The following is a 56355-nucleotide window of genomic DNA, read 5'->3' on the forward strand; positions in this document are numbered from 1 at the left end:
GTTCGGCATGTGTCACCTCGTTACGGGAAGCGTTCGTAGTGGATGGACAGCAGGCTAGGGGAGTGGGTTGCAGATAAATCTATCGCTTGGAACATAGGTCGGGATTGCAGTAGCTGCAACCGCGGGTGGGTAATTGTTGGCGCTGCCGAATCGCGGACGACGAGTTTCATTATGTTTGGTCTTGGGGCAGTGATAGCCTTTTGCCGCCCTACAAAACAGTCATCAGGAAGCGTGATTTGAAGACCAAGAATGGATTGCTGGTTACGTCAGGTTTGGGGCGAGCGACACGCCTGATGATTGGCCTGTCCCTGCTGGGGGCAGTGTGGGGAATCCCCTTGGCATACTCTGCGCAGGATCCGGCGGCGTCTGGTCCGAGCTTTTTATGTGGTGCGACGAATCGCGCCATCGAGAAGGTGATCTGCGCTGATCCCGAACTGTCTTCGCGGGATCGAACCCTGGCGGTGCTGTTTGCCGCATCCCGTGTCGATGCGTCAGGCAAAGGCCTTTCGCAGCAGCAAGGTTTGCAACGACAGTGGTTGAAAGACCGTGACAAAAGCTGTTCGACGGGCGATATACGCACATGCCTCGTCCACGCCTACGATGATCGACTGGAGTCTCTGGCGGTTGCGGCGCTGTTCCAGGCACCGGACGTCGCGCTGGCAGAGTTGGCCCGACAGGATTCCAAAGCCGCTCCACTCTATGAAGCCATCTATCGCTACGCGACCCTCGACAATGACGCTGAGCGTGTGATTACGGTGGGGAAACTGATTGCCCCAAGCTTCGAGGTGCTTCATGACAAGCCCTGGGCACAGTCTATATCCGGCATCGATGACGCACAGGGTGTGGCGTCGTCGGACAAGAATTTCTCGGCATTTCTGAGCATCGCGCCGGTCGGCGATTATGCGTTGACGATGCCCTGTTCGGCGCTGGTGCGGCGGCCCGGATTAAGCGCTGCGATGGCCTCGGTCTACGGCAGCTCCCTGGATGGTCAACTGATCCGCAGCGACTGCAAGGCGATGACGCCACCCTTGCCGAAACTGGATCAGCTGACGAAAGCGGCGGAGGTGGTACAACCCTCCTGTCAGGGAACTATTCGCTTCAGTCTCGGACGTGAATTTGACCGGACGCTGTTGCTCATCCGTTTGCACAACGCTGATTTATGGAAGTCCTCAGCGCTCGCCGACAGTCCCAATGCGCAGGTTGAGAAGCACGGCAAGTCAGGAAACACTGTCGACAAGCCGCATTTCATCGCAGGACACACGGCGCTCATTCGTGACGCGAGCGATGAACTGGCGACCTACTATTCGAGCCACTTCGGTGTCCCGCCAGCCCTTGCCAGGAAACAGGCCCGAAACGCCGTAAGTGCGCTGATCTCCGGAGCGTACAACCTTTGCGAGTGGGGCTGAGCCAATGGATCGGATCGAGCCCACGATGGCCTCCTTTACCCCCGTGCAACTCCCGGCAGTGGGGGCTGGCAAGCCAATAGAAACGATCAGGATCCGCTTTGTCATTCGCCCTCAGCGCGGGCAGGGCGGCACTCTGTTGCGCTCAATGCTCAGGAAGGGCGAGTTGTGCATCTCTGACGAGGAGGTCACGTTCATAAAGTCGCATCTGCGACTGTTTCGGTCCCCGGTCGAAACGACGCGGGTCATCCCGCGCGAACAGATCTTCGATGTCAAAATCATCAGGAAATACGTCTATTTCGATGTCCATACGCCCACCGGCATTCAACGGGGCGTCTTGCTTGCGCCCAGCCGTGCCGAGGCGCAAAAACTGCTCGAGTGGCTAGGCGGGCAGGCAACACCTACCCATGCGGCCGAGCAAATAGCGCTGTCGCGCTACAGCGAACAGATCGTTGCGTTGGCGCCGGTCACCTGGGTCACCTATGGGCTGATCGCGATCAACGTGCTGGTGTACCTGGCGATGTGCGCGGGTGGCGTCGGTGTCATGGCGCAGAACCTGCCCTTGACCGTCAAGTGGGGTACGAACTTCGGCCCTTACACCCTGGGGGGTGAATGGTGGCGCCTGGGCACCTCGGTGTTCGTCCATTTCGGGCTGATCCACCTGATGCTCAACATGTTCTCGCTGTACCAGATCGGTCGACTGGCGGAGCGTTTTTACGGCAGCGGGCGATTCCTTGCGTTGTACCTGTTTGCTGGCGTGACAGGCAGCATTGTCAGCCTGCTATGGCATCCGACGGTGAACAGTGCCGGCGCCTCGGGGGCCATTTTCGGCGTGTTCGGTGGGCTGCTGGTGTTCGTCGTGAAGTTCCGCCACGAGTTGCCGACGTCGATTGCCGTGCAGCAACGTGCCTCGATCCTGGTGCTTATCGGGTACAACCTGTTCTACGGTTTTACGCACCAAGGCATCGATAACGGCGCACATCTGGGAGGACTGCTGGGTGGCGCCTTGCTTGGCCTGACGCTGGCAAGGCCGCTCAATACAACGGCTCGCACCAAGGTTGCGCTGGAAAGCGCGTTGTTTTCCGCCGCGTTGGCAATCTTCGTGCTTACCCGTTGGGGCGCTTCAGCGCGGCGGCCCGTGAGGAGCTTCAGTTCAGGAACGTGGTGACCCGCCTGGTGCCGCTCGAGCAAAAAGCCCTGAGTGACATGCTCACGCTCGCCCATGAGCCAGTCACGACGCAAAGCCAGAGGAATGCCATTGCCGGGGCCATTCTGCGGGATGTCGTCCCACAATGGGAGGTTATGTATTCGACCCTTGGCAGCGCCCACCTCCCCGCCAACTCGCCACAAACCGCGCTGCGGGCATCGATGCTGCGCTACTTCGACGACAATCGGAATCTGTATCGCCTGACTGCCCAGGCGGTCCGCAATGCTCCTGCGTTGGACCCCATCGTGGACGGCAAGATCAAGGCCCTCAGGAACGACTCCAGGGCGCAGGTTGCCTTTATCAAGACACTCGCCGCCCTTAACACCGGCGGCCACGGATAGTGTGTGTGGCGAGCGGGCTTGCCCGCGCTGGGCCGCGAAGCGGCCCTAAAACCAGAGAGCTCGGTGTATCAGGTGCACCGAGGTGAACGGTTTTGCGACTGCTTCGCAGCCGAGCGCGGGCAAGCCCGCTCGCCACAGGATTGTGCTCGCTCTTATCTCCCTTGCGTTAGCGTGGCACTGGCCATCTGCTGGGGTTTGCAGTTGAGGTAGGTCGAGGATTTCAACCAATGCTTGTCCGGGTACCAGACAAACATGAACTGGCCGCCCTTGAGTTTGTCGACCACTTGCCGCGCGACTTGCGGGCGGACGGCGGGACAGCCCTGGCTGCGGCCGAGACGACCTTCGCGCTTGCTCCACAAGGGGCTCACGTAGTCGGCGGCGTGAATCACGATGTCGCGGTCGCGGGCACGGTCATTGAAGCCCGGTTCCAGGCCGTCCATGCGCAGTGAATAGCCATGGGTGCCCTCATAACTTTCCTGGGTGCGGAACAGACCCAGGCTCGATTGGTAACTGCCCATCTGGTTGGAGAACTGGGTGGCGAAATTTTCCCCGGATTTCTGCCCGTGGGCGACCAGATCACGCAGCACCAGGGTCTTCTTGCGCAGATCGAAGATCCACAGGCGCCGCTTGGTCGAGGGCTGCGAGTAGTCGATCACCGCCAGACGCACGGATTGCTCGAGGCCACTGTTTATGGCGCATTGCATGGCATTCAGGGCGTTTTTCAGAACCCGGGGGTTGAGTTCCGGCGCGGCGTGCGCGAGTCTGCGATACAGCGTCGGTTCATGGCTGCTGGCGGCCAGGGCAGAACCGACGGGTGCGGCCAGGGTCAGAATCATCAAGCAGAGCCGATAACAAGAAGTCAACATGGAAAGAGTGCCTCGGCCGTCAGTGCAGGCTCACGCATCTTGTCGGTCTTCGAGTAGCGTGGTCACTCGCTGCGCGAAGGTTTTTCACCTCTGTTGCAGCAGTACACCATCAATGCGACGACCGTGGATTGGAGTCAAGCCGTTGTTCAAAAAACACGCATATTACTTGAGCCTGTGCCTGCTCGTGACGCCACTGGTCGCGATGGCCGACGATCCGCTGACCGATCCGCCGAGCCCTTTACCGTCGTTCCTGGCGCAGTTGTCGAGCGATTGCCCGGCGCTCGCGGCACAACTGGACGCGCCGACACAACAGCGCTTGCAGGCGTTTTACCAACAGCAGACTGAGGTGCCCATCTGGTCCGCCGGGCGTCTGTCGGCCTTACAGGCGCAGTTGCCGTTGTTGGCCGATGATGGCCTGGACCCGGCGCGTTATCCGATGCCCCAGGACGCAGGTGCCGGTAGTCCGCTGTGCAGCGATGTCGAGATCAGCCGAGAGTATCTGCAAGCCTTGCAGGACCTGCATTTTGGGCGCTTGCCGCAGGCGCGCTTCGAACCGCTCTGGCAGGCCCAGCCGCCGGCGCGGGACGCCAATGCCGAGCTGCTGGCGCTGGCGACGACGGGGCTGCAGGACCTGGCCCAGGCGTTCGATCAGGCGCGGCCGAATATCGAGTTGTACCGAAGCTTGCGTCGTGCCTATGCGGCCGTGCGCCAACAGCCATTGGCGCACTGGTCGACGATCGCCAGCGGCCCCTTGCTGCGTCCTGGCATGGAGGACGCGCGGGTGCCCGCGTTGGCGCAGCGCATGCTCGCCGAGGGGTATCTGGAGAGGCTGCCTGCCGGTCCTGAAAAGATCTATGGCGAGGAACTGATCGGTGCGGTCAAACACTTCCAACTGAGTCATTCGTTGCAGGGCGATGGGGTCATCGGCGCCGGCACCCTGACCGAACTGAATATCAGCCCGGCGCTACGGCGCGAGCAGTTGCGCATCAACCTCGAACGCTTTCGCTGGCTGGCGCCGGACCTGGAGCCCGAGGGGCTGCTGGTCAATGTCGCGGCGGCGCAATTGAGCTTCTACCACGACGGTGCGCCGGTGTGGCAGACGCGTCTTCAGGTGGGGCGTGCCGACCGGCAGACGCCGTTGTTGAAGTCACGGGTCACCCGACTGACCTTGAATCCGACCTGGACCGTACCGCCGACCATCATGCGCGAGGACAAGCTGCCAGCCATTCGCCAGGACCCGGCGGCGTACCTGAGCCAACAGAACCTGCAGGTGCTGGACAGTGCAGGCAATCCGCTGGCGGTGGACGCCGTCGATTGGGAACGGCCCGGCAATATCATGCTGCGCCAGGGGGCCGGTCCGAGGAACCCGCTGGGCAAGATCGTCCTGCGTTTCCCCAATCCCTTTTCGGTGTACCTGCACGACACGCCGAGCCAGCCGCTGTTTGCCAAAGGCCCACGGGCTTTCAGCTCGGGCTGTGTGCGCGTCGAGCAACCGATGCACCTGCGGGACCTGATGCTGACTCCGGCCGAGCGCGCGCGGACTGAGGAGTTACTGGCCAGTGGCACCACCCACGAATACCGACTGACCGCGCCGGTACCGATCCTGCTCGGTTACTGGACGGTGCAAGTCGATAGTGATGGAACCTTGCTGTATGCCCCGGATATCTATGGGCACGATCCGGTGCTGCTGAAGGCCTTGGGAGCCATGTCCGGTCGTTGAGCACTGCAATCGAACGACCACCTCCTGTCCGCTGGCCGTCAGTCAGTGCGTCGTGGGCTGGAACTGCTTTCTGTAAGCAGCCGGCAGCAGGCCGACGCGCTGCTGAAAGAGCCGGCGAAAGGAGTTGCTGTCTTCGTAGCCCACGGCGTTGGTGATGTTGCCCACGCTCATTCGGGTCGATTCGAGCAAGTACTTTGCCCGCTCCAGACGCAGCGTCTGAAGATAAAGCAGGGGCGGGTAACCGGTGGCTTCCTTGAAGCGTCTTTTGAAGTTCCTGACACCAAAGGCGAATTGTTGAGCGACGTGATCAATCAGCAGCGGTTGCTGGAAATGCTCTTCCAGCCAGTCCTGAACCCGCACTATCTCTTCGTCCCCGTGAAGTTTTGGCGCTGACCACGTGGCATAGGCCGCCTGCTGGGTTCGGACATTGTCGACCAGCAAATACTTGCCGCACTTGCGGGCCAGATCGAGGGACGCGAAACGGCGCACCAGAAACAGCAGCAGATCCATGGCGGCACTCGCACCGCCGCTGGTGATCAGGCGATTGTCCTCGCACAGCATTTGCGCTTCATCCAGATCGGCCTTGGCGTAGCGTCGACGAAAAAGCTCGGCAAAGGCCCAATGGGTGGTTGCCCGAGCGCCGTCCAGCAGACCGGTTTCGGCCAGCAGAAACGCCGCCGTGCACATGGAGGCCACCACCGCCCCTTGCCCGTGCTGTTGTCGCAGCCAGGGTCCATAACCGGCGAAGGTCGGCAGGGCATCTTTCAGGGTGAAAAGAAAACCCGGGATCAGCACCAGATCGGTACGGGCTATCGCCTCGATGGACCGGTTCACTCGCAGCGTCTGGCCGCCCCAGGCCGTGACATCCGTGCCCTCAAGCGAGGCACAGAGCACCTCGAAGGGTGGGGCGGCGGGGTCGGCGAACAGGTTGGCGGCGCTCAGGACTTCAAGGGCCAGGGTCGCGCTCGCAGCGGAACATTGATCAACCAGTAGCAAGGTGATGTGCATAAAGGCTCGATTGCGCTTTTCGCATGAAATAAGTCATTTATGCACCTACTGTAACCCAACCGTCGCCCCGTACAGTACGCCGCAGTCTTCTTTCAATCGGTGTCTCTATGAATTTGTGGTTCAGGCTTGTGCTCATGCTGTTTCGTCGTCCCTGGCGCAAGCCCGTCGACGGCTTGGCCACCACGGTCATCTCCATGCGGGTCTGGCCGTCGGATCTCGATCTCAATCGGCATGTCACCAATGGCCGGTATTTCAACATGGCCGATGTCGGGCGCATGGACTTCGTGCTGCGCAGTGGTGCCTATCGCGCCGCCTTGCGTCACCGGGCGGTACCGATCGTGGGGGATACCTGGGGCAAGTTCCGTCGAGAGTTGAAACTGTTCGAGGCGTTCGAGATTCACAGCCGGATCCTCGGCTGGGATCAGAAGTGGAGCTTTATGGAGCACCGCTTCGTGAGCAAGGGCCGGGTGGTCGGCACGGTGGTGATGCGCGGCGTGTTTCGTTCTGCCCGGGGCATCGTGGCGCCGAGTGAGTTCGTCCAGGAAATGGGCTTGACCGAACAGCCGGCGGATATGCCGAAATGGCTGACGGACTGGTCCAACTGTTGTGATGGGATGAGCGCGCAGATTCGAGAGGAAGAACATCAAGTGGCATCATGACTTGCCATTTTCATGGCGTGACGGCACCTTGATACAAACGTTGCAGCAACGCTGTACTGGAACTCTTTGTCCTGTCGCTGACCCGCCAACCCAGTATCGAGTACGGATTGATGAGCTTCTCGGAAGAAGACCGGCATGAATTGCAATGCGCAAAGAATCTGCTGGAGAACCCCGGCTTTGTCGCCAAGCTGACCAACATTATCGGCATGCCCATAGAGGCCGCGCTGGCGCGACTGCCCAACAGCGTCACCAGCAAAATTACCGTCATCACTCAATCCGCGTTGATGAAGGCCCTCGATGCCGCCGTGTTTACCATGAAGGATGTGCCGGGCGAGAAGCCTTCCAACCTTTGGCACAAGGCAGGCATTGCCGTCAGCGGGGGCGTCGGGGGCTTTTTCGGTTTCGCCGGGCTCAGTGTGGAGCTGCCGCTCTCCACCTCGATCATGCTTCGCTCCATTGCCGATATCGCCAGGAGCCATGAAGAGCGCATTGACACGGATGAAGCGAAACAGGCTTGCCTGGCGGTCTTTGCACTCGGCGGCAGATCGTCGAAAGACGATGATTCGGAAACCGGTTATTACACCGTGCGTGCCGCGTTGGCGAAGTCCCTGTCGGATGGCTCGATACTCAAGCTGGTCGCCACCATTGCCGAGCGCTTCAGTGTCAATGTGGGCGAGAAAGCCGCCGCCCAGGCGATCCCCGCGATCGGCGCCGTGGGCGGTGCGCTGATCAACCTGGCCTTCATCAATCATTTTCAGGATATGGCACACGGGCATTTCATTATCCGAAAGCTGGAAAGGCGTTACGGGCAGAAGGCCGTCCAGCAGCTCTACCAATCCCTTTCGACCTTGGCCGTTTGATCAGTCGCCGCGTATCAGATCTGCAGGGCGTTCCATCAGCCGCGCATGTCTCGTGGGCTGACCCCCAGGCGTTGTCTGAACGCCGTGGCCATGTGCGCCTGGGAAGCAAAGCCGCAGACCTGGGCGATGTCCGCCAGGCGTTCCGTCGAATACCGCAACAGGCTTCGGGCCCGGACGAGGCGTCGATCGATCAGGTAACTGTGGGGGCTCTTGCCCGTTGCGTCCTTGAACGCCCGGATGAAGTAGCCCTCGGATAATCCCAGCAGCGCCGCCATCGCCTGCACACTCAGCGGCCCGTCAAGCCCGGCGTCAATGAACTCATCGAGCAGGCGCAGTCGCTGGGTGGTGATCGAGCCCCGGGAAGGCGTCGGAGCCCCATCGCCGCCCTTCGCCCGTTGAGCCAGGGCCAACGCCCAAGCCTCCCAGTCGTTTTCCACCGAGGCCTGCAACAGCGCACCGCGCATGCGCTGCGCCAGGGCAATCGCCTGCCGATCAATCCGGTTGTTGAACGCATGGTTCCCCGTCAGCGGCGCACCATCGGTACGGAACAGCCTCAGGTATTCACCGCCTTCGGCGGACTCGGAAAACACATCGCACCCTGGCGGTATGAACGCCAGGCCGTTGGGCGTGGCGGTGAAGGGGCGAATCCGATCGCTGCCGATGGCGTGCTGGCCGCGCTGGCTGTCGAAGGCAAAACCAATGGAGGCCTGGGTCGCGATGTATCGGGTTTCGTAGTGGGCCGCCGGCAACAACTCGATCGCCCACGGTCCGGCCTCGGCACGACGGACCGGTTCGCGTAAGGGCGCAGGCGGCAAGCTGTTTCGGCGATTCATGAGGGTCATCTTACTCAAGGAAAGCCCTGAAGGTCAGGTCAGTTTTCTGAAAGCCGGCAGGCGGTACTCCTGCCTAGACTGGGCAAAACCTCAGAGAGAATGGCCATGCACGGACTGACCCGCGACGACATCGAAAACGCTTCCCGCCAGGTGTACCAGGTGATGCCTGCCACCGCCCAGTATGCCTGGCCCTTGCTGGCCGAGCGGCTGGGCTGCACGGTTTGGGTCAAGCATGAAAACCATACACCCACCGGTGCCTTCAAGGTGCGTGGCGGCATTACCTTCATGCACTGGCTCAAACGCACCCACCCGGACACCCTGGGTGTTGTCACCGCCACCCGTGGCAACCACGGCCAGAGCATCGCCCTGGCGGCCCGGGCGCTGGGTTTGCGGGCGCTGATCGTGGTGCCGCGAGGCAACTCGGTGGAAAAGAACAACGCCATGCGCGGCTTTGGTGGCGAGGTGGTCGAGTTTGGCCAGGATTTCGACGAAGCCCGCGAAGAGGCCGTCCGCCTGGCCGAAACGCAAGGCCTCTATCTGGTGCCGCCGTACCATGCTGAGCTGATCAAGGGGGTGGCGACTTACGCGCTGGAGTTGTTCACGGCGGTGCCGGACCTGGACACCGTCTACGTGCCCATCGGTTGTGGGTCGGGGGTTTGCGCGGTGATCGCCGCCCGCGACGCGCTGGGCCTGAAGACCCAGGTGGTGGGCGTGGTCTCGACCGAAGCGGCCGCCGCCAAGCTATCCTTCGAAGCCGGAGAAATACTGGAAACCGCCTCGGCGAATACCCTGGCCGACGGTATGGCCGTGCGCAAGCCGATCCCCGAAGCCTTTGCGGTGTATGCGGCCGGTGCGGCGAGGATCGTATCGGTCTCGGACGAGCAGGTAGTCGAGGCCATGCGCGTGTATTACAGCGACACCCACAACCTGGCCGAAGGAGCAGGGGCGGCGGCACTGGCGGCGCTGATGCAGGAGCGTCAGAGCATGGAGGGGAAAAAGGTCGGGATCATTCTGACCGGTGGGAATGTCGACCGGCCAGTGTATGCCCGGGTGATTGGCTGATTCGCTGATCAGGCTGCCTGGATCGACTGTTGCCTGTTGCTGCTTCAGGCACGGTCGACCAGCGCCTTGATTTTTTCAGCGGTGCTGTCGTCGATCGGGGTATAGACGATCATGCCCAGATCCGGCCGCCCATCGATGGAGAACGCCGAGTACTCCAATTCGATGTGCCCAAGTTCAGGGTGCAGCAGGCGCTTGACGCTTTCTCCCTCGGCATGGCCGTGCACTTCATGATGGCGCCATAACGCGGCGAACTCCGGGCTGACGGCGCACAGCTCGTTCACCAGTTCGTTGACTTCCGACACCAGTCCGGCACGTGCCACATCCGCTCTGAATGCGCCGACCACAAAACGCGCCACGCTCTCCCAATCGTGCTGTTTGGCGCGAACCGCCGGGTCGCAAAACAGGAACCGTAGAATATTGCGTTGTCCAATCGGCAGGGTGCCGTAGTCCGTCAGCACGACAGCGGCGGCCCGGTTCCAGGCAATGATGTCCCAGGTGGCGCTCTTGATGATGGCAGGGCAGGCATAAAACGAATCGAGCAGGCGCTGAAGCCTGGGATTGATCCCTTCCACGGGTGAGTAGCGGGCTTCGGGTGGCCGTCCCAGTGCCAGCATGAACAGGTGCTCGCGCTCTGCTTGCGTGAGCATCAAGGCGCTGGCTATCCGGTTTAATACCGTGGCTGAGGGCGCACCGCCACGTCCTTGCTCCAGCCAGGTGTACCAGGTGGGACTGATATTGGCCCGCTGGGCCACTTCTTCCCGGCGCAGGCCGGGCGTGCGTCGGCGTCCGGAATAGCCCAGGCTGGCGGGATCGAGACGTGTCCGGCGGCTTCTTAGAAAGTCCCCGAGAGAACCGCCCGTATTGGCTGGCATGAGCCGTCCTGTTAGTCGTTTTAATAGGATAATGTCACTACTTTAACGGGATAGAGAATGCTCCGATAGTGAACGGGAAACCACCAAGGAGACTCTGCCATGCGAATATTTCTTACGGGTGCGACCGGTTTCATCGGTTCGGCCCTTGTCCCCGAACTGCTTGGCGCCGGACATCAGGTCATCGGCATGACCCGTTCTGAGGCCGGTGCACAGGCGCTTGTCGACGCCGGTGCCGAGGTGCATTACGGCACCCTGGAAGAGCCCGAGACTTTACGCGCTGGCGCCGCGAAGGCCGACGCTGTCATCCATACCGCCTTCGATCATGACTTCTCCCGGTTTGTCGCCAATTGCGAGAAGGACAAGCGTGCGATCGAGGCGCTCGGTTCCGCACTCGTCGGCTCCGATCGTCCGCTGATCATTACCTCCGGTACTGGAGTGGGCAGCCCCGGGCCAGGCCGGTTGGCGACCGAAGATATCTGTAATACCGACCATCCGAATCCACGTGTCGCATCGGAACTGGCCGGGAATCTTCTGCTGCAGGCCGGTATCAATGTGTCGGTAGTGCGACTGCCACAGGTCCACAATCCTTTCAGACAAGGCCTGATCACAGCGCTTATTGCCATCGCTCGAGAAAAAGGCGTCTCGGCCTACGTGGGTGAGGGCAGCAATCGTTGGCCGGCGGGTCATCTCTTCGATGCCGCGCGTCTATACCGCTTGGCCTTGGAGAAAGGCGAGCCGGGCGCGCGTTATCACGCCGTCGGTGAAGAAGGGGTTGGCAGTCGCGAAATAGCCGAAGCGATTGGCCGGGGCCTGAATCTGCCGGTTATTTCGATCACCGCAGAGGAAGCGGCGGGGCATTTTGGCTGGCTGGCGATGTTCGTCAACCTGGATATGCCTGCCTCCAGCGCTCTGACACAAGCCCGTCTGGGTTGGCATCCAACAGGGCCGCTGCTGATCGCTGATCTTGACGAGGCGCGTTTCTAAACCCCAATGAAATTGCGATCCGCTGCTGTTATCGACTAATATACGATTCATATATATTTCGTATTGGATAAGTCGATGGGTATCGTAAAAATTTCAGAGGGAATGCATGAGCATCTGCGCATCGCCAGCGATGCGCTGAGCCGTTCGATCAATGCCCAGGCCGAGCACTGGATGCGCATCGGCATGCTGGCGGAGCTGTATCCCGATCTGGATCACCGTGACATCAGCCGCTTGCTGATTCGTGCCGAACTGGCGGGCGGCCTCGATTTGAAACAGATGTGCGCACTCGCGGATCTTTCGCAAGGCTCCCAGATTCACGCGGCACCTGGAGCCCAGCAATGAAAACCAACGTCAAGATCAATACCCCGGCAGAAATAGCCCAGTCCGGCACGGCGGGCAAACTGGCCGCCGAGGTGCTTGCCATGATCGTTCCCCATGTCAAGGCGGGGGTCACCACCGACGAGCTTGATCGGCTTTGCCATGACTATATCGTCAACGTGCAGAAGGCCATTCCCGGCAATGTCGGTTATCACGGCTTCCCGAAAACCGTGTGTGCCTCCGTCAATGAGGTGGTTTGCCATGGCATCCCTTCGGCCAAGGTGCTGAAGGATGGCGATATCGTCAATATCGACATTGCCGTGGTCAAGGACGGTTGGTACGGCGACACCAGCCGCATGTACTTTGTCGGTGAACCCAGCCCACAAGCTCGACGCCTGGCCCAAACCACCTATGAAGCCATGTGCGCCGGTATTCGCGTGGTCCGCCCCGGCGCGACGCTGGGCGATATCGGGCATGCGATTCAGAGCGTTGCCGAGCGCGACGGATTCAGCGTGGTGCGCGAGTACTGCGGCCATGGTATCGGCAAGATCTACCACGATGAGCCGCAGGTTCTGCATTACGGTTATCCGGGTCAGGGCCTGGCCCTGAAAACCGGGATGATCTTCACCATCGAACCGATGCTCAACGCCGGCAAGCGTCATGTGAAAACCCTGGCCGACGGCTGGACGGTCATTACCAAGGATCATTCACTTTCGGCCCAGTGGGAGCATATGGTGGCCGTCACTGACGATGGCTTCCAGGTGCTGACACCTTGGCCTGATAGCGTCGATGAATATACCGCCATCGTTTAGGGGGCCATCCGGTAATCGCCAACAGCCAAAGAGGTTGGGTTTCCCGAAACCTGTCCAGCGTTTTAACCAACCTCATTGTCAGAAACATGAGCCATCCCTGAAAAGTCGCATAAACTACACGTCATCATTTCAACCACAGGGAAGGGTTTCATGATCACCAAAGCGACCTCGCTCCTTAAAACCGAGTGGGCGGATGCCAAGTTCAAGCTCGGTCATGTGGTGCTCTTTGTGGCAGCGGTCTGTATCTCATTGACCGCGATCAGCATCTGGGGCGTGTTCAACTCTCTGGAGTATCACCTGCATGACAAAGAGATTGAGATGTCAAACCTTTCCAAGGCCTTGTCATCCAACATCGCGGCGACACTGACTCAAGCCGATACCGTGATATTGGGTATTCAGGGCCAAGTGGAAGTTGAAGGCACCGGGGCGGAAACCTTGGAGCGGTTGGGGGGGATACTGCAAAACCAGCAAAAAAGCCTGCCGCAGGTCCATGGTTTTTTTATTTATGACGAGCAGGGTCGCTGGCTGTTCAACTCCAATGGCGCCGTCCCTCTCGGTGCCAATAATTCGGACCGCGACTATTTTATCTACCATCGCGACCATACCAGCTCGGCGCCCTACATTGGCCCCTCCATACGCAGTCGTTCAACCAACGAATGGGTCATGACGATCTCCCGGAGGCTCAACCATCCGGATGGTAGTTTTGCCGGCGTGACCATCGCCACGATCTATCTTAAATATTTTCTCAGCCTCTATGATGGCATCGACATGGGGGCCAATGGTCTTATCAATCTGGCGTCCTCCAAAGGTCACATCATCGTACGCAAACCTTTTCACGACGCGGATATCGGCACCGATATTTCAAATGGGGAAGTCTTTGCGTTGCTGAGGCCCGAGGTCAGTTCGGGCACCGCCACCATCAGGTCATTTATTGACAACGTTGAGCGGGTCATCAGCTTTCAGCGGGTCAGCGGCTATCCGCTGGTGGTGATCGCGGCCTTTGACAGGAATGAAATACTGGCGGATTGGCGTAGCGAATCCTTTGCCAGCTTTGTTATTTCATCGGTATTGCTGCTGATCCTCAGCTTTCTGGGTTATCGCTTGATCAAACTGATGGGGCAGCAGATTCAGGTGCAAAAAGAATTACAGCGTTCCGAGAAAAGCTATATCGAGGCGAATAAGGCGCTCGGGCAACTGGCGCTCGAGGACAGTTTGACGGGGCTGCCTAATCGCCGTAAGTTCGATTTGTTTATCAGCTCGGAAGTCAGCAAGGCCCGACGCCGACCCGATGACGTTGCGCTGATCATGATTGATGTGGATCTTTTCAAAAAGTACAACGACCATTATGGTCATGTACAAGGCGACGAGTGTTTGAAGGTGGTCAGCGCCATTATCAAGAAAAACATCACTCGGGAAGGCGATCTGGCGGCGAGGTACGGCGGCGAGGAGTTCGCCATCGTGCTCTCGAATACAGACTACGTGGGCGCCTTTATTATCGCCGAGAGAATTCGAATCGAGTTGGAGAACAGTTCCATCCAGCATGATGACTCGCCGGCTAAAGTCGTCACCATCAGCGTGGGCATCAGTGCTTTATCCGGCTCGAAGGCGGACACGCCCGAGAACCTCATCGATATTGCTGACAAAGCCCTGTACGTCGCCAAGACCAGCGGTAGAAATCGAACGGTTATTTCCAATCATCTCGGATACGACGACTTTAACTGAGGCGCCCGGTCGCTCAAGCGTTCGCCAACCACGCCTGCTGGCGGGCCCGAACCGAAGTCGCGGATTCACCCACCAGTTCGGCGTAGACGTCGGGGGCCGTGGCGCCTTCGGTGCTGATCAGCAGGATGTGCGATTGGGCATTGATGCCGACCTCAGCGGCAAGGCTCGGCGATGCGGCAAGCCTTATCAGACCCGCCAGCCCGGCCACGGCCGACTCGCCGGCCTCCACCGGGATATCGCGCTGGCTGCCCTTGGCGAGACGCCGCATGGCACTCACCGCCTCGTCGTCGCGAAGGGTCATGAAGAAATCGATGCCGGGTTGCAGGAACTGCCAGGCCAAGGGTGAGGTTTCGCCACAGGCGAGGCCGGCCATCACCGAGTCCACCGAGCCGGTGGCCTTCGCGGTTTTGCCGGCCACGGCGCTTTGATACAAGCAGTCCGCTTGCTCCGGTTCAACAACGATAAAGCTCGGACGCTGCGCTCCCTGCAACTCCCAGAAATAGCTGGCGATGCCGGCCGCCAGCCCGCCGACCCCACCTTGCAGGAACACATGGGTGAATGCGCCGCCGTCGAGGGCCTCGACAACTTCGGCCGCAAGGGTGCCGTAACCCTGCATCACATCGCGGGGAATGTCCTCGTAACCCTCATAGGACGTGTCGGATACCACCCACCATCCATTGCGTTGCGCGAGCGCAGCGGCTTCTGCCACCGATGCGTCGTAGTGACCGCGGATGCGCACGATCTCGGCGCCATAGGCCGCAATCGCCTGCTCGCGTTCAAGGCTGACATTGGCGTGGAGGACGATGATGCAGCGACAACCGACACTCTGCGCCGCCGCCGCCAAGGCGCGCCCATGATTGCCGTCCGTGGCACTGATCACCGTGAAGTCGCCGAGGGCCTGACGATAGTGCCCCGAGAGCAACCCTTGGTGCTCGAAGTGCTGTTCCGGGAACTGGCGCAGGATCAGCCGTATCAGGGCTATCGGCGCGCCGAGCGCCTTGAAACTGCCCAGTTCCGAACGTTTCGATTCGTCCTTGAGCAGGATCTTCGAGACCCCCAGTTCACTGGCCAGATCAGGGAGTGAATAGAGTGGTGTAGCGCCGCGATTCAGTCGCGACCAGTGCGACAGCCAGGCACGACTCTCAGCCGCTTTCTGGATGCTCAGGGTGCTTTTCAGGGCGTCGGGGTAGGTCTCACGCGTTGCGTTGGGATTGGTTAGCAACATCACTGACTCCGTCAGGCAAGGCAGGGCCATCACCGACGGTTTTTTGCCGGTGACGCGTGGCCCTGTTATAGAGGGGAATTACAGCGGGATGTTCAGGCGATGGGCGACCACGTCAAGGAGCACCTTGGCGCCCTTGATCAGTTGCTCATCATCGGTGTGTTCGCGCGGGTTGTGGCTGATACCGTCGCGACTGGGCACGAAGATCATCGCCGACGGCGCCATCCGCGCGATCATCTGCGCGTCATGGCCCGCGCCTGAGGTCATGCGCATGTGGCTATAGCCGAAGTGTTTGGCCGAGGCTTCTATTTCGTCGGCCAGGCCCGCGTCGAATACCACCGGCTGGAAGCGCACCAGTTGCGTCGTGCTGATCTGCACGCCCTCAGCTTCCGAGATCCGTGCAAGGAACCGGGAAAGCCGCTGCTCAGCGTTCGCCAGCCGTGTTTCATCGGGGTCGCGCAGGTCCACGGTGAAGCTGGCCTTGCGCGGTATGACGTTGATCACATTCGGTTCGAAATTCATGCACCCGACGGTGGCGAGGGTGGTGCTGTTCGAGTCCATGGCGATCCTGCGCAGTTCAGTCACCACCGCACTGGCCACGTAGCCGGCGTCATGGCGCAAGCGGGTTGGGGTGGTGCCCGCGTGGTTGGCATTGCCCTGCACGGTCACTTGTTGCCAGGAGATCCCCTGGAGGTTTTCCACCACGCCGATCAAGGTGTTCTCGGCTTCCAGGAGCGGGCCTTGCTCGATGTGCAGCTCCAGGTATTCGTGGGGGACAATGGCACCCGGCTGCAGCGTGCCGGCGTAGCCGATGCGTTCCAGTTCATCGGCGAGGCGCGTACCGTCGGTACCGATAGTGGCCAGGGCCTCTTCGACCGACATTCCCCCCGCATACACCAGCGAACCCATCATATCCGGTTGATAGCGGACGCCTTCTTCATTGGTAAAGGCGCTGATGACAATGGCCCGCGCCGGCCGTACGCCGGCCTCGCGGAAGGCCCGGGCGACAGCGAGGCCCGCCAATACGCCATAACAACCATCCAGTGCGCCGGCATTGGTCACCGTGTCGATGTGCGAGCCGATCATCAGTGGCGCTTTTTCGGCTTGATCGTCAGCAGGGTGCAGCGTGCCGAAGAGATTGCCGATGCGATCGACCTGAATCTCCAGATCCAGCTCTTGCATCCAGGCCACCAGTTGATCCCGCGCGGATTTGTCGGCGTCGGTCAGCGCAATCCGGGTACGCCCTCCATTCAGCGGGTCAGCACCCAGTTCACCCAAGGTACGGATCTGCTGAAGCAGGATTTCGCCATTCAGGCGAAGATCGGAAAAGGTGCTCATAGGGCTCTCCGTGCGGTGGGCAGTCCGGCCTGTTCTTGGCTGGGCTGTGTTGGGTGGCTAAATCTTATTTCAACACTGCGCACTTATTACTTGATTTTCGACGCTTAAATGAATTTTTATTCCACTTTCATCGCCGCTTGCGTTTGTCCCTTTAAAGAGCCCGCCATGAGCCTTGATCCTTTCGACTTAGCCCTGCTCGAAGCCATCCAGCAGGATGCCACCACCTCCCAGCAGGACCTCGGTGCCCGGATAAACCTGTCGCCCGCGGCGGTGAATCGGCGCTTGAAAAAACTCAATACCGATGGCGTCGTGCGCAAGACCGTCGCGTTGGTGGACCCGGTGCGCCTGGGTTACGGGCTGACGGTCATCGCGGCGGTGGAGGTGGAGAATGAGCGCCTGGATCTGCTGGATGCCATGAAGCGCACCTTCCTGGCCTGTCCGCAGGTCCAGCAGTGCTACTACGTGGCGGGCGAATGTGATTTCGTGCTGATCCTGGCGGTAAGGAACATGGAGCAATACACCGACCTGACGCGGACGCTGTTTTTCGAGAGTAACAACGTCAAGCGCTTCAAGACCCTGGTCTCGATGGGTAACGTCAAGGTCGGGCTTGAGGTGCCGGCAGTCACCGAGTAGCGCTATTGCGCCCTACAACCCCTGGCTGCTGCGAATCAGGTCGTAGGCCCGACGCACCAAGGGGTTCACCGTGTTGGGCCGGATCCACAGGTGATAGGTCACATCCGGCAGGCGCGGCAAGCCGTCGTTCTCCCCCAGCACCCGCATGTCCGGCCCCAGCAGTTCCATGCTGCGGGGCGTGACCCCGAGCCCGGCGCGAATCGCCGCCTTGATGCCGATCAGGTTCGAGGCCAGGTACGCCTGGCGCCAGGCAATCCCCGCACGCTCCAGCGCCTCCATGGCATAGCGGCGGTAGATGCTCGGTTCTTCCACCAGAATCAGCGGCAGCGGTTCGCTGGGGACGTGGATGTACTGTGCCGAGCAGATCCACCACACCGGTGAAGTGCGCAGGGCAAAGCCTTGCAGGCGCGAGTCCTCGCGGGTGGAAATGACCATGTCGATCTTGCCGCGGTGCAGGTCTTCCATCAGGTAAGGGCTGCGGCCCACATCGATTTCCAGGCGCAAGCGTGGCGCCGAACGGGCGATATGGCTGAGGATCGGCGGCAGGATGGTGTCGGCGATATCGTGGGGTGAACCGATGCGCAGCACACCACTCAGGTGGCTTTCCTGCAGCGAGTTCAGGGCTTCGTCATTCAGCAACAGCAGTTGCCGGGCGTGGCGCAGCAACTGTCGCCCAGGCTCGGTGAGCTGTTTCTGTCGGCCCTGTTTCTGGAACAGACCGACGCCGACCTGTTGCTCCAGGCGTTGCATCTGTTGGGTCACGGACGATTGCGTGCGCGCCAGGTGCTGGCCGGCTTCGGCAAAGCTGTGGTGATCCACCACCGCGACGAAGGTGCGCAGCAGTTCCAGATCCAGGGTCGGGGAGGGCATGGCTGTTCGAATTCATATCAAGGGCGTTCGCCAATAGATTACAGATCCTGATGTATTTGGCGAGTTTAAAATCCTTGGAACGCTGAAAGCCCCAGTAAATAGGGGTTATGCCATTTTTCTCAAAAGCTCATAACCAGAAAGTTATAACAATATTAGATATTTGAATTTCCGTTCGTCGATGGCGCTCCCTAGCATGCAGGGCAACAAGGTCGGGATACGCCGATTGCCATCGAGGGATAGTCATGTCGTTCAAGCGCACACCGGGCCAACGCCTGCTTCCTGCTTTTATCGGCGCCGTGCTGGCGTTGGGGGCGGTGGGCGCGGCCCAGGCCGACGCCACCCTGGACAAGATCGAGCAGCGTCACACATTGGTGGTCGGTGTGCTGCTGTCCGGTGGGCCGTTCGGTTCCATCGATCCGTCGACCCAGGCGCCGAAGGGCCTCAATGTCGACCTGGCCAATGCCCTGGGCAAGGACCTGAAGGTCGATGTCGAACTGGTGCCGGTGCTGCCGGCCAACCGCGTGCAATTCCTGCAACAGGGCAAGGTCGACCTGCTGATCGCCAATATGGAGTGGACGCCGGAGCGTGACACCCAATTGGGCCATGTGCCGACGCCGTTCTACAAGGTCGGCGGTACCGCGGCGGTGTTGAAGAGCAGCAAGATCACCCGCTGGGAAGACCTCAAGGGGCAGCCGGTGTGCACCTCCCAAGGCAGCAGCTACGTCAAGCCGCTGAGCGAGTTGGGTGCCCAGTTGAAAGCGTTCAAGAGTTCGTCGGAGTCGCTGCTGGCGCTGCGCGGCAACAACTGTGTGGCGGCGGTCCACGATGCGACGCTGATCAATCCGCTGCTGTCGGGCAATCCGGAGTGGCAGGACTATCGCGCGATCACCCCGGAGTTGAATCCGGCGCCGTCGGTGATCTGGACCCGCCAGGGTCAAGTCGACACCCAGAAGCGTCTGGACACGGTGGTCCAGGGCCTGCACCGCAGCGGTTGGCTGATCGAGGCCGAGAGCCGTAACCAGATCAGTCCGAAGTCGCCGGCACTGGTGGAATTGCATAACCAGTTCAAGGGTTGATCGCCCGACCTCTTTAAGGATACCCCCAATGTTCAAGTACTTGCCCCTGGCCCTGGCGCTCTTCGCCAGCCTGGCCCAGGCCGATGCCACCCTCGACAAGATCCAGTCGCGGCACAAGATCAGTATCGGCGTGATCCTCAGTGGCCCGCCGTTCGGCACCATCGATCCAGCCACCGGCGCCCACCAGGGCTACAACGTCGAACTCGCCAAGGGCCTGGCCCAGCGCCTGGGCGTGGAGCTGGAGAGCGTCTCGGTGTTGGCGCCCAACCGCGTGCAGTTCCTGCAACAGGGCAAGGTCGACGCGCTGATCGCCAATATGCAGTTCACCGAAGAACGCGCCGAGATCCTCGACTACGTGCCCACGCCTTACGAAGAAGTTGGCGGCGCCGCGCTGATCCGCAAGGGCGCCGGCATCACCCGTTGGGAAGACCTCAAGGGCAAGCCGGTCTGCGTCTCCCAGGGCAGCAACTTCACCAAGCCGCTGCAGGAAATCTATGGCGCGCAGATCAAGGCCTTCCGCAGCCAGGCCGAATCCCTGCTGTCCCTGCGCGGCAATGGCTGCGTGGCGGCAGTTCATGTCAGCCCGACCATGCACAGCCTGCTCGACGAGACGGAATGGTCCGGCTATGAGATTCCACTGCCTGGCGATCTGATTCCGTCCCGCTCGGTGATCTGGGTACGCAAGGGCGAAAAGGATGTGCAGGCCCGTCTCGACGCGATTGTCCGCGACTGGCACCGCAGCGGTTGGCTGATAGAACTGGGCAAGCGCACCGGCATGCCGCCGTCCCAGGCACTGTTGCAGCTGCATGAGCAGTTCAAGGATGCGGCTCCACTGGCGCAGCTGCCATGAGTGGGTTGTTCGCGCAGTTGCAACAATTGCTGGGCGCCGCCCATGTCCAGGATTCCACGGCCGGGAGCGGGTTTCTCAGCGACAAGCACCGGGTCTACCATGGCCGGGTCGTGGCGGTGGTGCATCCGGCCAGCACCGAGGAAGTCGCTGCCGTGGTCAGGGTCTGTGCCCATCACGGCGCGCCGCTGGTGGTGCAGGGTGGCAATACCGGCCTGATGGGCGCGGCCACTCCGGATGACAGCGGCAACAGCGTGCTGGTGCTGCTCGACCGCATGAACCGCATCCGCCAGATCGATACCGACAACGACACGGTTACCGTCGAGGCCGGGTGCATCCTGCAGAATCTGCAGGACGCGGTGCGTGATGCCGGGCGCCTGTTCCCCCTGAGCCTGGGCGCGCAGGGCAGTTGCACCCTGGGCGGCAACCTCGGTACCAATGCCGGCGGCACCGGCGTGTTGCGTTATGGCAACACCCGCGAGCTGACCCTGGGCCTGGAAGTGGTGACCGCCGACGGCGATATCTGGAATGGTCTGCGTGGCCTGCGCAAGGACAATACCGGTTACGACCTGCGCGACCTGTTTATCGGCAGCGAAGGCACCCTGGGCATTATCACCGCCGCCACCTTGAAACTCTTTCCGTTGCCCAAGGCCCAGAGCACTGCCTTGCTGGCGTTTGACTCCCTGGAGCAGGCGGTCACCTTCCTGTCCCATGCCCGCGCCGGATTCGGTGCCGATCTGACGGCCTTCGAACTGATGTCCGCTGCGTGCCTGGCCTTGCTGCGCCAACAGTTTCCCGACGATCCGCAGCCTTTTGCCCAGGCGCCTCAGCCGTGGTTCGCGTTGCTTGAACTGTCCGACAACCACAGCGCCGAGCATGCCCGGCAGTCCTTCGAGCGAGTGCTGGGCGAGGCCTTCGAGCGGGGCCTGCTGGCCGATGCGCTGATTGCCGAAAGCCTGGCCCAGAGCGCCGCGTTGTGGCAGTTGCGGGAAAACATGAGCGAAGCCCAGGCCCGGGAAGGGCGCAACATGAAACACGATATCTCTTTGCCGATCTCGCAAATCGTCGAGTTCGTCCGTGAGACCGATGCCCTGTTGCAGGCGCATTTCCCCGGTGTCCGCAACCTGACCTTTGGCCATCTGGGCGACGGCAACCTGCACTACAACGTCGCCGCGCCCCTCGGCCAGCCGGCCGAGGCGCATATGGCTCATTACGCCGCGCTCAGCGCCCTGGTGCACCGCAATACCCACGCCCACGACGGCTCCATCAGCGCCGAGCATGGCATTGGCCAGCGCAAGCGTGAGCTGATGGCCGAGGTCAAGAGCCCGGTGGAGCTGGACCTGATGCGACGAATCAAACAAGCCCTCGATCCCCGTGGCTTGCTCAATCCAGGCAAGGTGCTGCCATGACTGTTCGACTGTCCAAGCGGGTGCAGAAGGTTTCACTGTCGGCCAATGCGGCGGCCAAGTCCCGGGCCATGGCGCTGCGCGACGGTGGTCGCGATGTGCTGGACCTGACCACCGGCGAGCCGGATTTCGATACCCCCTTGCATATCAAAGAGGCGGCCTATGCGGCCATCGTCGCCGGCGCGACTAAATACACCGCCACCCCGGGCGTTCCTGCGTTGCGTGAGGCGGTGCGGCGCAAACTCCAGCGTGAGAATCGCCTCGACTACGCACTGCCGCAGATCGTGATCGCCAATGGCGCGAAACAGATCATCTTCAATGCCTTTGCCGCGACCCTCGATGAGGGCGACGAAGTGCTGGTGCCGGTACCGTACTGGCCATCTTTCCCGGACAGCGTGCGGATCAATGGCGGCGAGCCGGTGTTTATCCACTCGACCCTGGAGCAGGGCTGCAAGCTGACCCCGGCGCAACTCAATGGCCTGATCAACGAGCGCACCCGCTGGCTGATCCTCAACAGCCCGGGCAACCCCAGCGGCGCGGTCTACAGTGCCGCTGAGCTGCAGGCGCTGGCCGAAGTGCTGCGTCGCCATCCGCAGGTGCTGGTGCTGCTCGATGAGCTGTACGAGCACATTCGTTTCGATGGCCAACCACCGCTGAACCTGCTCAATGTCGCGCCGGATTTGCAGGCACGCTGCCTGCTGGTCGGGGGCGTGTCCAAGACCTACGCCATGACGGGCTGGCGCATCGGTTTCGGCGCCGGGCCCCAGGCGTTGACCACGGCCATGAGCGTGGTCCAGTCGCAATCGGCGTCCGGTGCTTCCTCGGTCAGCCAGGCGGCGGCGTTGGCGGCCTATGAAGGCGGGCTGGACTTCCTCAAGCCTCAAGTCGAAGCCTATCGGGAACGTCGCGATCTGCTGGTGGCGGCATTGAGCGAAGTCGACGGACTCGAGGTGCTGCAACCCGAGGGCGGCTTTTTTGTGTTTGTCCGTTGCGCCGGCCTGATCGGCCGCCAGCGCCCGGACGGCCAGGTCATCGGCAGCGACAACGAGCTGGTGGATTATCTGCTGGAGGAGGGCGCTGCCGGGGTCGCGGGCAGTGCCTATGGCCTGTCGCCGTGGTTCCGTCTGTCGATTGCCACAGCCACCGACAGTGTCCGTGAAGCCGGTCGCCGCATCGCCGCTGCCTGCGCCCGCCTGGGCGAGGGGCCGGCGTGATGGAAAGCTTTGTGCAATGGGCCGCCCACCTGGGGCTCAACTACCGATTCCTGCTGGATTCCTACCAGCGCGGCAGTCTGATCGACGGGGCCTGGACCACGCTGTGGCTGTGTGTGCTGACGATCATCGGCAGTCTGCTGGCGGGGGTCGCCCTGGCGGCGATGCTCACCAGCGAGAACAAGGCCTTGTCGCGCCCGGCCCGAGTGTTTATCGAGGTCACGCGCAATACGCCGACCCTGGTCCAGCTGTACTGCGCCTTCCTGGTGTTGAACATGCTGCTGACCCAGGCAGTGGGCGCGGCCAACCCGCTGACGCCGTTTGCCTGGGTGGTGATCGTGATCTCCCTGCACAAGGGCGCCTTTCATGCCGAGGCCCTGCGCGCCGGGATCGAGGCGGTGCCGGCGGTGACGCTGGAAGCGGCCAGTTCCCTGGCCTTCAGCCGTCGCCAGTTGTTATGGAATGTGCAACTGCCGCTGGCCCTGCGGTTTGCCCTGCCGTCGCTGATCAACAACCTGATCGACCTGGTGAAGATGACCGCCGTGGCTTCGGCCATTGCCGTGGGTGACATCACCTACGCCTCGATCATGATCTGGACCCAGAGCGACAACGTGCTGGAGCTGATGATTCTGATGCTGAGCTTTTTCGGGGTCCTGAGTTTTATCGTCAACTGTGTGGGCCGGGCGTTGGAAGCGCGGTTGAGGATGCCCGGTTATGGTCATTGAATCCTTGTGGCAATGGTCGCCGGCGCTGGCCGTGGGCTTTGCGCAGAATATCCTGATCAGCCTGCTGGCGATTGCCATCGGTTCGCTGCTGGGTTTACTGGTGGGTGCGCTGGGACTTTCGCCGCTGCGGCTCCTGCGCCTGCCAGCACGGCTGTGGGTGCAGCTGTTTCGCAATGCGCCGTGGCTGGTGTTGATCTACTTCACCACCTACATCTTTCCGTTCGAGATCCATGTCGGCAGCTACTACCTGCCGTTTCCCGACTGGCTGAAGGTCACCGTCGGTCTGGCGCTGCCGGCCAGCGCCAACGTTGCTGAGATCTTTCGCGGGGCGATTGGCTCGATCCCCGGCACCCAGTGGGAAGCCGCACGCTCCCTGGCCTTCAGTCGTGGCCAGTTGTTTCGCTCGATCATCCTGCCGCAGTGCTTCAAACGCATGTTGCCGCCGTGGATGAACCTTTACGCGGTGATCACTATGGGCACCGCACTGGCCTCGCTGGTGGGCGTGCATGACCTGATCGACACCGCGCAGATCGCCAGCAACACCGTCAATCGCACCGGTTTCACCGTGCTGATCTATTTCAGCGTGCTGGCGTTGTTCTTTGTCTACTGCTACCCGATTTCCCGTCTGACCCAACGCCTGGAGCGACGCTATGCCTTCTACTGAACCCCTCGTCAGCCTGCGCGACCTGCACCTGTCGTTCGGTGCCAACGCGGTGCTCAAGGGCATTGACCTTGAGGTGCAGCGCGGTCAGGCCGTGTCCATCATCGGGCCTTCGGGCTCGGGCAAGTCGACGATCCTGCGGTGCATCACCGGGCTGCTCAAGCCCCAGCGCGGGACGATTCGCGTCGGTGCCACCGAGGTGCATCAACTGCAACGCGAGGTCGAGCTGATCGAGTTGCGCAAGCGGGTCGGTTTCGTCTTCCAGCAATACAACCTGTTCCCGCACCTGTCGGTGCTCGACAACCTGCTGATCGCCCCGTGTAAGGTGCTTGGCCGGCGCCGCGCCGAAGCCGAACAAGAGGCTCGGCAACTGCTCGCCAAGGTGCGCATGGAGCACAAGGCCGAGGCCTTTCCCGGACAACTGTCTGGTGGTCAGCAACAACGGGTGGCGATTGCCCGTGCCCTGGCCATGCGCCCGGAACTGATTCTGTTCGATGAGGTGACCTCGGCCCTCGACCCGGAGACCGTCGGCGAAGTGCTGACGGTGATTCGCGAGCTGACCGAAGAGGGCATGACCTGTGTGCTGGTGACCCATGAGATGCGTTTTGCCGAGGAGATCAGTGACCTGGTGTATTTCACCGAAAACGGCTTGATCGTCGAATCCGGCAGCGCCCACCAGGTGTTCCAGCAGCCGCAAAGCGAGCGTACCCGCGAGTTCCTGCGGCATGCCCTGGGCGACGTCGGTCGCCGCCATCTGCCACCTGACCCGTATTTGCTGAGCAATATCAGCCGCTACAGCCTGTCCGTCTGACCGTGATCCACCTGATAAGGAGCCTGCCCATGAGCACCACCGAACGCGCCAACGTGATCGAATCTTTCCTGGTGAAGATCCGCGCTATCCATCAGCGCGGCGTCGACCGTGCCGCTTTGCAAGAAATCGTCGCCCTGCTCGAAGACCTCTCCGGGCGCCGCGACCTGTTCAACTTCGAGGCCTTTCCGGCCCCGGTGGCCGGGGAGGGCAATACCGCCTTCCGTTATCGCCTGAACGACGATGGCGAAACCCCGACCCTGTACCTCAACTCGTTGTTGCCGGGCAAAAACACCATCGCCCATAACCACGAAACCTGGGCGGTGATCAGTGCCATCGAAGGCCAGGAACTCAACCGCGTCTATGCCCGTGGTGACGATGGCAGCGATCCGCAGCGCGCGGTGCTCAAGCTGGAACGCGAAGTGGTGGTGCAGCCGGGTACTTCCATCGCCTTCCTCGGTGAAGACCTGCACAGCATCCGTGTCGATGGCGAGCAGGCGACCCTGCATTTCCATCTCTACGGGCGTCCGCTGGAATCCCTCAATGGCCGTTACGGCGTGCAGGATGACGGCAGCATTCTCAACTACAACGCTTCGCAGATGGCGCCTTCCATCAAGGCTTACGCGGCATGATCGACCTCCATTACTGGCCGACCGCCAATGGTTTGAAAGTCGGCATCCTGATTGAAGAGCTGGGGCTGGAGTATCGCCTGGTGCCGGTGAATATTCGCCAGGGCCAGCAGCGCGATGCGGCGTTCCAGCAGATCAGCGCCAACGGGCGGATTCCGGCGATCGTCGATCACCAGCCAGCCGACGCTGGCGCGCCGCTGAGCCTGTTCGAGTCCGGGGCGATTCTCAACTACCTGGCCGACAAGACCGGGCAGTTCCTCCCGCCGGTTGGCAGTCGCGAGCGGCGGCGGGTACAGGAGTGGCTATTCTGGCAGGTGGGGCATATCACGCCGTACCTGAGCCAGTGGCAGCTGTTCCGGGAGAAGGCCCCGGAGCCGATTCCCTTTGCCCTCGACCTGCTGCAAGGCGAAGCCACCCGCCTGTATGAAGTGCTGGAGCGGCGCCTGGCCCTGGAGGATTTTGTCGCGGGTCAATACAGCATTGCCGACATGGCGATCTTTCCCTGGATCCAGCCCGCCCGACAGGGTTTCGACCTCGGCGACTATTCGGCGATCAACGCCTGGCGCGAACGCATCAAGGCCCGTCCGGCGGTGCAGCGCGCTTATGCCAAGGGCCGGGAATTGGCTGCGGGCGAGCGCTCGCTGGTGCTGGAATGAGCTCTTCACTGGAAAGCGGGGTTTGTGTGAGTAAAACCATTACACCGGCACAGTTGCAGCAATGGCTGTTCGACGGGCGCGAAATTGCCCTGTTCGATGTGCGTGAACACGGCCAGTACGGCGAGGCCCATCTGTTTCACGGGGTGCATTTACCCTATAGCCGTCTGGAGCTGGAAGTCCGACGCCTGGCGCCCGAACCCCGGGTGCGGCTGGTGATCTACGACCAGGATGGCGGTGAACTGGCCGCCCGTGCTGGGCAACGCCTGCAAGCGTTGGGCTATGAGCAGGTACATCTCCTGCAAGGCGGTGCCGAGGGCTGGCAGGCGGCGGGGCTGCAGTTGTTCGCCGGGGTGCATGTGCCGTCCAAGGCCTTTGGCGAGTTGGTGGAAGAGGCCTGTCATACGCCGCATATCAGCGCGACCGAGTTGGCTGACTGGCAGGCCCGGGGCGAGTCCCTGGTGCTGCTGGACGGTCGGCCGTTCGACGAATACCGCAAGATGACCATTCCCGGCTCGGTCTGCTGTCCGAACGGCGAGCTGGGTTATCGCCTGCACGACCTGGTGGCGGACGAATCGACCCCGATCGTCATCAACTGCGCCGGGCGCACCCGCAGCATTATAGGGGCCCAGACGCTGATCAACCTCGGGGTGAAGAACCCGATCTACGCTTTGGAGAACGGTACGCAAGGCTGGTTCCTGGCTGACCTGCCACTGGAACATGGCAGCACCCGGCGTTATGCCGATGCAGCGCCGCCGCTGGGTATCGGGCAGCGGCGCGAGGCGGCCCGGGCGCTGGCTCGACGTGCGGCGGTGCCGACGGTGACGGCGGCGCAGGTCACGGCCTGGGTGCAAGCGGGCGCGGGCAGTGTGTTTTTGTGCGATGTGCGCAGCGCCGAGGAGTTTGCGCTGGGCAGCCTGCCGGGGGCGCAGCACACGCCGGGCGGCCAGTTGGTCCAGTCCACCGACCTGTATATCGGGGTGCGTCAGGCGCGGGTGGTGGTCTTTGACGACGATGGCGTGCGCGCGCCCATCGTTGCCAGCTGGTTACGCCAGTTGGGGCACGATGCCCAGGTCCTGGAAGAAGGGTTGTACAGCGGTTTGCGCTTGCCGCTCACGAGCACCTTGGCGTTGCCCGAGTTACGCAGTCTGGATGCCCGGCGTTTGTCCATCGACCTGGCTGAGGACGCCGTGGCGCTGATCGATCTGCGTCCGAGCATGGCTTTCCGCAAGGCCCATCTGGCTGGTTCGCGCTGGTCGATCCGCTCGTTGCTGGCCGCTGAAGTGGCTGCTGAAAAGCGTCCGTTGGTGCTGTTGGCGGACGATATCGCCGTGGCGCAGTTGGCGGTCCAGGAGTTGCCCGAGGCCCAACGGAAACAGGCGTGGTTTTTCAGCGCAGACCTGTCGGTCTGGCAAGCTGCTGGATTGACGGTGGTCAACGATGCAGCGGTGTTGCCTGATGAGCGTTGCATCGATTTCCTGTTTTTCACCCACGACCGCCATTCCGGGAACAAGGACGCGGCGCGTCAGTACCTGGCTTGGGAAACCGGCCTGCTGGGGCAGATGACGCCAGCGGAGATCGCCAGCCTCAAGCCGTTGGCGCCAGCCAAGGCGTCGGTGGATGTGCGGACCCGGCTGGTTCACGCCGCTCGCACGGCTGGGGGCAGCGGCGCGCGGTCGGTCAACGTACCGGTCACCCGCTTGAGCACGGTGCTGTTCGACAGTCTCGCGGATATGCGTGACGCCCGTAACCGCCGCGACAGCGAACGGGTCCTGAGCTATGGCGCCCGGGGTAACCCGACGGCCTTTGCCCTGGAAGACCTGGTGACGGAATTGGAAGGCGGTCATCGCACGCGCCTGTTCGGGACCGGACTGGCGGCGGTAGCGCAGACGTTCCTGGCCTATCTGCGTCCGGGCGACCATGTGCTGATTACCGATGGTGTCTACTTCCCGGTGCGGCGCCTGGCGAAGGAGTTTCTTGCACCCTTTGGTATTGAGGTCGACTATTTTCCGGCGGACGGTCGGGATATCGAGTCGCGCCTACAGGCCAATACCCGGATGGTCTACTGCGAGTCGCCGAGTTCCTTGCTGTACGAGCTGAACGACCTGCCAGCCATCGCGGCGCTGTGCAAACCACGGGGTATTTTGTTGGCGGTCGACAACACCTGGGGGTCGGGTTACCAGTACCGGCCGTTGGCCCTGGGGGCGGATGTCTCGATCATGGCCCTGACCAAGTACCTGTGCGGTCACAGCGATGTGGTGATGGGCAGTGTCTGTACCACCGAGGCGGCCTGGCCGGCGCTGGCGCGGATGAGCGACAGCTTTGGCAATACGGTGAGCCCGGATGATGCTTATCTGGTCTTGCGCGGTGCCCGGACCCTGGCGGCGCGCCTGGAAGTGCATGAGCGTCAGGGCCTGGAGGTCGCCCGTTGGTTGCAGGCGCAGCCGCAGGTGCGACAGGTGTTCCATCCGGCCTTGTCGACACACCCGGATCATGAGTTGTGGGTACGGGATTTCAGTGGCAGCAACGGTCTGTTGTCGTTTGAGTTCGCGCAGGCCGATCCAGGGCAGTTGGAGCGTTTTATCGGTGCCTTGCAGTTGTTCGGGCTGGGCGTTTCGTGGGGTGGCTATGAAAGCCTGGTGACGGTCGTGGATGTGAGCAATCGACAGTTTTCCGGGCCGACGCGGCACCCGGTGATCCGCCTGCATATCGGCCTGGAGGCGGTGGCTTCGCTGATCGAAGACCTGCAACGTGGTTTTGCCGCTCTGGCATAACCTCCCGTCTGGTGCGGTCCCCTTGTAGGAGCTGGCTTGCCAGCGATGGCGGCCGCAAGGACGGTGCAAGGCTCGAGGGCCCCATCGCTGGCAAGCCAGCTCCTACAGGGATCGTGGCCGTCCGAAACTTTGCGGTGGTACGCCAACTTGTGGGAGCCGGCTTGCTGGCGATGGCGTCCGGATGGGCGGTGCAAGGCTCAAGGGCCCCATCGCTGGCAAGCCAGCTCCTACAGGGATCGTGGCCGTACGAAACTTTGCGGTGGTACGCCAACTTGTGGGAGCCGGCTTGCTGGCGATGGCGTCCGGATGGGCGGCGCAAGGCTCAAGGGCCTCATCGCTGGCAAGCCAGCTCCTACAGGGATCGTGGCCGTACGAAACTTTGCGGTGGTATGCCAACTTGTGGGAGCCGGCTTGCTGGCGATGGTGTCCGGATGGACGGTGCAAGGCTCAAGGGCCCCATCGCTGGCAAGCCAGCTCCTACAGGGATCGTAGCCGTACGAAACTTTGCGGTGGTACGCCAACTTGTGGGAGCCGGCTTGCTGGCGATGGCGTCCGGATGGGCGGCGCAAGGCTCAAGGGCCCCATCGCTGGCAAGCCAGCTCCTACAGGGATCGTGGCCGTACGAAACTTTGCGGTGGTACGCCAAATTGTGGGAGCCGGCTTGCTGGCGATGGCGTCCGGATGGGCGGCGCAAGGCTCAAGGGCCTCATCGCCGGCAAGCCGGCTCCTACAGGTCCGCGTTCTGCCTTTGAGCCCAGGCGATCAGCCGTGGTTCTGCTCCGTCAGGCGTTGCACCGCCAAACGCCGGTAATGGGAGGGCGTCATGCCCTTGAGTTGCTGGAAACGGCGGTTGAAGTTGGAGATGTTATTGAAGCCCGACTCGAAGCAGACATCGGTCACCGGCTTGTCGCCATCGGCCAGCAGTTCGCAGGACTTGCTGATGCGCAGGCGATTGACGAATTCGACGAAACAACGGCCAGTGGCCTGCTTGAAGACCCGGGAAAAGTAGGTGGGCTTCATGCCGAGGTACTCGGCCACTTCTTCCAGCGGCAGTTCCCGGGCATAGTGGGCAAAGATGTAGTCGACCGCCCGGTTGGTGCGGTCGATATTGTGCTCGTCGGCCAGTTGTGGTGTGGTAACACCCGACAGCAACTGGTAGTCGTCACAGTTGCCGAGCAGCTCCAGCAGAATCAGGAAGTGACCGAGCCGGGTAACCCCGCGGGAATCGGCGATACGCTGCATCAAGGTGGTGGCCTGGCGCACGGTGTGCTGGCAACGGAATTCGATGCCGTACTGGGCCCGCTCCAGCAACGGTGCGAGGGTTTTCAGCTCGGCGAATACCTGGTGGCCGCTTTCGAACAGCTCGTCGCTGAAGTTCACCAGCATGTCGCGCTTGGGCACCACTTCGTCCTCGGCCACCTGGCTGATCCAGTTGTGGGGCAGATTGGGGCCGGTCAGAAACAGCGTCTGCGGGTAGAAGTTGCCGATGTAGTCGCCAATGAACACCTTGCCGGAGCTGGCGACGATCAGGTGCAACTCGTATTCCTTGTGGAAATGCCAACGCACCAGGGGGCAGGGAAAACCATGCTGGCGATAGATGATCGACAGGCCGTTGTGGTCGTCCATCAACTCGTAGGAGGGGTCGGTGACGCGGGCTGCTCGGGTCATGCCTGGCTACTTTTTGTCGTTTTTTGTCGTGGGCGCCTGCCGATAATGCCCTCATCCTCGCCATCGCGCCAGTTGCACCGTGCCCAAGAGGGGCTCGTGCCAGGCGCCAGACACCTGGAGCGCATGCCATGAAAACCCTCCTGCTGATCGGCATGGGCCCCGGCCACCCGGAGCAGATTACCGTCCAGGCAATCAATGCGCTCAACCGCGCCACCGTGCTGTTCCTGCTGGACAAGGGCGAGACCAAGGACGATCTGCTGAATATGCGCAAGGAGATCTGCCAGCGTTATATCCAGGCGCCCGGTTGCCGCCAGGTACAGGTCAGCGATCCGCTACGCGAAGACTCGGCCGCCTCCTACGAAGCCGGTGTAGAACACTGGCACCGGCAACGGGCCGCGCTGTTCGCCCGGCTGATCGACGAGGAACTTGGCGAGGACGAATGCGGCGCCTTCCTGGTCTGGGGCGATCCGGGGCTCTATGACAGCACCTTGAGAATTCTTGAACGGGTCCGCGCACTCGGTGGCCCGGCGTTCGCCGTCGAGGTGATCCCGGGCATCAGCAGTGTCCAGGTGCTGGCCGCGCAACATCGGATTCCCCTGAATCGCATCGGTGAACCGCTGCTGGTCACCACCGGACGGCGCCTGGAGGCGTCGAACCTGGACAATGTGGTGGTCATGCTCGATGCCCGCTGTGCGTTCAGCCAGTTCGCCGACCAGGACCTGGAAATCTATTGGGGCGCCTACCTGGGCACCGAAGACGAGTTGCTGGTGGCCGGCAAACTGCACGAAGTGGGCGAGCGGATTCGTCGGGTGCGCGAAGCGGCGCGCAAGCGCAAGGGCTGGATCATGGACTGTTACCTGCTGCGTCGGCCACTCAAATCCTGACACTCAGTGTGTGGGTGCGGATTTTTAGTGTTTTCACTCGATTTGAGGAGAAGGGGACTACAGGGTGTTTTCTCCCCGCTCAGTTAAGGTTCGTCGGTTTACACACCTGAATCGACGAGGACAACATGAAGGCCATGCCACCGTGGAGGATGAATGATCGGTGCTGCTGGCCGATCTGGCTGACCCTGCTTGGATTGACCTTGTCCCTGAGCGTCGAAGGGGCCTCGCCGATCTACCTGTCCCATCGTTCCGGTACCTTTGTCATCGACCCGGCGACCCTGGCCGTGTCCCTGCACCACAACGATGAGCATCGGCACCAGGCCCTGCTCAGCGCCGGGGCCTTCCAGGATGACGCGCAGGTGACCGAACGCACCGGCAACTGCTGGCGGGTCCGCCAGGCGGACGAGCATTTCAGGGTCGAGGTCGGGGTCGACCGGGAGGCCCTGGTGGTGACGGTGCATGCCGAACAACCGGGGCGGCTGGAGTGGCCGGGGCCCGTCGAGGACGGCGCGATCGAGGCCCATGCGATTCCCTTTGGTGAAGGTGCCTATATCCCCAGCGACGATCCGAAGTGGCTGGACTGGCTGCTGCGGCGTTATCAGCCGGCCCGGCTCAACGGAGTGTTGTCGATGCCGTTCTGGACCGAACTGCGCAAGGGCTATTCCATTACCTGGATCGTCGAAACGCCGTTCAACACCAGCTTTGGTATCAAGGAGCAAAACGGTCGACCCTTGCCGACCCTGCGCCATGCTTTCAATCGCCTGGCCCCTGATGCACCTTACCGGGTGCGCATCCTTGTCGGTCCGCCGGAGCCGCTGATCGGTGCACGGTTGTACCGGCAATGGCTGCGTGAGCACGATCAGTTCGTCTCGTTGCGCGAGAAAATCCACACTCAACCGCAGGTGGCCCGCCTGGGCGGGGCGCCGCATATCTATCTGTGGGATGCCGGGCCGCTGAAGACCGGCGATGTCTTGCATTGGCCGGAGTTCCTGCGCTTTTTTGCCCGCCACCGGGACGACAGCGATCACCTGGCGTCCAGGCTCTGGGGGGCCTTCGAACTCAAGGCCCGCGAGGCCTTCCTGCTGGCGCTGGCCGACGCCGATAGCGCCTCTGGGCAGGTTCCGCCGTTTGCTCGGACCCAGGTGATCCGGGCGATCAATTCCGGGCTGCTCGCGGTGATCGTGCGCGAAGCCCGGGCGCCGTTGCCCGGCAATCATGACCCGCAGGCCGAGGTGGCCTGGGCGCAAACCGTGCGTCGGCAGTTGCGCGAGGCCTTTGGTGATCTGCTCGCGCCGGCCGAGCAGTGGGGCGGTGGTTTGTCCCTCGACACCATTGCCGCTTTGCAGGGCGCGGGTCTGCAGCGGGCTTGGTTGGGTGCCGATGACTGGCGCGACACCTTCTGGCACCCCGAGGCGGTGGACGCCGCCAAGGCCGCCGGTTATCTGGTCTCGGCCTACGACAGCTACGGCAGCGCGCACCCGTCGAATCTGCAAGCCAGTTGGGCGACCGCGAAGATGGGCGATGAACTGGCCGCCGCCGGCTATACCGACGAGCAGGGCAAGAAAGTCCAGGGTTTTAATGGTCGCGGTGTGTTCGTCAATCCGCGCAGCGTCGAAACCTATGCCCAGCGGCGAATCAGCGCCGTGGCCCAGGCGGGGCGCCTGAACAGCTACTTTCTCGACGTCGATGCCGCCGGTCCCGAGTTCAGCGATTACACGCCGGGGCGGGAAACCAGCCAGGCCCAGGATGCCGAGGCGCGCCGCCGGCGCCTGGCGTATCCGGTCCAGACACTGGACCTGGTCACGGGCAGCGAGGGCGGGCAGGCCTTCTATGCGCCGATCATCGCCTTCAGCCATGGCATTGCCACCCAGCCCTTTGCCTGGATGGACGCGGACATGCGCAAGAACAAGCGTTCGCCCTATTACCTGGGCGGCTATTGGCCGCCGGAAACCCCCAACCTGTATTTCAAGGCGGTCCCGCTAAAGCCCGAAGTGGCGCGTTTCGTGACCTCGGCCGAGTTTCGCCTGCCGCTGTACCAGATAGCGCTGCATGACAGCCTGGTCAGTACCCATCACTGGGAGTACGGTTCGCTGAAGTTCTCCAGCGAACGCGATGTCACGGCGCTGCTGCAACTGCTGTACATGGTGCCGCCGCTGTATCACCTCAACGATCAGGTGATTCCAAGGGATCTGCCGCTGATCAGCGCCTACGACAAGGTATTCCGGCCCTTGCACGAACGCCTGTTCAGCCAGGCCATGGACGATTTCCAGGTGTTGTCCGGAGATCGCCTGCTACAGCGCTCGACCTTTGCCGACGGCACCCTGATTACCGTCAACTTCTCCGTCAGGCCCAGCCGAACGCCAGAAGGCCGCGAATTGCCGCCGTTGTCGGCCCATGTCGTGGTGTCCGGCGAGTCAGCGCAACTGATCGAGATCCGTCAGGTGCTGGACGCTTCCTGATACTCAGTCGACGCGATTCTTTGCTTCAATCCACTGGGACATGTACTGGGTGCTCTTGTGGTGATGGTGACGCAGCATTGCTCCGGTAAAGTTGTTGCGGCGGTGGGCCGCCAGATCCTGGTGGCAAGCCTGGATCCGGGCGATCAGCGCTGGGCCGTGGACCTGGCGTTCGTAGCGGGCGGCGAGCAGTGCCTGGCCGTTGGCCTGGGCCTGGCTCCACAAGCTGCGGTCCTGATAGAGGCGCACGGCCGATTGGGCCAGGGCTTCGGCGCTGGTTTCAATGGCGCCGGCCCAGGGCAGTTCACCGTGCATGGCTTCGGCGCCGATGGGAGTGGTGACATTCGGCGTGCCGCAGAGCATGGCGTCGACGATTTTGCCCTTGATCCCCGCGCCGAAACGCAAGGGCGCCAGGCAAACTCGTGCCGCCGCCATGACCTGCAAGGCATCCTCGGCCCAGTTCATGATGTGAAAACCCTGGGTGGGGTTATGCAGCGCAGTCGCCTTGGGCGGGGTGTAGGCACCGTAGATATGCAACTGGGCCGTGGGTAACTGCTGGCGGATCAGCGGCCAGATGGTGGTCTTCATCCAGAGCACGGCATCCCAGTTCGGTGCGTGGCGAAAGTTGCCGATGCTGAGAAAATGCGCGCGCTCGTCGAAATCGCGGTGGGCCGCCGTCGGTGTGTCGATCATCAACGGGCACCAGTGCAGCAATGCCGCCGGGACCTTGAACTGTTCGATCAGCAACTGCGACTCGACATCGGAAATCATCAGGTTCAGGTCCGACCGGTAAATGGCGGCGATTTCCCGTTGGGCCTGATCGGTTTCGCTCATCTGGGCGAACACCTGCCGCTGGTCGGGGGCAAACAGGGCGCTGAAGTCATTCAGGTCCTGATCGTCCTTCAGGCGCGCCTTGAGCTGTTGCTGGCGGGCATCGCGCAGGCTTTGCAGGTCCGCGGTCTCCAGCACGCGCAGGGCGTCGGGGCAGTGTTTTTCCACGCGCCAGCCGAATTGCTCTTCCATCATGAAACGGTCGAACAGCACCACGTCCGGTTGCAGCTCGGCGACAAAACGGTCGAAGCTGCTGTTATTGAGCTCGATCCGACATTCCTCGATACCCAGGCTCGCCAGGTCGGCCTTGTGTTCGCCGATGGCGGCGGGGCTGGCGAAGGTGATGCGCCAGCCGGCCTCGAGAAAGCTTTCGAGGATCTGCATCATGTGGCCACCGGCGGCCGACGAGCGCGGTTCCGGCCAGACATAACCGATAACCAGGACCTGGGTGATGTCGGTGGCGTTCATAACACGATTCCTTGAAACGGGCAGGGCGGGAAAAGGGCCGCAATTAAACCACAGCAGCGCCCGAGATTGACCTGCCCCGACGCACTGCGTAGCCTTACGGGTTCGAGGTTCTTCGGTACTCGGCCGAAGCTAAGAAGGGAACGCGGTATGCCGCGGCTGCCCCCGCAACTGTAAACGGTTCGATAGCCCTGCAATGCCACTGCCTCCGGGCGGGAAGGCGCAAGGCCAGGCCGGTTCGCGCGCTTTCGAGAGCCAGCGCCGACCGCCCGACCGTAAGCCAGGAGACCTGCCTCGCAACCGTTTCTCACTACAACCGGGCGGGGTGATCCGGTGGCGAACGCATCCGCGCCCAAGGGCCGCGGTTCTCGTCCCGTATGCCCGCCACTTTGCCAAAGGGCATCCGATGAAAACACTGGCCAAGCTTCCCGTCACCATCGTCACCGGCTTCCTCGGCTCGGGCAAGACTACCCTGTTGCGCCATATGCTCGACAACGCCCAGGGCCGCCGCATCGCGGTGATCGTCAACGAGTTCGGCGAACTGGGCATCGACGGCGAGATCCTCAAGCAGTGCTCCATCGGCTGCACCGAAGAAGAAGCCAATGGCCGTGTCTATGAACTGGCCAACGGCTGCCTGTGCTGCACGGTCCAGGAAGAGTTTTTCCCGGTGATGCGTGAATTGGTCGCGCGGCGTGGCGACCTCGATCATATCCTGATCGAAACCTCCGGCCTGGCCTTGCCCAAGCCTCTGGTGCAAGCCTTCCAGTGGCCGGAAATCCGCAGTGCCTGCACCGTCGACGCGGTGATCACCGTGGTCGACAGCCCGGCCGTGGCCGCCGGCACCTTCGCCGCGTTCCCGGATCAGGTCGATGCCCAGCGCAAGCTTGACCCGAACCTGGACCACGAATCGCCGCTGCACGAGCTGTTCGCCGACCAACTGTCCAGCGCCGACCTGGTGATTCTCAACAAGGCCGACCTGATCAGCCCTGAAGACCTGGCCCGGGTGCGCCTGGAAGTGGCCGAAGAGCTGCCGCCGGCAGTGAAGGTCATCGAAGCCAGCAGCGGCCGCCTGCCACTGGATGTGTTACTGGGCCTGGGCGCTGGCTCCGAGGAGCATATCGACGGTCGTCACAGTCACCACGATCACCACCACGGCGAAGACGGCGACGATCATGACGACCACGACCATGATGCGTTCGACTCGATCTCCCTCGAACTGCCCCAGGCCGATGAAAGCCTGCTGCTGGACGCCCTGACGCAACTGGTGGTCAAGCACGGCATCCTGCGGGTCAAGGGTTTCGCCGCTATCCCGAACAAGCCGATGCGCCTGCTGATCCAGGGCGTGGGCACGCGTTTCGACAAGCACTTCGACCGCGCCTGGACGGCGGACGAACCTCGTGTCACCCGCCTGGTGCTGATCGGCCAGGAACTGGATGCCGCGCTGCTTGAATCGACCCTGCGCGCCGCGCTGACGGCCTGACCCATGCACCTGCTCAGGACCCAGCCCGGCGGTTTCGTGTCGGATGACAACATCGCCGACCTGGGACAAACCCCCGCCGAGCTGGTGATCCTGTGCAGCGGTGATTCAAGCCTGGCATTACTCGCCGAAGCGGCGCAGCAACTGCCTGACGATTATCCAAGTCTGCGCCTGGCCAACCCCATGCAGGTGCAGAACCATGCCTCGGTCGACCTCTATGTCGACCAGGTGCTGCAACACGCCCGAGTCATCCTGTTGTCGTTGCACGGCGGAATCGGCTACTGGCGCTACGGTATCGAGCGGCTGGTGCAACTGGCCGAGCGCGGGGTAACCCTGATCCTGGTGCCGGGGGACGATCGTCCGGACCCGGAACTGAGCGACCTGAGCACGGTGCCTGCTGCCGAGGGCGAACGGCTTTGGCATTTCCTGCGGCAGGGCGGCATGGGCAATGCCCTGGACCTGTATCGCTGTCTCGCCCATCGTTGGTTGGGGCGCGACTATGCCTGGGAAGAACCGAAGCCTTTGCCGCGTACGGCGATCTATCACCCACAGCGCCATGACGCCGGGCTGGCGGGCTGGCGGGCTGACTGGCAGGTCGGTCAACCGGTCGCGGCGTTGTTGTTCTACCGCTCGCACTTGCAGGCGGCGAATACCGCCTTTGTCGATGTGTTCTGCCAGCGCTTGCTGGCGGCCGGGCTCAATCCGCTGCCGATTGCCGTGGCCAGTCTCAAGGAGCCCGGCTGCCTGAGCGTGGTCGAGGACCTGCTGGACGAGGTGGCGGCGGCGGTGATCCTCAATACCACCGGCTTTGCCCAGTCCAGTCCCGAGGCCCCGCACCTGCGCCCGTTTCGCCGGGATATCCCGGTGATCCAGGCCATCTGCGCCCAGGACAACGAGCCCGGTTGGCAGGCCAGCGAGCAGGGCCTTGGGCCCCGTGACCTGGCGATGCACATTGCCTTGCCGGAACTGGACGGGCGCATCATCAGCCGGCCCATCAGCTTCAAGGACCTGGCCTGGCGCAGCGAGCGCAGCCAGAGCGATGTGGTCTGCTACCGCGCCCAGCCCGAACGCATGGATTTCGTCGCCGAACTGGCCCGTCGCTGGGTCGATCTGGCGCGGGTGCCCAATGCGGAAAAACGCATCGCCCTGATCCTCGCCAACTACCCGACCCGCGATGGTCGGATCGGTAACGGCGTGGGCCTGGATACGCCGGCAGCGGCGCTGAATATTCTGCGGGCGCTCAAGGATCAGGGTTATCCGCTGAGCGATACGTTGCCCGAGAGCGGTACGGCGCTGATCCAGGCCTTGCTCGGCGGTGTCAGCAACGACCTCGACAGCCTTGACCTGCGGCCTTGTCACCAGAGCATGGCCCTGGCGGACTATCAGGCGATGTTCGAGCGCCTGCCCGAGGTCAATCGCCAGGCGGTGCTGGCGCGCTGGGGCCGACCGGAACAGGACCCGATGTTCCGTGGCGGCCGGATGATGGTCGCCGGCCTGCGTTTTGGCCTGACCTTCGTCGGCATCCAGCCGGCCCGGGGTTATCAGGTCGATGCCAGCGCGGTCTACCATGACCCGGACCTGGTGCCGCCCCACGGCTACCTGGCGTTCTATTTCTGGTTGCGGCACACCTATGGCAGCCACGGACTGATCCATGTCGGCAAGCACGGCAACCTGGAGTGGCTGCCCGGCAAGGGCGTCGGCCTGTCGCAGCAGTGCTGGCCGGACGCGTTGCTGGGGCCCTTGCCGAATATCTACCCGTTTATCGTCAACGATCCGGGCGAGGGCGCCCAGGCCAAGCGCCGGACCCAGGCGGTGATCATCGATCACCTGATGCCGCCGCTGACCCGGGCCGAGACCTACGGGCCATTGCGCGACCTGGAGCTGTTGGCCGACGAGTACTACGAGGCGCAGTTGCTCGATCCGCGCCGTGCCCGCGAATTGCAACGTGACATCCTCAAGTTGGTCCGCGAGACGCAGATCGACCGTGAGCTGCAACTGGATGCGGGCCTGAACAGCGATGCCGACGCCGCGATCTGGCTGCCCCGGCTGGACACCTACCTCTGCGACTTGAAGGAGTCGCAGATCCGTGACGGCCTGCATGTGTTCGGCGAGTCGCCGACCGGGCGCTTGCGCATCGATACCCTGCTGGCCCTGCTGCGGATTCCTCGTGGCGACGGCCGCGGTGCCCAATCCAGCCTGCTACGGGCCCTGGCCAAGGCCTTTGAAATGGGCTTCGACCCGTTGGACTGCGCCCTGGCCGAACCCTGGGGCGGGCCGCGTCCGCAGTGGCTGCAAAACGTCAGTGAGGAAACCTGGCGCACGGCCGGCGACAGCCGCGAGCGCCTCGAACTGTTTGCCGCCGAGCTGATCGAGCGTGCGCTGCAAGGTGTGTTCGAGTGGCCGGAAAGCACGCTGTGGGCCGATGTGCGGCTGATCATCGACGGGCTGCTGAGCGTGGTCGCGCCGCGCCTGGATGCCTGCGGCCCGGCGGAGATGGGCGGTCTGCTCGCTGCCCTGGCCGGGCGTTTCGTACCGGCGGGGCCGAGCGGTGCGCCGAGTCGCGGACGCCTGGATGTGCTGCCCACCGGGCGCAATTTCTTTTCCGTGGACGTGCGCAACCTGCCGACCACCACGGCCTGGCGCATTGGTTTTCAGTCGGCCAACCTGATTCTCGAACGGCATTTGCAGGACCATGGCGACCATTTGCGCCAGCTCGGCCTCTCGGTCTGGGGCACGGCGACCATGCGCACCGGTGGCGACGATATCGCCCAGGCCATGGCGCTGATGGGCGTGCGGCCGGTTTGGGCAACCGGCAGCCAGCGAGTCGACGATTTCGAGATCCTGCCCCTGAGCCTGCTGGACCGTCCGCGGGTGGACGTGACGTTGCGGGTGTCCGGGTTTTTCCGCGATGCCTTTGCCAATCTGATCCGCCTGTTCGACGCGGCCGTGCAGGCCGTGGCGGCGCTGGACGAGCCGGCGGAGCTGAATCCGCTGGCCGCCAGGGTCCGCGCCGAGCGTGAGCAGTTGCAGGCCGAAGGCCTGGATGAGGAACAGGCGGCCCGTCAGGCCGGCTGGCGAATTTTCGGCGCCAAACCAGGTGCCTATGGCGCCGGTGTGCAGAACGCCATCGACGGGCGCTTGTGGCAGAGCCGCGAGGACCTGGCCGAGGTCTATCTGAACTGGGGCGGTTATGCCTATGGTGGCCAGGATGAAGGTACGGCGGCGCGCGGGCAATTTGCGCAACGGCTGGGCCAGGTCCAGGCGGTGCTGCAAAACCAGGATAACCGTGAGCACGACCTGCTCGACTCCAACGATTACTACCAGTTCCAGGGCGGCATGCTGGCGGCGGTGGAGACCCTGCGCGGCACACAGGCCGCCAGTTATCATGGCGACCACAGCCAGCCGGACCTGCCGAAGATCCGTACGCTCAAGGACGAATTGAACCGGGTGATCCGCTCGCGGGCGGCAAACCCGAAATGGATCGACGGGGTCAAGCGCCATGGCTACAAGGGCGCGTTCGAGCTGGCAGCGACCGTCGACAACCTGTTTGCCTTCGACGCCACCACCGGCCTGATCGACGATCACCAGTATGCGTTGCTGGCTGACGCCTACCTGCTGGACCCGGACACCCGTGACTTTGTCCGCCAGCACAATCCTGCGGCGTTGCGGGACATGACCGAGCGCTTGCTGGAAGCCCAGCAGCGCGGGTTGTGGAGCGAGCCCGGCGAGTACCGCGAGGCGCTGGAAAACCTGCTGCTGGATATAGAAGAAGATTCCTGAGGTGTGCAAGCCATGAGCGATACCCCGCATTTCCCGCTGTCGGCGGTGGTCGGTGCTGACGACCTGAAGCTGGCGCTGTGCCTGACGGCCATTGACCCGAAGATCGGCGGTGTACTGATCGAGGGCCCACGGGGCATGGCCAAGTCGACCCTGGCCCGTGGCCTGGCGGATCTGCTGGCCAGCGGGTTGTTCGTCACCTTGCCCCTGGGGGCGACGGAAGAGCGGCTGGTGGGCACCCTCGATCTGGACGCGGCCCTGGGCGAAGGCCGGGCGCAGTTTTCTCCTGGCGTATTGGCGAAGGCTGATGGCGGGGTGCTCTACGTCGATGAGGTCAATCTGCTGGCCGACCATCTGGTGGACCTGTTGCTGGACGTCGCCGCCAGTGGTGTCAATCGGGTCGAGCGCGATGGCATTTCCCATCGGCACTCGGCGCGGTTCGTATTGATCGGCACCATGAACCCGGAAGAGGGCGAGTTGCGCCCGCAGTTGCTGGACCGTTTCGGTCTGAATGTGGCGCTCAGCGGTCAGCCGCAGCCGAGCGAGCGTGGGCAGATTATTCGTCGACGTCTGGACTTTGATAACGACCCGCAAGGTTTTTGCGAAGTGTGGGCGCCGGAGCAGGAGGCCTTGCGCGAGCGCTGTCGGCAGGCCCGGACACGCCTGCCGGAGATTGCCCTGGATGACCAGGCCCTGGCGGCGATTACCGAGCGCTGTTTTGCCGCGGGTGTCGACGGCATGCGCGCGGACCTGGTCTGGTTGCGTGCCGCCCGGGCCCATGCGGCCTGGCGTGGTGCCGGGCAGATCACGGCGGAGGATATCGAGGCGGTGGCCGAGTTTGCCTTGCGTCATCGTCGTCGCGACGTCGTGCCGCCGACCTCGGCGCCGGCTTCGAATCCTGCTGCTACACCCCAGGCGGCCAGCGAATCGGTTGCGCAAAATGGCCAGGGACAATGGGGTGAACTGCCGGCCCAGGCGTTGCCGGTCGGGGCACGGCGGGAAATTCCGAGCTGGCCAAAAAAGCCCTAGGCATCCGCCCTCGACAGACACTGGGGGCGGATGCGAAACCTCGCTCAGGTCGCTTGTCTGGCGGTCGTCAAGGTGTCAGTCGGGCCGCTGAGAGCGGCGCGATCAGTTGGGTGGAGACCTTGTTGGGTGGGCGCCCGCGTTCGCCCAAGGATCTGCGTTTTCGTCCGCGCAGTCGTTCGCCCCATGAACTGTGGCTGGTGATTGTCGATGCGTCGGCCTCGACCCGTCGGCATCAGGCGTTGAGTGAGGCCAAGGGACTGCTTGCGCAGGTGTTTGACGATGCTTACCGGCAGCGCGCACGCCTGGCGTTGATGACCGCCAGCGGCGATCGGCCCACGTGGCAGCTTCAGGGCTTGAAGGCCTCGAGTGACTTGCGCGATTGGCTGGAGGGTTTGGGGGCCGGCGGTGGCACGCCGTTGCAGGCGGCGCTGGCGGAAGCGGCGCAGTGGTTGGCCAAGCGGCAGAAGCGTAATGGGGCTGAGTGTCAGCGAGTGTTGCTGCTGACGGACGGGCGCTTGAAAGCCTGGTCGGGCTTACCGGTCTTCAACTGCCAGGCGTTGCTGGTGGACCTGGAAAAAGGTCCGATTCGCCTGGGTCGAGCCGTGCAGTTGGCGGCGGAACTCGGCGCCGAGTACCGGCATATCGAAGCGCTGTCGACGCTCTGACCGGCGCCCAAAAAGCGCGTTGTACGCGGTCTTGTGGTGAGCGGGCTTGCCCGCGCTGGGGGGCGAAGCGCCCCTAAAACCAGAGAATTCGTTCTGCCTGACACAGCGAGGTGTCCGGTTTTGCGACTGCTTCGCAGTCGAGCGCGGGCAAGCCCGCTCGCCACAAAATCACGCCAAGCTTGAGAACGTTGCGGTTACGCCGACAACGTCCAAGGCTGCAGGTCGTAGCCTTTCTGGCTCAACTCCGCACGGGCCTGTTGCAGCAGGCTGACCAACTGCTCGGAGTCGGAGTAGGCGCTGCAAGGAATCTGCTGGCGACCGATGCTGTTGTTGGTACGGTCGATCACGGTCAGGCTCAGTTCGCCTTTATCCTGCGCAACCCAGGCAACACACTGGAATGGCTTAAGGGCCTGGCCGGCCATCAGAAGTGCTTCGTTCATACGGAGCGGGGCGTTCATCGGGTTTTCTCTCAAGTATGCCCAAACAGTTCACTGGACCGTCGGCTTGGGCTCACCGTTTCGGTCGGTTACTTGTACTGATGTCCGATCGCAGGCATCAGGTCACACAAGTCATAAAGTTTTTTTCACTTTCTTTCATATACTCAACTCGAGCCCCAAGAACGGCACGCCAGCCCAGACAGGGCTGCTTGGGGATTGAGCAAAGGCTCTGGCCCGCGGCTTTTCGAGCTGGTGGCTTATCCGTTAGCAGGTTTATAACCAAACGGTACAAGTCTTCGTCAAGTTCTTGCTAGTGTTACAAGCAGGCTTGCCAACTGCTTGTTTCTAATAAATATTTAAAACTCTGGCGCCAAGGATCAGTCATGCAAGAAGCGGTTCCGCTCAGACGCCTGCTGGTGGTTGATCCTTGTGACGACTGTCATCGCCTGTTACCGGGTTTGCGCACCGTGGGCTGGGATGTCGACAGCTGCAATCTGGACACTGCCGTCGATCGCGCCTGCGATGTCGGCCTGTTGCGCCTGCAACCTTTTCACCTCGAACGCCCTGAGGCGGTCAAGGACCTGATCAGCCGTAGCGGCACCGAGTGGATCGCGGTTCTCAGTCAGGAAGTCCTGCGTTTGCAGAACGTCGGTGACTTTGTCTGCGAGTGGTTCTTCGACTTTCATACTTTGCCCTTCGATGTTTCCCGCGTACAGGTGACATTAGGTCGCGCTTTCGGCATGGCGCGTTTGCGCGGCCAGGGTTCGATCCATGTCGACCAGCCGGAACACGAGCTGCTGGGCGACAGCCGGCCGATCCGCGAGCTGCGCAAACTCCTGGGCAAGCTGGCGCCCACCGAGTCGCCGGTATTGATCCGTGGTGAAAGCGGCACCGGCAAGGAGTTGGTGGCGCGCACCCTGCACCGGCAGTCCCAGCGGCATGCCAAGCCTTTCGTGGCGATCAACTGCGGGGCGATCCCGGAACACCTGATCCAGTCCGAGTTGTTCGGTCATGAGAAGGGTGCTTTTACCGGGGCGCACCAGCGCAAGGTCGGACGCATCGAAGCGGCCAACGGCGGCACTTTGTTCCTCGACGAAATCGGCGACCTGCCCCTGGAGTTGCAGGCCAATCTGTTGCGTTTCCTCCAGGAAAAGCACATCGAACGGGTCGGCGGCAGCCAGCCCATCGCCGTGGATGTACGGGTGCTGGCGGCGACCCATGTCGACCTGGAAGCCGCCATTGGCAGTGGGCGTTTCCGTGAGGACCTCTACTACCGGCTCAACGTTCTGCAAGTGATGACGGCGCCGCTGCGTGAACGGCATGGTGATGTGGCGATGCTGGCCAACCATTTTTCCCATTTCTACAGCCAGGAAACCGGGCGCCGGCCGCGCAGTTTCAGTGAAGAGGCCTTGGCGGCCCTGGGCAATCATGCCTGGCCGGGCAACGTCCGCGAGCTGGCCAATCGGGTCAGGCGCGGGTTGGTCTTGGCTGAGGGACGCCAAATCGAGGCCCGGGACCTGGGGTTGCACAGCCTGCCTTGCGACAGCGCGCCCATGGGCACGCTGGAAGACTATGTGCACCGCGCCGAGCACCAGGCGCTGTGCGATGTGCTCAATCGGCACAGCGACAATATGAGTGTCGCCGCCCGCGTGCTGGGGGTGTCACGCCCGACTTTCTATCGATTGCTGCACAAGCACCAGATCCGCTAGGGCGCGGGGAGCGAAACGAAAAGGCCCGCAACGTTTGCACGTTGCGGGCCTTTTCCATGGGCCTGACTCAGAAGTAGTAGGGGAACTTCACGCTGAAAGAGAAGTTCGGCGCGTCGGGGGTCATGCCCAGGGACAGCATGGGCACTATGGTGAGCTTGGGAGTGGCGGCAATGGTCATGCCGATGTTGAAGAACCCCGAGTTGGCATCGCTGCCAACCACGCTCTGCCAGGGTTGCCCGCTTTGCTGGAGACTGCTGCGGCGTTGCACCAGATCCGAGACCGAGAAGGACATGCTCATCTTCTCGTTCAAGGCGAAGGCCACACCGGCACCGATCTGGAAGCTGTCGCCGAGCCTGACCTTGCCGGGGACGACCACACCCTGTTCCGCACTGATATCGCCGAACGATTCCTCGAAGTTGTGCGTGTAGGCCAGGGTGCCGAACAGCACGGCCGGGTCAAAGGTCTTGACCAGCGAGATACCCGGTGTGACAGACCAGACGCCGTTGCCGGTGGGCAGGCTTTGTGGATAGGTCAGGCTGTTGCTTTGAGACGAGGTGAGGAACTTGATGCCATACGGATCCTTGCCGGTAGGTGCCTTGATCCGGAAGCTGAAGACTGCATCCGGCCAGTTCTCCGATTCGTCGAGAAACTTGTAGGCCACGCCGACGTTGACGTCGCCCAGGGCCGGATCCTGTGTCACCGATTGCTCGACGGTGGTCGCGGCCGCGCCGCCGTTGCCACCTCCCGCCTGATAGACCGAGTCCCGGTAGACAATGGGAGCATTTATGTCGAACTGCCATCTATTGTCGAGGTTATAACGGGCGGTCAGGTCGAGTGTCCAGGTGTCGGATTTGATCCGGTCCAGGTTGATATTGCCGAGGAAGATCGAGTCCAGGGCTAGAAACCCGTTGAGAAACAGCTGTCGGGTATCGTAGTGCGAATAGGTGAGTCCCGTCTCGACACTGAACTTGCCATTGCCGAAGAAGCCGCTGGCCTCGTTGTACAGATCGGAGACACTCTGGGCCGGCGCCGAATCATCCTTGAGCGATTGGCCGTAAGAGGAACCCGAAGTGGCAGAAGCTGATCCCGGGGCGCTTGCGCCGGCTCCCGCAGCCGCTACCGTTTGCCCCTTTTTCAGGTCCGCAGGGGATTTCACGAGGCGCTTGGGCGGCGGCGCTACCGGCTGATCTTCGACCTGTTTCACCCGCTGTTCCAGTACCGACAACGCCTGTTGCTGTTGTACGTAGCGTTGTTTCAGCTCTTGGAGTTCCTGTTTCAGGGCCTCGACTTCAGCATCGGGCGCTGCCTGTAGCATCGCCGCCGGGAAGAGCGCACCCACACATACCGCCATGCGTAACGAGAGCGATAGAGACATGAAATAAGTCGTCCTTTTCTGACATCCAATGGTCGAAAATGAGCGTAGTTCAGAATCCCATGCTGCGTAGTCCCTTCAGTTGAGTCAGGCTGCAATCCAGTGCCCCTACGGTGGGCATGTTGTTCTGTAGCACTACATTGAGTTGGGTCATGCTGTTGACCAGGTTGCTGCTGCCCAGCAGGGTGGTGGACTGCATCACCCCGCCCTGGGCGATTTGTTGCAGGGCATTACCCTGATTGTTGTTGGCCAATATCTGCATGGTCACGCCGCTGGCCGCGGCAGAGACGGTGACGCTGCCGGCGGCGCCGGAGCCGGTGATGCTGCCGCCGCTGGTGAGCACCTGGCCCATTTGCTGCGGGCTGCTCGGGACCTGGTTCGCTTCGCTGACATTGATCGCGACGTTGTTATTGGCGCTGTTGCCGTCGCCGGCGGCACGCACCACCTGGGTCACGCCCGTCGAGGCGTTCAGGCCGGCACCGCCGATCACCGTGCCGGTGCCTTGGGTCGGTGCGGCGCCATTGCCCTGGGTGCTGAAGGTGGTGACATAGAACTGCGGCTTGATGGTCGATTGCTGGATTTGCAGGGAAGTGGCCGCGCCGATGGTGTCGCCACGGGCGTTGGTCCAGGTGCTTTGCATGACAATCCCGAAACTGATGATGCGCCCCGGCATGACGTAGCGACCACGCAGTTCGGACAACTCTGAATCTTTCAGTTCTATCGGTTTGAAGGGCAGGGCTGCGTGTGCTGGCAGGCAGGCGAGCACCAAACAACTGACCATCAGCCTGTGTGAGGTTTTCATGTGCTGCTCCCGGAGCATCCTGCCCCTTTATTTTTAGTGCACCTTAAAAGAAGTCGCTCTGGATAAAACCGAAATCCATCAATTCCGCGTCCTTGACCGGGTGGAAGGTGTCCAGCTTGTTCTTGGCCGTGAGCGGTGCCGGTGGGTCGAGCAAGGCGTTGCTCTTGTCGTAGCCGGGACCGATGATGGCGAAGATGATGCCGTTCCAGCCTTTCTGGAAGTCCGCATTGGTGTAGCGCTTGTGGCCCAGCACGGGGTCGCCGATATAGACCCAGTCCTTGTCGGCGCGCTGCATCACCACGAAATGTTTGTAGCCGCGGATATCCATCATCACCACGACCGGAATGCTCACGCTGGGCAGGCTGTCGGCGGGAATCTTGTAGCCCCGTGCGCGCATGCCGATGCTTTCGATGTAGCGCTTCATGTCCAGCATGGAGAAACCTTGCTTCTTGACCAGTTCCTGGTCAGAGGTGGTCAGCATGCCTTTGATGATCTGTTCTTCGTTGACGTCCAGCCAGTAGGCCTGGCGCAGCAAGGTGGCGAGTGCTGCGGCACCGCAACTGAAGTCGGTTTTTTGCTCGACCAGGTCGGAGAAGCGCCGTTCACGCATACTCTGGACATGTTTGTAGAACACCACGGCGCCGGGAAGTCCGGGCACAGCCATGGTGGCGGCCTGAATGGAGAGGGAGAGAAAAAGGGCAACGGCAAGGGCGATGGTACGCATGGTCATACGCCTCTCGGAACTGAAAAAAGAGCCCCGTTTCCGGGGCTCTCAGTACGGTTGCCACTACATGCAGGCGCGGCAGCCGGCAGCAATGGACAGGGTGTTGCCTTGTTGGTTGCCGACACCGGCCGCCACGTTGGCACCCACGTTGCCCGAGGCATTGTTGAGCGAGCCGTTGATGCTGGCGTTGTTGACCACTGGCATGGTCCAGCCGTTAGGTGTCATCACTTGATAAGTAGCGACGCCATTCAGGTCGATAGTGCCCATCTCGGTACCCTTGATGGTGCTGCCTTTTCCGTGCCCGCGATCATCGTTGCCCCAGCCGCCATGGCCGTCACTGCCGCTGCTTTCGGTGCCTTTGAAGGTGCCGCTGTAGCCGCCTTCAAGACTGATAGTGGCTTTGAGTGTAGTGACTTTGTAGGCCTGAACCCCGGCGTTGGCCACTTGCAGGCCGTTGGAGTTCTGAGTTGCCGAACCCGTTGCCGACGCGACACGACCGCCGGATACGGCGATGGCCAGGTCGTTTTTCTGTTGGTTGAAGTCGCCGGCGGCCACGTTGACGCCCATGTTGCCGGAGCCATAGTTGCCGGAGCTGTTCAATGAACCATTGTTTTGGGTGGATTCATTGGCGACTGTGTTGTTGTGGTTGGTCTGGGTCAGCGTGGTGTTGGAGCTGGCGCTGCCGAAGATGAAGCTTTCGTCGGCGGTGGCCAGCGCGGCTTCGTTGAGTTGTTGGTTGCCGTCGCCGGCTGCGGCGTTGGCGCCCATGTTGCCGCTGGCACTGTTCAACGAGTTGTTGATGCTGCCGTTGTTCTGGGTGCCTTCGTTGATGACCGCGTTGCCGTGGCTGTCCTGCGTATCGTTGACCGAGGCGCTGGCGCCGGCAGTGATCTGCAGCAGGGTGGCGAGGTCCGGGCCTTGGTTATGGTCATGATGGCGACGACCGTGTCCATCATCGTTGCCGCCTGCCTGAGCAGCCATTGCCATGACGGCGGCCAGTGCGAAGACCAGTGGTTTGAGAGCCATTGTGGGTTTCATGGTGTGTATCTCCGTGCTTATTAGTTGAGTTAAGTGTTGGTACTTTCTAATTGGCACTGCACGGGTCAATCAGCGACCCGGATACTGAGGGTGTTGGCCATACGGTTGCCCACCCCCGCGCTCTGGCTCACCTGAATCACTCCTCGGCTGCCGGTGAAGGCCTGGTCGCTGGTAACGACCTGGCGGCTGCCTGGTGGTGTGGATGAGTCCGAGTTCGGTGACAGCGCCACGTTCTGTTGGGACAGGACGCTGTCGTCGATGCTTTGCGGTGCGGCACTGATGCTGATCCGCACGGCATTGATCATCTGGTTGTTGGCGCCGGCGGATTGGTTGACCCCAATCATGCCGTTGCCGTTACTGAAGGAATTGCCCTGGATGGCAGCCTTGGCGTTGATCGCCGTACTGGCTCCGGTGGTGATTTTCTGGTTCAGCAAGGTGGTGGCGCTGGCGCTGGTGCCGACCGCAATAGCCCGGCTGTTGAGCTGTTGCTGTTGGTCGCCGGCGGCCTGGTTGACCATCACGTTGCCGTTGTATTGCTGGCCGCTGTTGTTGATCGTGGCGTTGTCGATGACCGGACTGGCGGAGTCGGCCAATACGCTGGCGCTGCTGAACAGGGCGAGAAGAAACAGTGAGTGGCGCATGTCATTGCCCCTTGCCGATGGCGCCGAGGGCGTTCATGCCCGCTGCCAGTCCATGGTTGATCGTGTTGGCGATGCTGGCGCCATTGCCGCCGCCGTGTCCGGCGGTCATGCCTGGCAGGCCATTGGGGTTGTTCAGGCCCGGCATGCTGGTGGTATTGGTGTCGATCAGTTGGCTGATGGAGCCGCCGGTACTGATGCCGGCGATATCGCCGTCACTCAGTTCCCGACCGGTTATCGACGTGATCAGGCCGGATGGGTTGGTGTTGACCGTGGTCGGGTTGGGGTCAGGCTGCAGGGCCGGGCGGCCATAACTCTGAGGTTGAACGGTACGATCAAGGACAATCACTCCGTTGCCGCCGGCCTGGGCCGTGAGGCAGAGCATCGAACTGATCGCGCAACTGATCAGCACGGTGCGGGTAAAACCGGTAGTGAGAATCCTCATGACGGCATTCCTTCTTCAGTACGCTGGCCCTGGATCAGCGTTTGAGAGGGAAAGAGCAGAAGCTGTGCCGCTTTTGGTTTTTCCTTTGAAAACAACGGGTTGTTTTTGGTTGCGAATGGAGTGCGCGAAAGCTGTTTCACGGATGAGACAGTCGCGAGGGGGAAGGGCCGGGAGATTTCGGCGCAACGCGGTAATACGGGCCTTTCAGGGCAGGTGTATCAGCGGCTTAACACCTGGGGCATTGCCGGGCCTGAACCGTTGATTTTGAGGCGTTGCCTGTGGATGAGGTGTTTCAGAAGTGGACACAGACCCCGGTTTTCCCAGGGTTTTCAGCAATTTCAGGCGTCTGTTGCAGCTTCAAGCAAATGTTTGACGGCGGCGAGGGCCTGTTCACGACGGGCCTGCCAATCGCCGTCAATCACGCTGACCGCTTGCCCATGCCGTGTCAGCCAGTCCAGGCTGGCGGCAAAAAATGCCTGGCGCTCGCCCAGCTCCGGCTGGCAACGCTGGCCGTCGTCGGTCCAGCCCACGCCTTCGGGGCGCAACAGCAGGTGCAGGTCGTAGTGACGTGTCTGCAAGGCCTGTTCGATCCAAGCCGGGCATTCGCCGAACAGGGTCCGGCTCCAGAGCAGGTTGCTCAGCAGGTGGGTGTCGAGAATCAGCAGCGTCGGTGTTTGCGCACGGGCGGTGTCCTCCCACTCAAGCTGCCCACGGGCGATGGCCGGGATATCCGCCAGGCAAGTGTCGCGCGGGTTGCATTCGATGAAATAACGCACGTACTCGCCGACCACCAGGCCGCCGAAGTGCGCTTGCAGCTCGGCGGACAACCAGCTTTTACCGCTGGATTCAGGCCCCGCCAGGACGACGACCTTCATGGGCGCAGCCATGGGGATTCCTCGGACTCGAAAAAAGGAGGGCGATTGTACCCTCCCATCCTCAGACCTTGAACTGCTTGAGCAAGGTATTGAGTTGCTGGCTCAGGTCCCTGAGTTTTTCGCTGTCGACACTCGATTGCTCGGCCGCCAGGGCGGTGCTGTGGGAAAGGCCTGCCGCATCGGTGACGTTCTGGTTGATTTCCTCCACCACATGGGACTGTTCAAGGGTGGCGCTGGCAATCGAGGCATTGAGCCCGTTGAGGTTGCGCAGGGCCTGGCCGATGGCGTTAAGGCTCTCACCGGCCAGGCCCGCCTGCTCGATGGTCAACTGCGAAGCACGGCTGCTGTCGCCGATGACTTTCACCGCCGCTTCGGAATGGCCTTGCAGACGTTCGATCATCGACTGGATCTCCGCCGTCGACTTCTGTGTACGCTGGGCCAGCAGGCGTACTTCATCGGCGACCACGGCAAAGCCGCGACCCTGTTCACCGGCACGGGCGGCCTCGATGGCGGCGTTCAGGGCCAGCAGGTTGGTCTGTTCGGCAATCGAGCGAATCACTTCCAGGACACTGCCGATCTGTGTGCTTTCGGCCGCCAGGGTGCGGATCACTTCCACTGCCTGGTTGATGGTGCCGGAGAGCGAATCGATCTGTTGCAGGCTGTTGTCGATATTCAGTTGACCCTGGCGCGCCTGGGCTTCGGCATCACGCATCTCGCTGGCGGCCTGCTCGGCATTCTTGGCCACGTCCTGCACGCCATAAGTGACTTCGTTGATCGCCGTCGCGACCAATTCCATCTGTTGTGACTGCTGCTGGCTGCGGGCCTGGGCCTGGGTGGCGTTGCTGCCCAGGTCGGTGGAGGACTGGCCGAGTGCCGTTGCCGAGATCTGGAGCTGGCCGACCACGGTGCGCAGTTTGCTGGTGAATCCGTTGAAGTGGCGTGCCAGTTGCGTCACCTCGTCCTGCCCGTGGGTATCGAGGCTACGGGTCAGGTCGCTTTCACCGCTGGCGATATTGGCCATGGCGTTCACGGTTTCCTGCAAGGGGCGCACGATACTGCGGGCAATCATCGTCACCAACAGCGCCATGATCACGGCAATCCCCAGGCCGATCAGCGAGGCACGCCACACCTGGCCATAAAATTCGTCTTGCAGGTCGTCGACGTAAACGCCCGAACCGACGATCCAGCCCCACGGCTCGAACAGCTGAACATAGGAGGTTTTCTGCACCGGCGCACTGGCACCCGGTTTCGGCCAGCGGTAGTTGACCATGCCCGCGCCTTTGGCCTTGGTCAGGGTCACCATCTCGTTGAACACGGCATAACCGTCCGGGTCGCGGATGCCCGAGAGGTCCTGGCCTTCGAGCTTGGGGCTGGTCGGGTGCATGATCATGACCGGACGCAGGTCGTTGATCCAGAAGTAGTCGGTCTGGTTGTAGCGCAGCCCGCGCACCACGCTCAGGGCCTGCTTCTGCGCGGCTTCGCGGCTGAGGGTGCCGGCGGTTTCCAGGTCGTGGTAATAGTTGAGGATGCCACTGGCGACCTGGACCAGGTGTTGGGTCTTCTGCGCCTTGGCCTGATAGAGGTCGTCATGGATCTGCCGGAGCATCAACAGGCCCAGGATCAGCAGCATCGCCATGGCGACAATCAGGATGAGCCAGAGACGCCGACTGATTGACACATTTCGCAAACTATTCATGAGGACACTGCTCCTTGTTCTTCTTGTTGTGATCTTCGCCGATCTGCATCCAAACAGGTTTTCTCCGTCCTGCCCAGTAGGCTTATGGCTACTATCAAGACGGCCATAAACAGGCGTGTCTGATAGGCTCTCGGCCCGAAACCGACAAACCTGAGTTGATGTTTGATTTTTCAGACATTTTTTACAGTTTGACGACAAGCGGTGCGACACCCTGAATGGGTGCCGCCCACGGGCAAATTATCGAATGCTGGATTTTCAAGTGCCACGCGTTGTGCGGGGCAGCAGGGGGAATAATGGATCTTTGGACCGCCGCACAGGCAGTGATTCTGGGTATCGTCGAGGGCCTGACGGAGTTCTTGCCGATCTCCAGCACCGGACACCAGATTATCGTTGCAGACCTGCTGAATTTCGGCGGGGAGCGGGCGATTGCCTTCAATATCATTATCCAGCTCGGGGCGATCCTGGCGGTGGTCTGGGAGTTTCGCCACAAGGTGTTCTCGGTGGTCCGGGACCTGCCGACGCAGCGCAATGCCCAGCGCTTCACCCTCAACCTGCTGGTGGCGTTCCTGCCGGCGGTGGTGTTGGGGGTGCTGTTCAAGGAGGTCATTGCGACCTACCTGTTCAATCCGATCACGGTGGCCGCCGCGCTGGTGGTGGGCGGCCTGATCATCCTCTGGGCCGAGCGTCGCCAGCATGTGGTGCACGCCGAGAGCGTGGATGAGATCACCTGGAAAGATGCCCTGAAGGTTGGTTTCGCCCAATGCCTGGCGATGATCCCCGGCACCTCGCGGTCCGGTGCGACCATTATCGGCGGGCTGCTGTTCGGACTGTCGCGCAAGACCGCCACCGAGTTTTCGTTCTTCCTGGCGATGCCGACCATGGTCGCGGCGGCGGTGTACTCCGGCTATGGCTTCCGTCATCAGTTCCAGATGGCCGATCTGCCGGTGATCGCCCTGGGTTTCGTGACGTCCTTTGTCTTTGCGATGATCGCCGTGCGCGGCTTGCTGAAGTTCATCGCCAGCCATACCTATGTGGCGTTCGCCTGGTACCGGATCGTCTTCGGCCTGGTGATCCTCGCCACCTGGCAGTTCGGCTGGGTTGACTGGTCGACACGCGGATGAGGACTTCACGCAGCCAGGAAGGTACTCGCCAGGCCAGAGGTCGGGTCCAGCATCTCAAGCTCAAGCTTGCGGCGTTGTTGATGCTCTGCGCGTTGCCCGGGTTCGGCGCGTTGCAGATGCGGCTCGCGGGTGGCTCTTCGGCACCGCTGTGGGCTTACGGGATCGTCAGCCTGCTGGCGTTCTTCCTGTACTGGAGCGACAAGCGCAAGGCTCGCGAGGAGGTGTGGCGCACGCCGGAGAAGGTCCTGCACGCCATCGAGTTGCTGGGCGGCTGGCCGGGGGCATTGATCGCCCAGCAGGTGTTTCGGCACAAGACCCGCAAAGTCTCTTATCAGGTGGTGTTCTGGGTGATCGTGCTGCTGCACCAGGTGTTCTGGATCGACCACCTGTTCCTCGACGCCACCCTGGTACACCTGTCGTTTTTATAACAGCAGGCCGACCTGGACACGCTTGGGCAGTTTCGCCACCACCAGTTGATGGGAGCGCTGGATCAGTGCGTGCAACTCTTCCCGGCCCAGGGGGTAGGGCGTGTCCATGATGATCCAGTGGGCCCTGGCCAGATATGGCGCCGGCCCGATCCCCGGACGGTCGACGTGACCGAGGAACAGATCCTTGTCGACCTTGAACGCCAGGGAGTCGCCGCGCAGCCCCTGCACGGCGAACATCTTGTTCCCGGCAATGGAAAACACCCGCACGCCGCCCCATTTGTAGTCTTCCCGGGCGCCGGGCAGTGTCAGGCAGAAGCGCGCGATATCTTCCGGATTGAGGGTGGGTCCTTTCACAGTGTTCTATCTCCGCAACCTTTGAAAACTTCAGCCAGGTGGTCGATCCAGGCCCGGACCGCCGGCAGCACGCCGCGCCGATGAGGGTAGACGGCCTGCAACCAGCCGCCGGGCAAGGACCATTCGGGGAGGATCTGGACGAAGGTGCCGTTGGCCAGTTCTTCCTCACAGTACAGCATCGGCAGCACGCTGAAGCCCAGGCCGGCGAGGACACAGGCCTTGCGCACGACAAAGTCGTCGACCCCGAGTCGAGCCTCGAACGTCAGTTCGCGCTTTTCGCCCCCGGCATTGATCAGGCTCAGATGCACCAGGCGATCGGCTTCCAGGGCGCCCAATATTGGTGCGTTCCTGAGGTCCTCCAGGCTATTGATCGGGTGTTGCTCGAGAAAGGCCGGCGTCGCCAGGATAAACGTCTGCGCCTGGCGCAAGCGACGGGTCACCAGCAACGGATCTTCGTCGCCCTGTTCGCGGACCCGCAGGGCGACATCGATGCCTTCGGTCACCAGGTCGACCCGCCGATTGACCATCAGCACTTCCAGCTGGACCAACGGATGCGCGCTCAGGAAGCTGGAGATCACCCAGGGCATGAATTCCTGGGCCAGGCCCACCGGACAGGAGACGCGCAGGCGTCCGCGGGGTTCGCTGGACATGCTGGCCACTGCTTCGTCGGCCATCTCGGCCTCCAGCAACATCGCCTGGCAATGGCGCAGGTAGCGCTCGCCGACGGCGGTCAGTTTCAGCTGGCGGGTGGTGCGTTGCAGCAAACGGGCACCGAGACGTTCTTCCAGTTCGGCGATCCGCCGCGACAGGCGCGATTTGGGAATCCCCAGCAGGCGCCCGGCCGCCGCGAAGCCGCCGGCTTCAACCACCTTGGCGAAATAGTAGAGATCGTTGAGGTCTTGCATGGGCAGCGGCTCGATTGTTCTATCGTTGGGACAAACTATCGCATTTTAGTGGGCTAATCGGCTATTGGTTTCGCCTGTAGGATTATCTCAACTTGATCGCCCAGTGGCGATCCTCACTTGGAGATCCCGCATGAAACTCTTGCACATTGATTCCAGCATCCTGGGCGACAACTCTGCCTCCCGTCAGCTGAGCCGTCAGGTCGTCGACGCCTGGAAACTCGCCGAGCCTTCCGCTGTGGTGACCTACCGCGACCTCGCCAGCGATGCCATCAGCCACTTCTCCAGCCTGACCCTGGTGGCAGGTGGTACCGCAGCCGAACTGCGTGACGCGGCCCAGCGCCACGAAGCCGAGCTCAGTGCTTCGACCATCGAAGAATTCCTCGCCGCCGATGCCATCGTGATCGCCGCGCCGATGTACAACTTCAGCATCCCGACCCAACTCAAGGCCTGGATCGACCGTGTTACCGTCGCCGGCAAGACCTTCCGTTACACTGAAGCCGGTCCTGAAGGCCTGGCTGTTGGCAAGAAGCTGGTGATCGTCTCCACCTCCGGCGGCCTGCATGTCGGCATGCCGACTGGCGTCGCCCACGAAGACTACCTGAACGTGCTGTTCGGTTTCCTCGGCATCACCGATATCGAGTTCGTCCGCGCCCACGGCCTGGGCTACGGTGAAGAAGTGCGCGCCAAGGCGATGAGCACCGCGCAGGTACGGATCAGCGAAGAGCTGTTTGCCACCGCGTAAAGCTTTCGTAAACCCGCAAGCTTCTTTCGGGAACACCCATTAAACTCTGTGCTCTGATCATTCCAAATGGTCAGCGTACGGAGTTTTTTGCGTCTGGCGGTTCAGGTTTGGCTCGGGTTATGCAAGATCGATCAACCATAGGTGCTCTGAAAAACCTCGAAAATCAGTCAAAGCCCTGATCCAGGAGCTTTAGCTTCAAGGAATTGAAGAGAATTGGTGTGTTAATTACGCAACAAAGGTGGGCATCCCCATGATGCGTCTTTGTGCAGTGTTACTGATCTGTTTGTCCAGCAGCCT

General features: G+C 62.0%; 54 protein-coding genes and 1 riboswitch (2 of these 55 running past the window's edge). Of the genes, 33 read left to right on the plus strand and 21 right to left on the minus strand.

Translation table 11 applies throughout. The annotated features are described in order from the left end of the window. Positions 1–9, minus strand: partial view of a pyridoxal-phosphate dependent enzyme gene (locus HX866_RS07095; protein WP_177138727.1) — the 5' portion only. Its footprint begins 1368 nt before the window's first position; the window shows 9 of its 1377 coding nt (coding positions 1–9); the start codon lies at positions 7–9; the stop codon falls past the left edge of the window. Between the two features lie 227 nt (positions 10–236). Here HX866_RS07095 and HX866_RS07100 point away from each other — a divergent pair, with 227 nt between their 5' ends. Genes HX866_RS07100 through HX866_RS07110 form a run of 3 tightly spaced genes read left to right on the plus strand, consistent with a single transcriptional unit; the run spans position 237 to position 2951 of the window. Next, a complete protein-coding gene (locus tag HX866_RS07100) occupies positions 237–1406 on the plus strand; it encodes a lysozyme inhibitor LprI family protein (protein WP_177126183.1) in 1170 nt (389 codons plus the stop codon). Positions 1407–1431: 25 nt separating this feature from the next. Further along, positions 1432–2571 carry a rhomboid family intramembrane serine protease gene (locus HX866_RS07105; RefSeq protein WP_177138728.1) on the plus strand — a complete coding sequence of 380 codons (1140 nt, stop codon included), beginning with the start codon at positions 1432–1434 and terminating at the stop codon, positions 2569–2571. Further along, positions 2568–2951 carry a hypothetical protein gene (locus tag HX866_RS07110; RefSeq protein WP_177138729.1) on the plus strand — a complete coding sequence of 128 codons (384 nt, stop codon included), beginning with the start codon at positions 2568–2570 and terminating at the stop codon, positions 2949–2951. The genes HX866_RS07105 and HX866_RS07110 overlap by 4 nt, the downstream gene beginning before the upstream one ends. Before the next feature lie 152 nt (positions 2952–3103). On the opposite strand, the gene HX866_RS07115 is transcribed toward HX866_RS07110, so the two are convergent. Next, positions 3104–3817 (minus strand): murein L,D-transpeptidase catalytic domain family protein, encoded by a 714-nt coding sequence (locus tag HX866_RS07115; protein WP_177092081.1) that lies wholly within the window; start codon positions 3815–3817, stop codon positions 3104–3106. A 142-nt stretch (positions 3818–3959) separates the two neighbouring features. Between HX866_RS07115 and HX866_RS07120 the strand changes: the two genes are divergently transcribed. Beyond that, positions 3960–5537, plus strand: a complete 1578-nt coding sequence (locus HX866_RS07120) for a L,D-transpeptidase family protein (protein ID WP_177092082.1) — start codon at positions 3960–3962, stop codon at positions 5535–5537. A gap of 42 nt (positions 5538–5579) precedes the next feature. Here HX866_RS07120 and HX866_RS07125 read toward each other — a convergent pair whose 3' ends face one another. Further along, positions 5580–6545, minus strand: coding sequence for a GlxA family transcriptional regulator (locus tag HX866_RS07125; protein ID WP_177092083.1), 966 nt, complete (start codon positions 6543–6545; stop codon positions 5580–5582). Positions 6546–6652: 107 nt separating this feature from the next. Between HX866_RS07125 and HX866_RS07130 the strand changes: the two genes are divergently transcribed. Both HX866_RS07130 and HX866_RS07135 read left to right on the plus strand, forming a co-directional pair. After that, positions 6653–7204 (plus strand): thioesterase family protein, encoded by a 552-nt coding sequence (locus HX866_RS07130; RefSeq protein ID WP_177092084.1) that lies wholly within the window; start codon positions 6653–6655, stop codon positions 7202–7204. Positions 7205–7314: 110 nt separating this feature from the next. Further along, positions 7315–8064 (plus strand): EcsC family protein, encoded by a 750-nt coding sequence (locus HX866_RS07135; protein WP_177092085.1) that lies wholly within the window; start codon positions 7315–7317, stop codon positions 8062–8064. 35 nt (positions 8065–8099) lie between these two features. Here HX866_RS07135 and HX866_RS07140 read toward each other — a convergent pair whose 3' ends face one another. Further along, positions 8100–8906, minus strand: a complete 807-nt coding sequence (locus tag HX866_RS07140; protein WP_371318816.1) for a helix-turn-helix transcriptional regulator — start codon at positions 8904–8906, stop codon at positions 8100–8102. A 96-nt stretch (positions 8907–9002) separates the two neighbouring features. Between HX866_RS07140 and HX866_RS07145 the strand changes: the two genes are divergently transcribed. Then, positions 9003–9959: a threonine dehydratase gene (locus HX866_RS07145; RefSeq protein WP_177092087.1), complete on the plus strand. Its 957-nt coding sequence runs from the start codon at positions 9003–9005 to the stop codon at positions 9957–9959. 44 nt (positions 9960–10003) lie between these two features. Here the strand turns inward: HX866_RS07145 and HX866_RS07150 are convergent, their stop codons facing one another. Then, a complete protein-coding gene (locus tag HX866_RS07150; RefSeq protein WP_177092088.1) occupies positions 10004–10831 on the minus strand; it encodes a helix-turn-helix transcriptional regulator in 828 nt (275 codons plus the stop codon). Between the two features lie 99 nt (positions 10832–10930). Between HX866_RS07150 and HX866_RS07155 the strand changes: the two genes are divergently transcribed. The 4 genes from HX866_RS07155 (at position 10931) to HX866_RS07170 (ending at position 14667) form a co-directional block, all read left to right on the plus strand. Next, positions 10931–11815, plus strand: coding sequence for an SDR family oxidoreductase (locus HX866_RS07155; RefSeq protein WP_177092089.1), 885 nt, complete (start codon positions 10931–10933; stop codon positions 11813–11815). Positions 11816–11890: 75 nt separating this feature from the next. Further along, entirely contained in the window at positions 11891–12157 is a 267-nt protein-coding gene (locus HX866_RS07160; protein WP_177126191.1) for a ParD-like family protein, read from the plus strand. Continuing rightward, entirely contained in the window at positions 12154–12945 is a 792-nt protein-coding gene (map, locus tag HX866_RS07165; RefSeq protein ID WP_177102112.1) for a type I methionyl aminopeptidase, read from the plus strand. Before HX866_RS07160 ends, map begins: the two co-directional genes overlap by 4 nt. A gap of 150 nt (positions 12946–13095) precedes the next feature. Next, entirely contained in the window at positions 13096–14667 is a 1572-nt protein-coding gene (locus tag HX866_RS07170; RefSeq protein WP_177092092.1) for a sensor domain-containing diguanylate cyclase, read from the plus strand. 13 nt (positions 14668–14680) lie between these two features. Here HX866_RS07170 and HX866_RS07175 read toward each other — a convergent pair whose 3' ends face one another. Together HX866_RS07175 and HX866_RS07180 are read right to left on the minus strand one after the other, a co-directional pair. Further along, the gene (locus HX866_RS07175) at positions 14681–15892 is read right to left on the minus strand and encodes a diaminopropionate ammonia-lyase (RefSeq protein ID WP_177092093.1); all 1212 of its coding nucleotides are present in this window, start codon (positions 15890–15892) and stop codon (positions 14681–14683) included. Positions 15893–15970: 78 nt separating this feature from the next. Further along, entirely contained in the window at positions 15971–17227 is a 1257-nt protein-coding gene (locus HX866_RS07180; protein ID WP_177092094.1) for a Zn-dependent hydrolase, read from the minus strand. Between the two features lie 165 nt (positions 17228–17392). Between HX866_RS07180 and HX866_RS07185 the strand changes: the two genes are divergently transcribed. Beyond that, positions 17393–17860 (plus strand): Lrp/AsnC family transcriptional regulator, encoded by a 468-nt coding sequence (locus HX866_RS07185; protein ID WP_177092095.1) that lies wholly within the window; start codon positions 17393–17395, stop codon positions 17858–17860. A 12-nt stretch (positions 17861–17872) separates the two neighbouring features. Here the strand turns inward: HX866_RS07185 and HX866_RS07190 are convergent, their stop codons facing one another. Continuing rightward, positions 17873–18730 (minus strand): LysR substrate-binding domain-containing protein, encoded by an 858-nt coding sequence (locus tag HX866_RS07190; RefSeq protein ID WP_177092096.1) that lies wholly within the window; start codon positions 18728–18730, stop codon positions 17873–17875. 242 nt (positions 18731–18972) lie between these two features. Between HX866_RS07190 and HX866_RS07195 the strand changes: the two genes are divergently transcribed. The 10 genes from HX866_RS07195 to metC are packed head-to-tail and all read left to right on the plus strand — an operon-like array spanning position 18973 to position 29520. Continuing rightward, the gene (locus HX866_RS07195; protein WP_177092097.1) at positions 18973–19806 is read left to right on the plus strand and encodes a transporter substrate-binding domain-containing protein; all 834 of its coding nucleotides are present in this window, start codon (positions 18973–18975) and stop codon (positions 19804–19806) included. A 28-nt stretch (positions 19807–19834) separates the two neighbouring features. Further along, entirely contained in the window at positions 19835–20656 is an 822-nt protein-coding gene (locus HX866_RS07200; protein ID WP_177092098.1) for a transporter substrate-binding domain-containing protein, read from the plus strand. Continuing rightward, on the plus strand, positions 20653–22062 hold the full coding sequence (locus HX866_RS07205; RefSeq protein WP_177092099.1) for an FAD-binding oxidoreductase: 1410 nt from the start codon (positions 20653–20655) through the stop codon (positions 22060–22062). Before HX866_RS07200 ends, HX866_RS07205 begins: the two co-directional genes overlap by 4 nt. Then, positions 22059–23273, plus strand: a complete 1215-nt coding sequence (locus HX866_RS07210; RefSeq protein WP_177138730.1) for an aminotransferase class I/II-fold pyridoxal phosphate-dependent enzyme — start codon at positions 22059–22061, stop codon at positions 23271–23273. Before HX866_RS07205 ends, HX866_RS07210 begins: the two co-directional genes overlap by 4 nt. Beyond that, positions 23273–23995, plus strand: a complete 723-nt coding sequence (locus HX866_RS07215) for an amino acid ABC transporter permease (RefSeq protein ID WP_177138731.1) — start codon at positions 23273–23275, stop codon at positions 23993–23995. Before HX866_RS07210 ends, HX866_RS07215 begins: the two co-directional genes overlap by 1 nt. After that, entirely contained in the window at positions 23985–24659 is a 675-nt protein-coding gene (locus tag HX866_RS07220) for an amino acid ABC transporter permease (protein ID WP_177138732.1), read from the plus strand. Before HX866_RS07215 ends, HX866_RS07220 begins: the two co-directional genes overlap by 11 nt. Further along, positions 24646–25467 carry an amino acid ABC transporter ATP-binding protein gene (locus tag HX866_RS07225; RefSeq protein WP_177138733.1) on the plus strand — a complete coding sequence of 274 codons (822 nt, stop codon included), beginning with the start codon at positions 24646–24648 and terminating at the stop codon, positions 25465–25467. The genes HX866_RS07220 and HX866_RS07225 overlap by 14 nt, the downstream gene beginning before the upstream one ends. A 29-nt stretch (positions 25468–25496) precedes the next feature. Further along, on the plus strand, positions 25497–26096 hold the full coding sequence (locus HX866_RS07230) for a cysteine dioxygenase (RefSeq protein ID WP_177092104.1): 600 nt from the start codon (positions 25497–25499) through the stop codon (positions 26094–26096). Continuing rightward, complete coding sequence (locus HX866_RS07235; protein WP_177092105.1) at positions 26093–26749, plus strand: glutathione S-transferase N-terminal domain-containing protein; 657 nt, start codon at positions 26093–26095, stop codon at positions 26747–26749. Before HX866_RS07230 ends, HX866_RS07235 begins: the two co-directional genes overlap by 4 nt. Before the next feature lie 26 nt (positions 26750–26775). Beyond that, complete coding sequence (metC, locus tag HX866_RS07240) at positions 26776–29520, plus strand: cystathionine beta-lyase (RefSeq protein WP_177139280.1); 2745 nt, start codon at positions 26776–26778, stop codon at positions 29518–29520. 762 nt (positions 29521–30282) lie between these two features. Here metC and HX866_RS07245 read toward each other — a convergent pair. Continuing rightward, on the minus strand, positions 30283–31188 hold the full coding sequence (locus tag HX866_RS07245; RefSeq protein WP_177097671.1) for an AraC family transcriptional regulator: 906 nt from the start codon (positions 31186–31188) through the stop codon (positions 30283–30285). A gap of 128 nt (positions 31189–31316) precedes the next feature. On the opposite strand from HX866_RS07245, the gene cobF reads away from it, so the two are divergent. Continuing rightward, positions 31317–32072: a precorrin-6A synthase (deacetylating) gene (cobF, locus tag HX866_RS07250; RefSeq protein ID WP_177097672.1), complete on the plus strand. Its 756-nt coding sequence runs from the start codon at positions 31317–31319 to the stop codon at positions 32070–32072. A gap of 125 nt (positions 32073–32197) precedes the next feature. Further along, positions 32198–34531, plus strand: coding sequence for a glycoside hydrolase (locus HX866_RS07255; RefSeq protein WP_256344839.1), 2334 nt, complete (start codon positions 32198–32200; stop codon positions 34529–34531). A 3-nt stretch (positions 34532–34534) separates the two neighbouring features. On the opposite strand, the gene HX866_RS07260 is transcribed toward HX866_RS07255, so the two are convergent. Continuing rightward, entirely contained in the window at positions 34535–35827 is a 1293-nt protein-coding gene (locus tag HX866_RS07260) for a glycosyltransferase (protein WP_177138734.1), read from the minus strand. A gap of 88 nt (positions 35828–35915) precedes the next feature. After that, a riboswitch (cobalamin riboswitch) is annotated at positions 35916–36135 on the plus strand. 95 nt (positions 36136–36230) lie between these two features. On the opposite strand from HX866_RS07260, the gene cobW reads away from it, so the two are divergent. From cobW to HX866_RS07280, 4 genes are read left to right on the plus strand one after another with little or no spacing between them, the layout of a single operon-like run. Beyond that, entirely contained in the window at positions 36231–37304 is a 1074-nt protein-coding gene (gene cobW, locus HX866_RS07265) for a cobalamin biosynthesis protein CobW (RefSeq protein ID WP_177138735.1), read from the plus strand. A 3-nt stretch (positions 37305–37307) separates the two neighbouring features. Beyond that, positions 37308–41081, plus strand: coding sequence for a cobaltochelatase subunit CobN (gene cobN, locus HX866_RS07270; RefSeq protein WP_177097675.1), 3774 nt, complete (start codon positions 37308–37310; stop codon positions 41079–41081). 12 nt (positions 41082–41093) lie between these two features. Further along, positions 41094–42107, plus strand: a complete 1014-nt coding sequence (locus HX866_RS07275; RefSeq protein ID WP_177097676.1) for an ATP-binding protein — start codon at positions 41094–41096, stop codon at positions 42105–42107. A gap of 20 nt (positions 42108–42127) precedes the next feature. Beyond that, positions 42128–42772 carry a vWA domain-containing protein gene (locus HX866_RS07280; protein ID WP_177098131.1) on the plus strand — a complete coding sequence of 215 codons (645 nt, stop codon included), beginning with the start codon at positions 42128–42130 and terminating at the stop codon, positions 42770–42772. Positions 42773–42966: 194 nt separating this feature from the next. Here HX866_RS07280 and HX866_RS07285 read toward each other — a convergent pair whose 3' ends face one another. Next, complete coding sequence (locus HX866_RS07285; RefSeq protein WP_100943402.1) at positions 42967–43230, minus strand: hypothetical protein; 264 nt, start codon at positions 43228–43230, stop codon at positions 42967–42969. A gap of 362 nt (positions 43231–43592) precedes the next feature. On the opposite strand from HX866_RS07285, the gene HX866_RS07290 reads away from it, so the two are divergent. Next, positions 43593–44918: a sigma-54 dependent transcriptional regulator gene (locus HX866_RS07290; RefSeq protein ID WP_177097677.1), complete on the plus strand. Its 1326-nt coding sequence runs from the start codon at positions 43593–43595 to the stop codon at positions 44916–44918. Positions 44919–44985: 67 nt separating this feature from the next. Here HX866_RS07290 and HX866_RS07295 read toward each other — a convergent pair whose 3' ends face one another. From HX866_RS07295 to HX866_RS07330, 8 genes are all read right to left on the minus strand, one after another. After that, positions 44986–46293 (minus strand): hypothetical protein, encoded by a 1308-nt coding sequence (locus tag HX866_RS07295; RefSeq protein WP_177102077.1) that lies wholly within the window; start codon positions 46291–46293, stop codon positions 44986–44988. Positions 46294–46342: 49 nt separating this feature from the next. Then, the gene (locus HX866_RS07300; protein WP_177097679.1) at positions 46343–47092 is read right to left on the minus strand and encodes a hypothetical protein; all 750 of its coding nucleotides are present in this window, start codon (positions 47090–47092) and stop codon (positions 46343–46345) included. A 43-nt stretch (positions 47093–47135) separates the two neighbouring features. Next, the gene (locus HX866_RS07305) at positions 47136–47816 is read right to left on the minus strand and encodes a C39 family peptidase (RefSeq protein ID WP_177102681.1); all 681 of its coding nucleotides are present in this window, start codon (positions 47814–47816) and stop codon (positions 47136–47138) included. 63 nt (positions 47817–47879) lie between these two features. Continuing rightward, entirely contained in the window at positions 47880–48854 is a 975-nt protein-coding gene (locus tag HX866_RS07310; RefSeq protein WP_177097680.1) for a heme utilization protein, read from the minus strand. Positions 48855–48919: 65 nt separating this feature from the next. Beyond that, positions 48920–49495, minus strand: a complete 576-nt coding sequence (locus HX866_RS07315) for an adhesin (protein WP_177138736.1) — start codon at positions 49493–49495, stop codon at positions 48920–48922. Between the two features lies 1 nt (position 49496). Further along, positions 49497–49937 carry a hypothetical protein gene (locus HX866_RS07320; RefSeq protein WP_177102075.1) on the minus strand — a complete coding sequence of 147 codons (441 nt, stop codon included), beginning with the start codon at positions 49935–49937 and terminating at the stop codon, positions 49497–49499. Positions 49938–50275: 338 nt separating this feature from the next. After that, positions 50276–50812, minus strand: a complete 537-nt coding sequence (locus HX866_RS07325; RefSeq protein WP_177139283.1) for an AAA family ATPase — start codon at positions 50810–50812, stop codon at positions 50276–50278. 61 nt (positions 50813–50873) lie between these two features. Beyond that, positions 50874–52508, minus strand: a complete 1635-nt coding sequence (locus tag HX866_RS07330; protein ID WP_177138737.1) for a methyl-accepting chemotaxis protein — start codon at positions 52506–52508, stop codon at positions 50874–50876. A 293-nt stretch (positions 52509–52801) separates the two neighbouring features. On the opposite strand from HX866_RS07330, the gene HX866_RS07335 reads away from it, so the two are divergent. Continuing rightward, positions 52802–53629: an undecaprenyl-diphosphate phosphatase gene (locus HX866_RS07335; RefSeq protein WP_177097684.1), complete on the plus strand. Its 828-nt coding sequence runs from the start codon at positions 52802–52804 to the stop codon at positions 53627–53629. After that, positions 53626–54057, plus strand: a complete 432-nt coding sequence (locus HX866_RS07340; protein ID WP_177097685.1) for a DUF1294 domain-containing protein — start codon at positions 53626–53628, stop codon at positions 54055–54057. Before HX866_RS07335 ends, HX866_RS07340 begins: the two co-directional genes overlap by 4 nt. On the opposite strand, the gene HX866_RS07345 is transcribed toward HX866_RS07340, so the two are convergent. Continuing rightward, positions 54052–54411 carry an MmcQ/YjbR family DNA-binding protein gene (locus tag HX866_RS07345; RefSeq protein WP_177126220.1) on the minus strand — a complete coding sequence of 120 codons (360 nt, stop codon included), beginning with the start codon at positions 54409–54411 and terminating at the stop codon, positions 54052–54054. The genes HX866_RS07340 and HX866_RS07345 overlap by 6 nt on opposite strands. Continuing rightward, the gene (locus HX866_RS07350; RefSeq protein ID WP_177097687.1) at positions 54408–55316 is read right to left on the minus strand and encodes a LysR substrate-binding domain-containing protein; all 909 of its coding nucleotides are present in this window, start codon (positions 55314–55316) and stop codon (positions 54408–54410) included. The genes HX866_RS07345 and HX866_RS07350 overlap by 4 nt, the downstream gene beginning before the upstream one ends. Before the next feature lie 130 nt (positions 55317–55446). On the opposite strand from HX866_RS07350, the gene HX866_RS07355 reads away from it, so the two are divergent. Together HX866_RS07355 and HX866_RS07360 are read left to right on the plus strand one after the other, a co-directional pair. Next, a complete protein-coding gene (locus tag HX866_RS07355) occupies positions 55447–56058 on the plus strand; it encodes an FMN-dependent NADH-azoreductase (protein WP_177097688.1) in 612 nt (203 codons plus the stop codon). A gap of 250 nt (positions 56059–56308) precedes the next feature. Next, on the plus strand, positions 56309–56355 hold the beginning of the coding sequence (locus tag HX866_RS07360; RefSeq protein WP_177097689.1) for an alpha/beta hydrolase family protein. The gene runs 985 nt beyond the window's last position; only the first 47 of its 1032 coding nucleotides appear in the window; the start codon lies at positions 56309–56311; the stop codon falls past the right edge of the window.

It is taken from the genome of Pseudomonas gingeri (genome assembly GCF_013386165.1).
GTDB lineage: Bacteria > Pseudomonadota > Gammaproteobacteria > Pseudomonadales > Pseudomonadaceae > Aquipseudomonas > Aquipseudomonas gingeri_C.

Bases quoted from the DNA above. Each gene is read 5' to 3' on its own strand.
- HX866_RS07105 (WP_177138728.1), top strand. From the start codon at position 1,432: ATGGCCTCCTTTACCCCCGTGCAACTCCCGGCAGTGGGGGCTGGCAAG.
- HX866_RS07115 (WP_177092081.1), bottom strand. From the start codon at position 3,817: ATGTTGACTTCTTGTTATCGGCTCTGCTTGATGATTCTGACCCTGGCC.
- HX866_RS07125 (WP_177092083.1), bottom strand. From the start codon at position 6,545: ATGCACATCACCTTGCTACTGGTTGATCAATGTTCCGCTGCGAGCGCG.
- HX866_RS07130 (WP_177092084.1), top strand. From the start codon at position 6,653: ATGAATTTGTGGTTCAGGCTTGTGCTCATGCTGTTTCGTCGTCCCTGG.
- HX866_RS07135 (WP_177092085.1), top strand. From the start codon at position 7,315: ATGAGCTTCTCGGAAGAAGACCGGCATGAATTGCAATGCGCAAAGAAT.
- HX866_RS07140 (WP_371318816.1), bottom strand. From the start codon at position 8,906: ATGACCCTCATGAATCGCCGAAACAGCTTGCCGCCTGCGCCCTTACGC.
- HX866_RS07145 (WP_177092087.1), top strand. From the start codon at position 9,003: ATGCACGGACTGACCCGCGACGACATCGAAAACGCTTCCCGCCAGGTG.
- HX866_RS07150 (WP_177092088.1), bottom strand. From the start codon at position 10,831: ATGCCAGCCAATACGGGCGGTTCTCTCGGGGACTTTCTAAGAAGCCGC.
- HX866_RS07155 (WP_177092089.1), top strand. From the start codon at position 10,931: ATGCGAATATTTCTTACGGGTGCGACCGGTTTCATCGGTTCGGCCCTT.
- HX866_RS07160 (WP_177126191.1), top strand. From the start codon at position 11,891: ATGGGTATCGTAAAAATTTCAGAGGGAATGCATGAGCATCTGCGCATC.
- map (WP_177102112.1), top strand. From the start codon at position 12,154: ATGAAAACCAACGTCAAGATCAATACCCCGGCAGAAATAGCCCAGTCC.
- HX866_RS07170 (WP_177092092.1), top strand. From the start codon at position 13,096: ATGATCACCAAAGCGACCTCGCTCCTTAAAACCGAGTGGGCGGATGCC.
- HX866_RS07175 (WP_177092093.1), bottom strand. From the start codon at position 15,892: ATGTTGCTAACCAATCCCAACGCAACGCGTGAGACCTACCCCGACGCC.
- HX866_RS07180 (WP_177092094.1), bottom strand. From the start codon at position 17,227: ATGAGCACCTTTTCCGATCTTCGCCTGAATGGCGAAATCCTGCTTCAG.
- HX866_RS07185 (WP_177092095.1), top strand. From the start codon at position 17,393: ATGAGCCTTGATCCTTTCGACTTAGCCCTGCTCGAAGCCATCCAGCAG.
- HX866_RS07190 (WP_177092096.1), bottom strand. From the start codon at position 18,730: ATGCCCTCCCCGACCCTGGATCTGGAACTGCTGCGCACCTTCGTCGCG.
- HX866_RS07195 (WP_177092097.1), top strand. From the start codon at position 18,973: ATGTCGTTCAAGCGCACACCGGGCCAACGCCTGCTTCCTGCTTTTATC.
- HX866_RS07200 (WP_177092098.1), top strand. From the start codon at position 19,835: ATGTTCAAGTACTTGCCCCTGGCCCTGGCGCTCTTCGCCAGCCTGGCC.
- HX866_RS07205 (WP_177092099.1), top strand. From the start codon at position 20,653: ATGAGTGGGTTGTTCGCGCAGTTGCAACAATTGCTGGGCGCCGCCCAT.
- HX866_RS07210 (WP_177138730.1), top strand. From the start codon at position 22,059: ATGACTGTTCGACTGTCCAAGCGGGTGCAGAAGGTTTCACTGTCGGCC.
- HX866_RS07215 (WP_177138731.1), top strand. From the start codon at position 23,273: ATGGAAAGCTTTGTGCAATGGGCCGCCCACCTGGGGCTCAACTACCGA.
- HX866_RS07220 (WP_177138732.1), top strand. From the start codon at position 23,985: ATGGTCATTGAATCCTTGTGGCAATGGTCGCCGGCGCTGGCCGTGGGC.
- HX866_RS07225 (WP_177138733.1), top strand. From the start codon at position 24,646: ATGCCTTCTACTGAACCCCTCGTCAGCCTGCGCGACCTGCACCTGTCG.
- HX866_RS07230 (WP_177092104.1), top strand. From the start codon at position 25,497: ATGAGCACCACCGAACGCGCCAACGTGATCGAATCTTTCCTGGTGAAG.
- HX866_RS07235 (WP_177092105.1), top strand. From the start codon at position 26,093: ATGATCGACCTCCATTACTGGCCGACCGCCAATGGTTTGAAAGTCGGC.
- HX866_RS07245 (WP_177097671.1), bottom strand. From the start codon at position 31,188: ATGACCCGAGCAGCCCGCGTCACCGACCCCTCCTACGAGTTGATGGAC.
- cobF (WP_177097672.1), top strand. From the start codon at position 31,317: ATGAAAACCCTCCTGCTGATCGGCATGGGCCCCGGCCACCCGGAGCAG.
- HX866_RS07255 (WP_256344839.1), top strand. From the start codon at position 32,198: ATGAAGGCCATGCCACCGTGGAGGATGAATGATCGGTGCTGCTGGCCG.
- HX866_RS07260 (WP_177138734.1), bottom strand. From the start codon at position 35,827: ATGAACGCCACCGACATCACCCAGGTCCTGGTTATCGGTTATGTCTGG.
- cobW (WP_177138735.1), top strand. From the start codon at position 36,231: ATGAAAACACTGGCCAAGCTTCCCGTCACCATCGTCACCGGCTTCCTC.
- cobN (WP_177097675.1), top strand. From the start codon at position 37,308: ATGCACCTGCTCAGGACCCAGCCCGGCGGTTTCGTGTCGGATGACAAC.
- HX866_RS07275 (WP_177097676.1), top strand. From the start codon at position 41,094: ATGAGCGATACCCCGCATTTCCCGCTGTCGGCGGTGGTCGGTGCTGAC.
- HX866_RS07285 (WP_100943402.1), bottom strand. From the start codon at position 43,230: ATGAACGCCCCGCTCCGTATGAACGAAGCACTTCTGATGGCCGGCCAG.
- HX866_RS07290 (WP_177097677.1), top strand. From the start codon at position 43,593: ATGCAAGAAGCGGTTCCGCTCAGACGCCTGCTGGTGGTTGATCCTTGT.
- HX866_RS07295 (WP_177102077.1), bottom strand. From the start codon at position 46,293: ATGTCTCTATCGCTCTCGTTACGCATGGCGGTATGTGTGGGTGCGCTC.
- HX866_RS07300 (WP_177097679.1), bottom strand. From the start codon at position 47,092: ATGAAAACCTCACACAGGCTGATGGTCAGTTGTTTGGTGCTCGCCTGC.
- HX866_RS07305 (WP_177102681.1), bottom strand. From the start codon at position 47,816: ATGCGTACCATCGCCCTTGCCGTTGCCCTTTTTCTCTCCCTCTCCATT.
- HX866_RS07310 (WP_177097680.1), bottom strand. From the start codon at position 48,854: ATGAAACCCACAATGGCTCTCAAACCACTGGTCTTCGCACTGGCCGCC.
- HX866_RS07315 (WP_177138736.1), bottom strand. From the start codon at position 49,495: ATGCGCCACTCACTGTTTCTTCTCGCCCTGTTCAGCAGCGCCAGCGTA.
- HX866_RS07320 (WP_177102075.1), bottom strand. From the start codon at position 49,937: ATGAGGATTCTCACTACCGGTTTTACCCGCACCGTGCTGATCAGTTGC.
- HX866_RS07325 (WP_177139283.1), bottom strand. From the start codon at position 50,812: ATGAAGGTCGTCGTCCTGGCGGGGCCTGAATCCAGCGGTAAAAGCTGG.
- HX866_RS07330 (WP_177138737.1), bottom strand. From the start codon at position 52,508: ATGAATAGTTTGCGAAATGTGTCAATCAGTCGGCGTCTCTGGCTCATC.
- HX866_RS07335 (WP_177097684.1), top strand. From the start codon at position 52,802: ATGGATCTTTGGACCGCCGCACAGGCAGTGATTCTGGGTATCGTCGAG.
- HX866_RS07340 (WP_177097685.1), top strand. From the start codon at position 53,626: ATGAGGACTTCACGCAGCCAGGAAGGTACTCGCCAGGCCAGAGGTCGG.
- HX866_RS07350 (WP_177097687.1), bottom strand. From the start codon at position 55,316: ATGCAAGACCTCAACGATCTCTACTATTTCGCCAAGGTGGTTGAAGCC.
- HX866_RS07355 (WP_177097688.1), top strand. From the start codon at position 55,447: ATGAAACTCTTGCACATTGATTCCAGCATCCTGGGCGACAACTCTGCC.